The sequence below is a fragment of the Chryseobacterium hagamense genome (genome assembly GCF_007991455.1).
Classification (GTDB): Bacteria; Bacteroidota; Bacteroidia; order Flavobacteriales; family Weeksellaceae; genus Chryseobacterium; species Chryseobacterium hagamense.
This window is the reverse complement of record NZ_BJYJ01000004.1, coordinates 229,352-273,739: the sequence shown is the minus strand read 5'-3', so window position 1 is coordinate 273,739 and position 44,388 is coordinate 229,352. Positions and strand designations below refer to the sequence as shown.

Sequence of the window (44,388 nt, the reverse complement as noted above, 5' to 3'; positions counted from 1 at the left end):
AATTCATTTGTAAACATTTCTATTTTAGCTTTATTCTTTTCATCTTTTAATTTCCCTTTACTAATCCTTATTGATTTGATATATTCACTTCCCATATTAAAAAATACATCTCTTTTAGAAATCATTTTTTGATTATCTCTTAGATTATAGATTATGCCAATCATTTCTTCTATTTTGATTTCTCTATTACAAAAGCATTTTTTATTTTCTTTCTCAAGCTTATCAGTTTCTTTGCGTTTTTCTTCATGTTTTTTTTCCTCCATATTATCTTCCTTCACTACCAAGAAATCCTCATTTTTACTATCATTTAAAAATACAGAGGTATCTTCCACCGATTCGCCATAAATGTATAAAAAAGTTTGATGATCTTGTGCACTTTTTAAAATCTTCTGCCACTTTTTAAGATTTTCATCTGAATTTGTGACAGCCTCTTTAGGAATAAGTTTTATTTTTCCATAGGCATAATCTTTAAGCTGTCCGGAATTGCTGTATTGATTCTGAGAAGCCTCTTTACCTACGGTCATTTCCATAGAGGTAGAGAATCCTGTATTCATGAACATTTCTATATTTTCATCTGTCCTTACTAAACTATCTTGTCTGCCCTGACGTACATAGACCCTGACTTTTTTACCTTGCATATTTTTCGTCTTACAGACAATATAAAGTTCATCCCCCAGTTTTGCAGTATCTACAGATTCTATTTTTCTTCTCAGTTTTTCGCCTTCTTGCGATTCTATACTTAGTTTTGCAAAGAACAGCTGTAATATTTCAGGATGTTCCTGTATATCCGTTTCCCATTTCTCCGAAATTTCCCTATAATCACCCAAAATCACGTCACTGGCTTTATGCATTTCATCCGCTTTTGCATGTTGAATTCCAAGGGTCTGTGGATAAAATTCCTGCAATACAGAACCTGAAATCTTTGTTGTTTCCGCATCAACAATATGCCCTTTGACCCGGTAAGTCTCAGCAGAAACTAAAACAGTCTGCCATTCATTTTTTGGTTTTTCTTTTATTGTAATTTCCGATGTTTTGGTTTTCGGATTAATTTCTGATATCTTGTTATCTACAGATATAAGAAGTTTTTGTTTTTGGGCATCAAAGTTTTGGGTACTGAGAATTACACTATGGGTAAATTTCCTTTGTTTTTGTACACTTTCAGGTAACTTCAGCAATTGAATACCTGTTATTTTTGCTTCCATATTTCATTGTTTTAGGCTTTAGGCACTAAGCAGCAAAAAGTAAATTTACTGCTTAGTAGCCTAAAGAGGATTAACTTAGATTTTTTTCAATACCAGATTGATTTCACTAGTATTACCTTCATTAATGATGACTTCACTATTTTTTTCTCCGTCTATCACTATAAAATGATTTTCCGGAAAAACATCGTAAGCATCAATATTAAGTTCATATTTTCCAACAGGAATTTTTTCTATAATCCAATCTCCTTCTTTATTGGAAAAAGTAAATGTATAATTGCTTCCATCCTGATATTTAAGCAGGATTTTCGCTTCCTCTCCTCCGGCTCCTTCAATATGTCCCATAAGATTTCCAAATTTCTGTGTTTCTCCGACACCCATTTGCGCATCAGTAGGGACAATCTGAGAAGACTGCGGAACTTTGGTCGGATCTTCGTAGTCCGAGAGGTTATCATCGAAAGGCAATGCTTTGGTAACATTCAGCCCGATCGACTGTGCCTGAAGAATGGTAAGGGCCGTAGGAACCCTGCTTGGCCATGCTTTACCATATTTCTCCCCTTCGGTTTTGCGCATCTCATCCACGATGGATAAGAACAGTTTATCATCAATCACCGGCACTTCGCCACCGTTCCAGATCTGTCCGGTCGCCATAAAATGCCTTACCGCTTCCTCAAATCCCGGTCTTACGGTTACAATGACCCTTGCCATCCCGGATTGCATAAAGGCCCGGAAAGTAGCATCATTATCGTCGAACTGATACATTTTGTCCCAGTTGTTCCTGTTGCCCCAATAGTACGGGTAGAAATAATAAGACATGATTTCCCACTCAAATGCCTGTTCCATAAACTTCACGAAGGCCGTATATTTATCCAGTGTAGAATCCAGTTTGATTTCAGTATTCAGGAAGCTTTCTTCAGAAGTGTTGGTTCTGTAATATTTGTCTTTTCCAAAAGTAAGTGCTGCCGAAGGATCCTGATTGATCATATAAGAAATACAGTTTCTTCTGAGAACCGTATTCTCAATCTGCCTGTAAAAGCCAGGATTAGATCCTTTAATTTCAACTCCCTGCGCCTGTATAGCAGCTAACTCCTGTTCATACTTGGTTTTGGCTTTCTCATACGCCTCAATGATTTTATTAAAGGTTTTTTGTAACCAAACATTTTTATATTCTTGAGAAAGCTTTAAATTAAGCTTCAGACTTCCCTGAATGATAGGGCTTTCACCGGTCGCAAAGCTAAACTCAAGTTTATCTTTTATATTTAAACTGTTGGTAGTCCCGCTAACCTGAGTACTATTGATGCTATTAATCCAGGTAACTCCTATTCCTGCAATTGTTATAAATGCCTGATGCGCTCCGTAAAAACCATGCGGATAAGTATTAAATACATAACTTACCTCTTTCAAGATGTAACCTTCAGGAAGTTCAACCTCTCCGTTGCCATTTACAATCTGGATCTTTCCATCATCCTGGCCCATAAAATTCGAATCCCTCCCGCTGAATGATTTACTTATACTAAATTCTTCCATCGGCTTTTCTTCGACTTCCACATTATATTTACTTAACCAGAATTTTAATGTGGTTTCGTTTTGCAAAGAAGAAAAGTTTTCCAGTTTTTGGACATCTGATTCCCTGGGATCCACAGGTTTTATCAGCTGACCACTTGTCGTACCTTTAACCTGCATTCCCAATCGGTGTATTCTTGCAGGTTCCGGAATCATAAATTCAAACATCATTCTTTTACCGTAATTGTAAATCTGGTTTTTGAAAACTTTATCTACCCACCGGTACACTCCAACCACATGCTTATCACCTTTTCGGTTGTCAAATTCGTGGATATTGGTTTCCTCGAATTCTTCAATCATCTTTTCCGTACGCTCCTTGTGGACTTTGGTTACAATCTTATCCGTTGCTTTTTGAGTAATTTCCTTTGCCTGGGTCATCGCCTGCTTTGTATTTTCTTCTTTGGAATTATGCGTTGCAAATCCACCGGAAACGCCAAAATTAATTCCTCCGTAAGATCCGTCAACATGCGCTTCAGCATGGGCATCTTTGGTTTGCTGCATGGCTTTGGCAATTTCGTTTTGCATTTCAAAACGTTCGGTAGAAGAAGTATCACGAAGCTGTTCTTTTTCAGAATCAGAAGATTCTACTGTAGTGATTTCACTTTTAGATGTTTTTTTCGTTGCTTTTTCCCTGCGTTCTCGGGCCATTACGTTTTCAATATGGGCAACCTCTCCTTCTACATATCCCTGTAAGCTTTGCTCAACTTTCAGATAATCCGCGATTCCGATATTTCTCATCCCGAAACCGGAAGGAATAAAGACATCACCGTCGGTAACAGGAGTGGAGGTTGAGGTATTCCCATTGTTATTAGACTGTTTCAGGCACACTCTCCCATCACCGGATAAATTGTAGGTTTTTGTAAACCCATCGAGTCCGGCTGCCGTGTCCGGAGTCATCGGAATTCTGCAGGTGTATACTTTACCGTTACTCAGCGTAAATTCTCCTTCCAGCTGAAGTCCGGCTTTAATAGCATCCGTGATCTGAAGTTTAGGAACCACGCCATCGGTAAACAAGGACAGATAATCACCTCCGTCAATTACTTTCAGCTCAGTGGAAGATTGGACAACGTTTCCGTTATTATCCAATACCCGGAAGGTAGCCGTAACGGAAGAAAATAAATCGGTCGTTTCCAGCGGGGTCATGCTCAGCAGCCATTTGTCATTGTAACTGCGGAAAGACCTTGTTCTTAATGCAACGGGCAGACAGCTGTTTGTATTGGTATCCGTTGTTCCTTTTAATGTAAATACCGAGCTTCCCCTGAAAACAGGCTGCTTGATTAAAGGATCAATACTGGCAGGATCAACGTTTAAAGTTACATTAAATCTGTACTGTTTGCCATCTGAAAGGACAACATTCCCCTGCAGATTGAACATTTCCACTACGGCCGTCTGTGATCCTGAAATTCTCGGATTGAGATCAAAAAGAATATTTGCCCCGCCTGCATTTGTGGAAATACCGGAAGACGTAATTTCATTCCCGTTGATCAGGGCTTTATAAGTGCCTGATAAAATGCGCTGTCCTGAATTATTTACCGCGAGTAAAATACTCAGTTCCGAAGAATTTCTTGCAAAGGTCTTAACACTGAACGGAATATCCCCTGACATGGAATCTCCTACCGGGATGATCACGCCTCCTATGTTGGCAAAAGTTTCCTGATCCAGAACCGTATTATTAAGGATGGTATTCTGCAGAGACTGGTTGTTCTGGGCAAGGGCCTGACTGATTTCATCAAAAGTAGAAATTCCCGATAATGCCGAAGATACACTTGAAGCACCGAATAATTTATACAGCGTATTTTTATTTTCATCGCTTAAGGCCCTCTCTATCGCTGACGCATTGATTTCAGCATCGTAGGTAAAGTTGAAATCCGGAATTTCCACTTCACTCACAGGAATATTCAGAATTTCATCCTTAATCCGGTGAAGCTCCATATCCAGTTCGCTGTTGGCATAAAACTTCTCCGGATCGGCCACGCTCAGCTGCGTAAGGTAATTGATCCGGTTTTCAAGAATCTGTTTCTTATTGTCCGCCGCCGATGTTTCTTTACGAAGCTGTTTCTGAAGAGGCAATACTTCGTTCTGATAATCTGCGTAGGCTTTTTTATAAGCTTCCTCATACTGCTTTTTGTACGTTTTTTCCAGTTTTGCAAGAGCATCAGCAAGTGCTTCATTCGCTTTCAGATTGACGGTCGCCTGTGCAAATTTCATGGCTTTGTCATTGTATATGGTCCGTTGTGTCGTGGTACTTCCTGATGTATTGGTAACCCCTGACGGTGCCGCTTTGAAAAGCTCTTTCGGCAATACGACTTTGGCCTTTACCACATCTAGATAAACCTCTTCCGTGAAATCGTATACGGAAAGGATATGATACAGATGCAGCATCTGCATAATCAGTTCCTTGGCATAGAAATCTTTTTGGGTAACCACCTGATAGACGAGGTTGTCCCAGATTTTAAAATTTACATTGGGAATCCCGTTGGCTGTTTTGCAGGCTTTGATTTTCTGATCAAACTCTTCTTTTGTTGCGGTCGCCTTATTTCTGGCCACCCATACGGCATATTCGTAAAAAGGGGCGTACCCGCTTTTGATATCCTCTTCCGTCAGTATATTGAATCCGGAAATACTGCCCGGATTTTGCAAAAGCTTCTGCAAAGAGGTTGATGCACTGAGATTACTGTCGATCAAGCTGTTATCACGGGACGTTTTATCCCTGAAAATAAATCTTCTTTCTTTGTTTTTAGGGTCAGACAGTTCCGGGTTTCTCATGGTAGCAAACCTGAACAGCGTCTGTGAACTGTTGTTTGTATTTAAATCGGTTGTAGACATTTTTTTATTTTGGTTTTTAAGATTAAATGGGAAAAGCCCTTTTTATTAGGGTCGGTTCCGGTTTTGCAGCCCTGTTTTTTAAGGTGGTTCCGGCTCCGCTATCCACCTTCCTTCCCGATTTTTCTTTTCATGACCGTTTTGTTTTTTATATTTTTAGACATAATTCCAGCTGTCCGGCATTGATGAATGCTGAATTTTTAAAGATTTAAAAATTAATAAGGCTTTGCTATGTGTTTTTTTATTTCTGAAACAAAGATATTCTGCGCCGACGACAGAACTTGACGCATTAAAATTTTTTTTCCGATTTATTGCAATTTTTTAAAGCCGGTTTCATTGTATATTAAAACTTCTCCCTGATCACTGGTATATAAAGTTACCTGCATTCCGGGAGACAACGCATAAGACTTGAGCCCTTGAATATTCAGGCTAACCGGATCTTTGCTGAAGTTGAAAACAACCATGGTCTGCCTTCTTACCAGCTCCCTGATGTTTACTTCTTTTCCTTCTCTGAACAGCACATGCACCAGTTTCTTTCTGCTGCCAACATCATAAGAACCGCTTCCTTTCAAGGAGAATTCGTCAGGCTGAATGGTTAGGATATCGTCTTCCAGGATGACCTCTTCAGAGGCAGATGATTGGGAGATCGAGTTGTTCCATCCATTGATTTGAGATTGACCGATGCCGGCTACAGGATGGGTTTTAGGAATAAAGCTGCTGGTGATCCAGTTTTTTGTCGCTAAATAAGCAGCCCCTGCATTATGCTTCATGTATGGATTTTCAATATTCCCTCCTTCAAATCCGATTCCCACCGCATTGTTTTCCCGCTCAGCTTTCCATCCGGGATTGAAATTGCCCACATCCCATACCCTGTTGCCATTTACGTAGGTTCCGGAACCGTCAACCAAAAGTAAATTTTTAGAGCTGTCATTATATGGTTTCACGGCAAATCCTGTAGAAATACCAAAACCATCGGTATCATCATCAAATCGTTTAATATAATGTGCAGGATCTCCATAGCCGGCAAGATTAATTTTTTGTCCTGAACTTAAACCAATACCTTGATTAAAAGTTTTTTGATGAACAATGGTTTGTGGGGTATCTAATGTAACTGGATTTAAATTCCCTGAATGCCAGACTTCTCTCCAGGGAGTATAAGAACTTCCTACATATCCTCTAAAAGATAATCCATCACCCCACACACTCGTAGCGATTTCTGTACCCTCTTCAGCCGCTCTCATTACCTTTATTACAGTACCGTAACTATATGGACTGTTTGATGATAGATTTATCGAATAAAAGCCAGTTTTGGATGCTGAATAAGTATTGAGATCAGTTAGTATATTGGCATTTATTCGCCCTAAACCATATTGATGGTAATCTTCTATATTTCCAGTATGCCATAAATTACCAATTACATTATTATCAACCTGTAACGATAATTCATTAGAGTTTGTCCAAGCTAAATAAATTATATTTCCTGAATTTATTCTAACAGGATTAACATTTCCTGTATGCCAATAATCAACAAAAGATTGATAAGCTGCAGGACTTTGGAAACTGCCCTGCCACTGTCTTAATCCGAAACCATTTTTACTAAATGCAATTAAATTTTGATTACCTCCGGATGCATCTGAGTAACCACCAAAATGTAAAAAGTCTGCCCACAGAGAAGTATTACCACCATCATTATTCCAAGAAGTGAAACCAAATTGAAGTTTCCCTACTTTAATAAGATCAGGACTTAATTTCCTTGTATCAGTATAACCGTAATACGTAAGCCAGCCATTTAAGTAATTTTGAGTTATTCCATTAGCAGGATGTGATGTAGATATTTTACTATCAGGATTGAAATTTCCATTATGCCAAAACAATTGAGGATTACCCCAGTAACCAGTATCTCCATTTTTCGTTCTAAATCCAATAGTACTACTTGAACCATAATGTGCAAATAATTCAACATTATAATTGCCGGTTAATCCAGAAAAATTAATAACTGACCCTGCCATCCCTGTACCTGCCCAATTATAATCAAACCATGATTTATTTGATCTTGTATCAGAACCATTATTAATCCCCCCACTTTGGTCAAATTTGTGAACTACACTAAAATCAGCAGAGGATACAAATTCTGAAACAGGCTTATGTCCTCCGCCTCCTAACAGTACATAACTATTATCTGAACCATCCTTTATAAAAGCAGATGCTTTTGCAAATTGATAAGCACTATCAAATTGATTTTTAAAATGAAATCCAGTATCCCAGTATAATAGTTGTCCTACATCATTTGACCAGAAACTGATTCCAGCTTTAGAACCGTTAGTTCCTTTTACATGAAGTTTATTATTATATAAAGATGAATTACCACTGCTATTTATATAACTTTTTGTTCCTGTGACATTTTGGTCTGTATCTGTAGTGACCATATTTCTCAATTGCAATGAAGTGGCATATTTAGACCAATCAGTCCAATTCCCATTAGATTTAATCCTACTGAACATTTCATTGGTATCACCATCAAAACCTAATTGCATTTTGTAATCAGGATTTGTGGTATCCAAATTCAAGACAGTAAAACTATGTGCCCCGACGGTTGAAGGTGCATTGGCAACACTATACCCGTACGTAATCGAATTTGTACTTAAATCATTGGCATTATAAGAACCGTTAATGATTTTACTTCCTACTTTTTCGCCGGAATTCATCTCAATATAAGCCGAGCCGCCCCACCGGAATTGTTTGTTGTCTTTCGTCGTAATGTATATTTTCCCTTTTTCGCCGGGCTGGGGTAGACTTGGGTAGGAATCAAATTCCAGCACATCATCCACGTAGCTGGGAAGCTGGCCGGCCGGAACCTTTCCGTCTACCAGGTCTGCTTTTTTCTTCCAGTCCGGATGAGCAGGCGGAAAATCCCTGTTGCTATGCCAGTACGACTGCATCCAGTCCCAGAATTGCCCCGAGATGGGCGTATTTTCATTTGTTGACATTTTTTATTATTTTTGTTTTGGTTTTTAAGATTAAAGTGGGAAGTTCTTTTTAGTAGAATACTTCCGGTTTTAGCCTTATTTTTTAAGGTGGTGTCCGGCTAACGGATGTCCACCTTAAATTTTGCCTTTTGTCTGCATTTTCCTTTCTTTATGCAAATATCTAACGGCACAACGTCAAAACTCGTCGCATTAAAAATTTTATTTAAAAAAAGTTGATTTTTTCTTCGATTTTTGAATCAGGGTTCTAAATCCTTATGAATATTTCAAAACAAAGGGATATTTTTACAGATTTTAGATTACTGATTTTGATGTAATTCTGTAAAACTTAATGAAACGGAATTAAAAATGTAATGATATTTTTTTATCATTCCCACTCCCACAATATCTTATCTTTGCATACGGGATCAATTAAAAAATAAGACCGGAACAGCAGGTCTGGAAAAACTAAAAACGTACGATATTTATAGCAATGGCCAGAGGATTTAAAGAAAAAATTCAGCAGAAGAATTCGGAAAACAGCGGTTTCGGGGACAATGCTTCAGGAAGGTTTATCAAGAAAAACGGATTGCCGAATGTAAGCCGGAAAGGCATGAATATTTTCAACCGGTTCAGCTGGTATCACACCATGCTGGACCTGTCCACCTTTCAGTTCCTTTCCTATCTGGTGATTGCCTATATTCTGGTGAATATTTTCTTTGCCTTTATTTATTACCTCATCGGCGTAGAACATTTAACGGGAATCGACAAAAGCAATCCCGTCAATGAATTTATCGATGTCTTTTTCTTCAGTTCGCAGACCTTTACGACGGTCGGATACGGAAGAATTGCACCGGTGGGTTTTACCGCAAGCCTGGTGGCCACTTTTGAAGCTTTCCTGGGATTGCTTACCTTTGCCATTGCAACAGGACTTTTTTACGGAAGGTTTTCCCGGCCCAGGGCTTATCTTAAATTTTCCGATATTGCCGTGATCGCCCCCTTCAAAGGAATTTCGGCTTTAATGTTCAGGCTGGCCCCTTTTAAAAACAATTCACTGACCGATGCCGACGTAATTGTTTCGGCAGCGATTGAAGTTATGGAAGACGGAAGCCCAAGAAGTAAATTTTACCAGCTGAAGACCCAGCTGAGCAAAATCAATACACTGGCGCTGAACTGGACCGTTGTGCATGCCATCGATGAAGAATCTCCGTTTTACGGGTTTTCGGAAGACGACTTTAAAAATACGGATATTGAAATCATCGTTCATCTCCGTGCCTTTGACGAAGTGTTTTCAAATACAGTGGTACAACGGGCATCATATGTAACCCGGGAAATTGTCTATGGTGCACGGTTTGAACCGATGTATTATCCGGATAAACAGAATCTTTCCACGGTTCTGGATCTGGATAAAATTAACGATTATAAAAAAGCAGACCTTCCTGCATCTAAGGAAGAACAACAATAAATGGATCCGGAATTCTATAAAAAGCAGGCTTTACAAAAACAGAAAGAGCATAAAAAATTTCTCGACGGACTGAAAAAGAAGCCGCCTAAAAACCTCGATTATACAGTCCAGGAAACCCACGAAGATGTTTTTGAGCGCATCGACTGCCTGCAGTGCGCGAATTGCTGCAAAACAACAGGACCACTTTATACCGAAAAAGATATTGAACGGATTGCCAGACACCTCCGGATGAAACCGGCCGATTTTGAAGCCAAATTCCTCCGGGTGGATGAAGACCATGATAAAGTTTTGCAGAACCTTCCGTGCTTTTTCCTTAATGAAGACAATACCTGTTCGATCTACGACGTACGCCCGAAAGCATGCAGGGAATATCCCCATACCGACCGGAAGAAAATTTACCAGATTAATGACCTGATGATCAAAAACACCGTCATCTGTCCTGCTGCTTATGAGTTTGTTGAAAGAATTATGAAGAATTTGGCAAAGTAGACTGTAATTCTAAAAAGGTCTTAAGTAATAATAAAGTCCGTTAAATAAAAGTTTCAGATATAATATTCCGTAAAATGGAAGCGTTTTATTCAAACAACCATTTAAAATATTACATCATGAAAAAGTTAGTTTTAACCACTGCATTGGCCATTGCCGGAACTTTATCGGCTCAGACAGGGAACACTATGAACACTATGCAAAACCAGACCCGGAATTCAACAAACCTGCAGGGCGGCCAACTGCAACAGAATTCCCGGACCAATTCCAATTTAGGTACGACTTCTTCGCAGGCCGTTCCTAACGGGAATACCGGAGCCACGGAAAATGTCGAGGCTACCGCAGCTGATAATCCGAGCAATACCAAGGCTACAACCGATGTTAATGCAGACATCGCAGCAGATACCACCAAATCCGCAACTATTATAGAAGAGAAGAAAACCAGAAAGAAAAAGTCGCAGTAAATATTTAAATTCAAAACAATCAGAAATGAATTCCGGAATCCAGCATTCCGGAATTTTTTTATGATACCCAAAATGTAATTTATCATAATTAGTTATAAATCAAGTTAAAAGATAATTTACACCTACCACTTTGTACGATAGTTGCACATAACCTCATATCACCAAATTTAAACAGTACTTTTATGAAAAATTTAATTTTAGCAGCAGCTTTCGTAGCTTTCGGTACCATTACCGCCTCTGCACAGACCACTCCACAGAAAAGAATGGACACGACCCGTGATACGACCCGGAACAATGGGAATATGGGAACCGGGACTATGAACAATTCCAACGGGATGAATACCACCAACGGAACAACCAACCATGATTGGGATAAATCGAAAACCGACACGGCCAGCTGGAAAAACAAAGACGGTATGAAAACCGATCGGAAAATGAAAAAGAAAAATAATCGATAAGCAAAATACCGGATCCTGAAATTTTTTCAGGATTTTTTTTGTCCTGTTTTTTAGCTTATTAAATTCGCATTATAGCCCATAAAAAAAAGCGTTGAACTGATTCAACGCTTTCTCCTTTCACTTTTTTACTTTTATCCCATTTATAAACCCCGGGAACAGGTTATATGAAAAAAGGCCGGGAATTTTCCCAACCTTTATATTTTATACCACTCCCTGAGCAAGCATGGCTTCTGCTACTTTTACGAAGCCGGCGATGTTGGCGCCTTTAACATAATTTACATAGCCGTCTTCCTCTTTTCCGTAGTCTCGGCAGGCTTTGTGGATTCCGATCATGATTTCTTTCAGTCTGGCGTCCACTTCTTCGGAAGTCCAGTTCAGACGGATGGAGTTTTGCGTCATTTCCAGTCCTGAAGTGGCTACCCCTCCGGCATTGGAAGCTTTACCCGGAGAGAACAGTACTTTGTTATCCAGGAAATAGTTGATGGCATCCAGCGTAGAAGGCATGTTGGCTGCTTCCGTTACACAGACACAACCGTTTTCCACCAATAATCTGGCGTCTTCAAGATCCAGCTCGTTTTGGGTGGCAGAAGGGATGGCTACATCACACTTCACTTCCCAGGGACGTTTTCCGGCAAAGAATTCAGCACCTGGATACTTCTTCACATAATCTTCTGCCCTGTTGTTTCCTGAAGCTCTCAGCTCTAACAGATAATCGATTTTTTCTCCGTCGATTCCGTCTTTATCATAAACGTATCCGTCCGGCCCGGAAAGCGTTACCACTTTTCCGCCCAATTCGTTTACTTTCTTGATCACCCCCCAGGCTACGTTTCCGAACCCTGAAACCGTTACCACTTTATCTTTGAAGGTCTGCCCGATGGTTTTCAGCATCTGCTCCGCGAAGTATACCACTCCGTACCCCGTAGCTTCAGGACGGATCAGGGATCCTCCGTAAGCAAGGCCTTTTCCGGTAAGAACACCCGTGAATTCGTTTCTGATTTTCTTGTACTGTCCGAATAAATACCCGATTTCTCTGGCACCTACCCCGATGTCTCCTGCAGGAACGTCGGTCTCAGGACCGATGTGCTTGCAAAGTTCGGTCATGAATGCCTGGCAGAAACGCATCACTTCCATATCGGATTTTCCTTGCGGATCAAAATCGGAACCTCCTTTTCCTCCGCCCATCGGAAGTGTGGTAAGCGAGTTTTTAAACACCTGCTCGAAAGCCAGGAATTTAAGAACGGAAAGGTTTACCGTAGGATGGAAACGGATTCCCCCCTTGTATGGACCGATTGCAGAGTTCATCTGGATTCTGAATCCCCTGTTTACCTGGATTTCTCCTTTATCGTCAACCCATGGAACTCTGAAGATGATAATTCTTTCAGCTTCCGCCATTCTTTCCAGAAGCTTCATGCCCGTGTATTCCTTCTTCGTCATGATGAACGGGATTACCGTAACGGCAACTTCTTTTACCGCCTGTAAAAATTCCGGCTCGTTAGGATTTTTCGCCTCAATTTTAGCTATAAATTCTTGAATTTTCTGGTCAATATTATATTGTTCCATATAGTTGGGTTGAATATTATTGTCAACAAATTTAATTTTTTTTTCAAAATTCGCAATACCTTATTTAAACATTGTTAAAAATTGAATAATAATGTCCCGAAATATTATTAAATCAATAACATCAATACAATTATTATTAAAAATTAAATGTTAGGTGTGATCTGATGCAATATTAAGAAATCATTAAATATCAGATTGCCAGAAATTGTCTCCCTGAAAACGATTTTACTTTCCCCAAAAGTTCCAATTCCAGAATTACCGGCAAAATCTTATGCGAAGAAAGGTTGATTTTATCCGCGAGGTCATCCAAGGTAATATGGGGATTTTCGAAAATGGCATCAAAGACGGCTTTTTGATTTCCGGTAAATTGAATGGTAATTTCACTGTATGGAAAAAGTTCTTCCGTTTTTGTCTTGGGCCTGTTCAGTCCAAGCTCATTCACAAGGTCTTTTACGGTAGAAATGGCCGAAGCCTTATGCTGAAAAATAAGATGATTGCATCCCTGGCTCTGTTTATCGGTAATTTTCCCGGGCAGGGCATAGACTTCGCGGTTGTACACATTGGCATAAGTAGCCGTACTGACGGAACCTCCGCCAAATGCCGTTTCCACCACGATGGTTGCCGGGGAAATTCCTGCCACGATCCGGTTCCGCTGGATGAAATTTTCGCGGTCCGGCTTTCTGGATGAATTGAACTCCGTCAGTAATGAACCGCCTTCTTCCAGGATTTTTTCAGCAAGCTTTTTATTTTTAGAGGGATAGAGCGTATGAAATCCATGGGCCAAAACCCCTACAGTGGGGATATGATGATGAAGAGACTGCTCATGTACTTCCTTATCCACCCCCAAGGCCAGACCGCTTACCGATATAAAGGGGCAGGATTTCGTTTCTTCAAAAAAATCGTGGATGAACTGTTTTCCGTAAGCGGTGATATTCCGGGTTCCGACGATGCTTATTTTCTGTAGGAAGTGATCCAGGTCTCCTTTTTGATATAAAATCGCCGGCGCATCATCACACTCCTTCAGTAAAGCAGGAAGGCCGTCGAGATGCCTTACATTGATTCTGATCTGATGGGTTTCGCAGAATTTCAGCTCCCGTTCTGCAAATTTCAGGTGCTCGGGATTTTCAATATCGGAAATCATTTTTTTGCCGAATCCGTCAAGTTTTCTGTATTCTTTCCTCGCATTTTCCCATGCCGCCTTTGCACTCCCGAAAGTACGCACAAGCTTATGGAAATTGATATCGCCGATCAGGCTGGATTCGCGCAACGCAATGGAATAAAGGTGCTCTTCAGAATACATTTGTGCTGTTTTTTACAAATGTAGAAAAATTTTTAAAATCTGTCCAGCTTTAAATAGGGATATGCTCTAATTTTATTCTAGTACTGGTTTTAAAATATTTGTTTTAAATTAAATAGAATGCAGTCGCTATTAAAATTAACTTGAATTCGCCTATATTCAACTTACAATCAAATATTTAATAAATTCAAAAGATTCTTCGTAGGATAAATCAATGATTCATACTTCCGATAGGATCTTATCCTATCCTGTAATAAGCCGTCCTTTCAGGACTTTAAGATAATACCAATTTAATTGTTTTCAATTTATATACAGTCTCTTATTTAATTAAAATATAATTAAGGCGGTTTTATTCAGGATTCTAGATAGAATGACTTTTGGTAGAATGATCAAAAATACAGTTTGATCATCAGAAACTTTGGTCCTGTTTTTCACAGAAGAAATTTCCGGCATCCGGTATCTCTCTTCCCGCCTTTTCATCCGAATTCTACTTCGGGTTTACGTCAATAATTATTTTCGTCTCAGCTCATCCAGCCGGTCCCAGATGTCGTCTTTCTTTTTATAAGGCAGCTCCAGAAAGTCTTCAGGATGGTTTTCCTTGTATTCCTGCCATAGCTTATCGTCTTTTTCACTGTAATAGTTTGGAAATTCCCAGATGTATTTTCTTTTCCTCTCCCCTACCTTCTTGAACATAAAGGCAAGGATCATCCCTACAATGGCCCCGGCAAGGTGTGCCTGCCAGGAAATCCTGCTTGGTTCCTGAAGGTTGGAGAACAGTTCCTCAGGCAGCATGCCCCAAATGAGGCTTCCATAATACAGCACCACCAGTAGGGAAATCGTCAGCAGTTTTACATTCCATTTAAAAACCCCGCTGAAAAAAAGAAAAAAGGCCAGCACATAGACTACCCCGCTTGCTCCGATGGTACACGTATAAAGATAATCACCCGTCATAATATCGATCGGCGGAAGGAGCCATACCAGAAGCCCCGTCGCCAGCCAGCCGATAACAAAAACTTTATTGGCGACCAGCGGATAAAATTCGTACAGCAGGAACATCAGCACCACCATAGGAATCGAATTGCCGATGATGTGGTCCAGGCTTCCGTGTAGAAGCGGAGACGTAATAATTCCCAAAAGGCCCTCCGGCAATAAAGGAATAATCGCTCCGAAGCAACTTGCAAAAAAGCCGTGCAACTGTAAGAAATAGCCCAGCCACATGGCCGAAAGCATCAGCAACGGGTTGATAACAGCCCTTTTGGAAATTACATTGTTTTTAAACATACAGGTTCTATGTCAAATGAAAAGCCAATGATAAATTTCGGAAAATTTGTCGACGAATGATCCCGCAGCAGATATATTTCAGCCAAAAAGTAAGCATTTCGCCCACTTTCCGGAAATCCAGCCTTTTATCCTGCCATTTACAGCAGTAAGCCACCTTAAAAAAACATTAAAATACAGAACCGGTCTGCCGGCAATTGCTTAATTCACGGACGGTCAAATTTATATTTAATATTTTTGTACATCATTTTTTAAAATAAAATTGTGAAGTCATGAAGAAGTTTTTATTGATGCTCTCATTAGGTCTCGGTATTTTTGCCGGTGCACAGGTCGTAATTATTGATACAGCAGCTGTTGTGAAAGATACCGTAAAGCACTGGTCGGTGGTCGGAAAACAATCCGTCATGATCAATCAGGCAGCATTCTCCAACTGGGTGGGCGGAGGTGCCAACAATGTAGGATGGCTTGCCGCACTGGATTATAACCTTACCTATGAAAAAGACAAAGACCTCTGGGAAAATATCATCCTCCTGAATTACGGACAGAATGATACGAAAGGAGTCGGCGTCCGGAAAACCCAGGATGTAATTAACGTTTCCACCAACTACGGCAGGAAATTTTCCAAAGGCTGGTACCTTTCGGTAGGTGCCGGATTGATTTCCCAGTTTTCTGCCGGATATGAAGACGGCAATAATCCCGATGCAAAAAAGATATCCAACTTTATGGCGCCCGGCTATCTTAACGTCGGGATGGGGATCACCTACCGTCCGAATGACAACATCAATGTAACGCTTCGCCCCAGCAATGCCCGATGGGCTTTTGTTCTGGACAAAGACCTGCAGCTGGCAGGTACTTATGGCTTAAAAGCCGATGGAGATTCTTCTATTCTTCAGTACGGTTTCCTGGGAACCGCTTATTATAAAGTAAAACTGATGGAAAACATCAATGTGACCAATACCGCCTCTGTTTTCTCCAATTATCTGGATCATCCGGAAAGGCTGGTCCTGGCCTATGGAATGGTTCTTAATCTGAAAGTTAATAAATTCATTTCCTCCAACATTACGGTGGATTTAATGTATGACCACAACCAGATCCAGAAGACCCAGCTCAAACAGACACTTGGAGTAGGCTTTGCCTATACATTGAACAACGGTGTAAAACGTTCCGACCGGAAAGACAGCCAGTGGTGGATTAAAAAATAGAATTGATAAAGAATAAATCACAGGCGGTTTCAGGATAGTAACAGCTTTTCCAGATTTTTAATACATTTGTTAAAGGCATATTCCTGATGAATCTGGCAGGCCGCACCTTTTAATGACGGATGGCATAAAGCCTCATTTAAATCAGATCTGAAAACCAAATACCAAACCACCTGTTAAGATGAACATAAAACCGGAAATTACCTGGAACGATTTTGAAAAAATAGATATCCGCTGCGGAACGATTATTTCCGCCAGCGACTTTGAGAAAGCAAGAAATCCGTCTTACCAGCTGGAAATAGACTTTGGGTCGCTGGGCATTAGAAAGTCTTCTGCACAGATCACCTCACTCTACCAGAAAGAAGAACTGATCGGGCAGCAGGTGCTTGCGGTCGTGAATTTTCCAAAAAAGCAGATTGCGAATTTTTTCAGCGAATGCCTGGTGCTCGGAGTGTACGGCGAGGACAAGAAAGACGTTACGCTTTTAACAACATCCTTACCTACAGAAGACGGAATGCAGGTCGGCTAAACACAACACAAAATGATACATAAAATTCCTTTAGAAAAAGTCTTATTCCTTGATATTGAAACCATTCCCGGCTTTGGCTTATGGGAAGAACTGTCTGAGGCGGAAAAGATGCTGTGGGATAAGAAGACCCGCTTTCAAAGAAAAGACGAAGTAACAGCAGGAGAATTCTATGAAGAAAGAGCCGGAATTATGGCGGAATTCGGTAAAATTATCTGCATCACCATCGGCATGCTGGAAAAAAACGACACCCTGAAGATCAAAAGCTTTGCCGGAGACGACGAAAAGAAGCTGTTGCTGGAATTCGGCGAAATCTTCAACAGCCAGAGGCTCCGCGAAGTGATCCTCTGTGCACACAACGGGAAGGAATTCGATTTTCCGTGGATCGCCAGAAGATACCTGATCAACGGGATGATGCCGCCAACCCCATTTCAGATGTTCGGGAAAAAGCCCTGGGAAATCCAGCACATCGATACCATGGAACTCTGGAAGTTCGGGGATTATAAAAGTTTTGTCTCCCTGGAACTGCTGGCCCATGTTTTTGGAATTCCGACCCCGAAGGACGACATCGACGGCTCAATGGTTTCATCAATTTACTACATAGAGAAAGACTTGCAAAGAATTGTGGACTATTGTGAAAAAGATGTATTAACTTTGGCAAATGTTTTCCGGCGCATGCGTCAGGAAGATTTGTTGAAAAGGTACATCAATTTAGATTAAAAAATGAAATTTACAGACGATCAGGTTGCTGATATCGGTGAGGAAATCATCGGTGTCCTGAAAACCGTTTATGACCCAGAAATTCCGGTGGATATTTACGAATTGGGATTGGTTTATGATGTTCAGATTTCCGATGAAGCAGACGTTAAAATCATTATGACCCTCACGACCCCCAACTGCCCTGTTGCAGAAACCCTTCCTCAGGAAGTAAAGGACAAGGTAGCTGAAGTGGAAAATGTAAAAAGCGTGGATCTGGAACTCACTTTTGAGCCGAGCTGGCACAAAGACATGATGAGCGAAGAAGCCAAGTTCGAGCTTGGAATGCTTTAAACCGTACTAAAGATAAATAAGGCTGCCAAGTTTGGCAGCCTTTATTATTAGGTTCATTTACTATTTTTCTTCTGCTCTTTGCCACATTCGGAAGATGATACGATGGATGGCATTCTCATTTTTACAATAGAAATCCGCAGAAAATTCCTCCGTCTTAATTTTTACCGGTAGATGAAAATCATCGTCTGTACCAATTCCGGATGAAGGCTTTTCGCCACCGGACAATTATGGGCCGTCTGCTCGATAAAAGCTTTTTCTTTATCGGAATAGGAATCCGGAAAAATAAAATTGCAGACAATTTCACCGATTCTCCTCGGCTCACCTTTCATGATTTTCTGAAGATTGCAGTATGCCCCATCGATATTGATGTTTTTTTCTTTCCCTAAAATCGCAATGGTGGTTAGTGCGCATTCGGCTAAAGAAGTGGCACAGAGATCCGTGGGAGAAAACTTTTCACCTTTCCCGTGGTTATCCGTCGGCGCATCGCTTTCGATAACCGTTCCGGATTGTAAGTGCTCTGCCGAACATCTTAAATCGCCGATATATGTGATTTTTGAAGTCATTTTATTTAATTTTAATTAAAGCTAGGAAAAATTTTGTTTAAAAATGAAAAATATCCTTTGCTTTATTGTACGAGCTTTCGAAATTCAGGAGATTCAGCTTATGATCAGCCTTCTCTACACTCATGAAATTAATTACCTGTTCCGTCGGCATATTGCCCACGAGGTCGTCTTTCGCCATCGGGCATCCTCCTATTCCTTTAATCGCACTGTCGAATCTCTTACAGCCCTGATCATAGGCCGCTTTTAATTTAGAATAAGAATCTTCATAGCGGTTATGGAAATGCGCCCCGAAATTGATCCCGGGATATTTTGAAGGAATCTTCTCAAACAGCAGCGAGATGGATTCCGGCGTTGCAACTCCCGTTGTATCAGATAATAAGATGTCTTTAACTCCTATTTCTGAAAACCGTTGCGCCCAGAAATCCACCTCTTCCCATTTCCACATTTCACCGTAAGGGTTTCCGAAGGCCATTGAGAAATATATATTCAGCTGCCTGTTTTCCTTGTCTACCAGCTCCAGCATCCTGATGATTTCATTAAAAGCTTCTTCCTGGCTTTTATTGGTATTCCGGTGCTGGAAAGTCTCGGAAATGGAAAACGGAAAACCGATGATATCTACCGACTGGTGTTTCAGGGCTTTCTCTGCGCCCCGGTAATTGGCAACAATTGCGGAAACCTTGGTATTGGAACGGGACTTGTCGATATTCTCAGCCACTTCCGCAGAATCGGCCATCTGCGGAATGGCTTTCGGAGAAACGAAGCTCAGGCAATCCAGAACATCGAATCCCACATCCATCAGAGAATTGATATAATCTATTTTTTGATCAGTCGGGATAAATTCTCCCCACCCCTGCATTGCATCACGCGGACATTCAGTAAGAAACATGTTTTACTTTTAGATTTTCTCAAATATAATAAAACTAAACAAGTTCCGGAAAGATATCATCAACCATTATACAAAATTGAATTTCAACTACTTACACCAAATACCCGGCTTCAACATCTTATTCTGAAGTACAAATAAGAGATTCTGAGCCTCAAATTTGCTAACTTTACGGGAAATTTATACCAATAATGAGCGCAATAGAATTCAACCCTTTGTGGAAAGAAAAGCTGCTGAACCGTTTTCTGAATTATGTAAAAATATATTCAACCAGTGATGCCGAAAGCGAAACCACTCCGTCTACCGAAAGGCAGTGGGATATCGCCCGGTACATTACGGAAGAACTGAGAACGATCGGCCTTGAAAATGTATCGATTGATGATAACGGTTATATTATGGGCTATGTCCCTTCCAACCTTGACAATGACAACCAGCCGACTATCGGATTTATTTCCCATTACGATACGTCGCCGGATTTCAGCGGGGAAAACGTAAAGCCGCAGGTTTGGGAAAATTATGACGGAAATGACCTGGTCCTGAACCGGACCACGGGATTCACGTTATCACCATCCAAGTTTGAAAGCTTAAAAAAATACATCGGCCAGACATTGATTACTACCGACGGAAATACCCTCCTGGGAGCTGACGATAAAGCCGGCTGTGCGGAAATCGTTACGGCAGCGGAATACCTTATGGCTCACCCTGAGATCAAACACGGAAGAATTGCCGTAGGCTTTACGCCGGATGAAGAAATCGGAAGAGGGGCCCACAAATTTGATGTGGCAAAATTCGGGGCAGAATTTGCCTATACCATGGACGGCGGCGAAGTCGGCGAACTGGAATATGAAAACTTCAACGCGGCAGGCGCTGTGGTAAAAATCCACGGACTGAGCGTTCATCCGGGATATGCCTACGGAAAAATGGTAAATGCCGCCTTGCTGGCTTCCGAATTTGTCCAGATGCTTCCGGCCAGCGAAACCCCGGCCACGACGAAAGGATTTGACGGGTTCTATCATCTGATGGACCTGAACGCCGATATTTCCGAAGCGAAACTGCAATACATCATCCGTGACCATGATGCCGCTCAATTTGAAGCCAGGAAGAAATTCATGGAAGAAAAGATTGCCGAATTCAATCAGAAGCACGGGGAAGGGACTGCTGAAATTGAAATTAAAGAGCAGTACCGGAATATGAAACAGCAGTTCGAAGGCAAAATGCACATCGTGGATCTTGCAGCCAAAGCGATGAAAGAAGCGGGAATCGAACCGAAGATCAAAGCTATCCGCGGAGGAACCGACGGCGCCCAGCTCTCCTACATGGGACTGCCCTGCCCGAATATTTTCGCCGGCGGGATCAACTTCCACGGACCTTATGAGTATGTAGCCCTCGAAAGCATGGAGAAAGCCATGGAGGTGATTCTGAATATTGCCAAAGCTTAAAAAGCCTCAATTAAATATTAAAAATCCAACTTAACCAAGTTGGATTTTTTGTTTTTAGCTGTTTATAAAACCTTTTTAGTATTATTAATTTCATTCAATTCATATCCCATTTTACCAAAATTTTCTTTTAACAGCAAAAGGTCCTTTTCTGAAATATTATTCATTGAAACATGATAAGAGGTTGTACCGGTAAGAGATTCTACCCCAAATTTTATCTCAGTATTATTGATTTTTGTAAAGTTGGTAATGTGAAAATTTCCTGCTTGACTATTTTTTAAAGATTTGATAGAAATAGGACCCTCATAAATTTTGATCATACTTCGCATATATAGGTAAGCAGTATCTTCGGAAAAATAAAACTTAACATAACTGATTGTTTTTACACTACTTACTATGCCTTTATAACTAAAACTTGGTGTTCTGATATCTGCAGTAGAAATTAAATCATCAAAACTAATTCCTTTCGGAGGATGAATTATTTTAAAATAATTAAAAACCGGTAATAAGTAAAAGCTACAATAAATCACCATCATTGTTTCCGTTCGTTTTAGAGGAATGAAACCTTTGTCTGCTAATAAAAGCACAATATAACCTCCTATAATTAATATTATAAAGACATAAGGAAGTACATCAACACCATTTATTATAATTTTTATGGGCCTGTTCATTAATTATTTTTGCAATTAAGTAAAAACCACTACAAAAGCAGTGGTTTATTATTTTAAAATTGATTATTCTATTAACCTTGCTGATTTCCTAAAAAAGCATCCCAGCCCTGTGCCGTTAATGCCACCAATTGGTTGGAACCTCTTGCCACCATAAAGTTGCCGTCTTCTTTGGCAACGGCATGGCCGATGATGGTAAAGTCCGGATGGTTTTTAATCTTATCGAAATCATTCGGGGAAATGGTAAACAGAAGCTCGTAGTCTTCACCTCCGCTTAAAGCAGACATCACCGGGTTCAAATTAAATTCATCCGCGGTAGTGATCGTGAGGTTATCCATCGGGATTTTCTCTTCATACAGCCTGAAACCTACCTCCGACTGGTCCGAAAGATGAAGGATTTCCGAAGCCAGACCATCCGAAACATCGATCATGGAAGTCGGTTTGATATCAAGCTGTTCCAGGATGCCTTTTACATCCGTTCTGGCTTCCGGTTTAAGCTGTCTTTCCAGGATATAATCGTAGCCTTCCATTTCCGGCTGCATATTCGGGTCGGCCAGGAACACCGCATGTTCTCTTTCCAGGATCTGAAGTCCCATGTAAGCACCCCCAAGATCACCGGTAACGACCAGCAGGTCATTCGGTTTTGCAGTGCTTCTTTTAACAATATTATCTTCATTTTCAATTCCTACAGCCGTAATGCTCATCACCAGACCGGCATTGGAACTCGTTGTATCTCCGCCAATTAAGTCGACTTTATACCTTCCGCACGCCGCCTGTATTCCGGAATAGATTTCTTCAAGCGCTTCTACCGGAAAACGGTTGGATACCGCCAGGGAAACCAGGATCTGGCTAGGGGTGGCATTCATCGCGGCAATATCGCTAAGGTTGACCACCACCGCTTTGTACCCCAAATGCTTCAACGGAACGTATCCGAGATTGAAATGCACGCCTTCCGCCAGCACATCGGTCGTAAGCACTACTTTTTTCCCTTCAGGATTAATCACCGCTGCATCATCTCCTACCCCAAGTTCCGACGAATCATTGGCCAGAGGAAAAAACTGGGTCAGGTGCTTGATCAGTCCGAATTCTCCCAGTTTGGAAATCGGTGTCAGTTCAGGATTTTTATCTTCAAACATATCTTCTATTTATAAATAATGAGTAATAAGTAGTGGGTAATTTTAAACTTTAAACCAAAAACCTTAAACCGTAAACACTGCCGGATCAATATTTTCCGGGCGGAACGGCAGGTTTTTGAAATCTTCCCGGGTCAGCACTGCCGTTTCAGGAGATTTGTATTTGTTCATGGCTTCCACCACATCATCCGGCGGGGTCGTCATTTTTCTGAGCATCATGTCGATCCATACACCGGTAGCTTCTGCTGTTGCACAGTGTTCGCCGTCGGGTGTATAAAACTTATGGACAAAACGGTAGATCGAGGAATCCTCTGCACATCCATCGATTTCCAGGCTTACGATCACCGTCTGATCGGCATAGATTTCTTTAAAAAACGAATATCTTTCGTGCAGGATCACCGGCCCGATGCCCCATCGGCTGAGCTGGGTAACCCCCATTTTTTCTTTGGTCATAAAAGCCATTCTCGACTGGGCACAGTACTGCACATAAGATGAATTGGCCAGATGCTTATTGGCATCCAGATCGCTCCAGCGCACTTCGAAGGTATGGTAGAATATCATTTAATTTTGTTTTAAATATGAACTTATAATTTACCACAAATGTTATCAAGCTTTAGTCGTCTTTTGGCAATACGTTGAGCATTAGTTTTTGAAAATCTTTGATTTTCTTCTTCTTTGATCTAAAATATGCGGGCTTCGACTCCGCTCAGCCACCAGAAGAATAAACTCTAATGTGCCTCATGTGTTTACAAAAAGCTTTTGGGACTTTTGTGGTTCATAATTTCCCGGCTATAACCGGAAAATTACATTCTCCAAAATTACTTAAATAAGATGGTTTATAAAAATTGTAGTTTTGCAAAAATAATCTTGAGCATAAGATTAACGAACTATGAAACGAATCATCATTATCGGAGGCGGTGCTGCCGGATTTTTCTGTGCGGCCAACCTGGACGAAACAAAATACAAGATCACTATTCTTGAGCAGAATTCGGATGTCCTGCAGAAAGTAAAGGTTTCAGGCGGCGGCAGGTGCAACGTCACCCACGCCTGCTTTGATCCCCGGGAACTGGTGCAGTTTTACCCTCGCGGAAACAAGGAACTGCTCAGTGTTTTTACCAAATTCCAGCCGGGAGACACCATGGACTGGTTTGATCAGCGGAAGGTGGCTCTAAAAATAGAAAACGACAACCGTGTTTTTCCGGAAAGCAATTCTTCACAGAGCATCATCAACGCCATGCTGGATGAAACCAAAAGAAAAAAGGTGGAGGTAAAAACCAAATGTTCCGTAAAGGAAATCGAAAAGCTTGACGGAAAATATTTAGTAAGAACAAGCCTTGGGGATTTTGAAGCTGATGTGGTGGTTTATACAACCGGAAGTTCGCCGAAATCCCTGAAAATGATTGAAAACCTGGGACATCAAATTGTGGATCTGGTCCCTTCCCTTTTTACCTTCAACATCAAAGATGAATTGCTGAAAGACCTTGCCGGAACGAGCTTCGAAATGGCGGAAACTTCTATTCCGAAACTTAAAACTGAAGAAACCGGGCCCTTGCTGATTACCCACTGGGGACTTTCGGGGCCGGCGATCCTGAAAATCTCCGCCTGGGAAGCAATCACCCTGGCAAAGGTGAAGTACCATTTTGAAATTGAAGTGAATTTCATTTCCACAGATCCTGAGGATGCGGAAGAGCGGTTCCAGCAATTCAGGCAGTCGAATCCGAAGAAGACCGTCGGGCAGTCGAAAATTTTTGAAATCACCAACCGTTTCTGGCAGCGGATCCTGGAAGTCTCCAAAATAGACCTCAACAAGCAGGTGGCGAATCTCTCCGGAAGAGAAATGCAGGCCATCATCGGAAACTTATGCCGGAAGAGATTCCAGGTGACCGGAAAATCGACATTTAAAGATGAATTCGTCACCGCCGGAGGAGTCGATTTAAAGGAAATCAACTTTAAAAACATGGCTTCCAAGATCTTACCGAATTTCTACATCGCCGGAGAAGTGCTGAATATCGATGCGGTAACCGGAGGATTTAATTTCCAGGCCTGCTGGAGCGAAGGCTGGCTGATCGCGCAGGATCTCAATGTGAATGCTTAATATAACTTACAAGAATATTATCAATTGGTATAATTTAAACACAAATGGCACAAGTATTTTCACGAATAACACCATTTATTTGCAAAGATTTATAATATTGGTATTTAAAATTTCATTTTAAAACCTAAGATTAAGGTAATCTAAATACGAATAGTTTAAACGAATATTTATCATTTGTGAATATTAGTTGAGAAAATTTGCGAAATTTGTGTTTAAAGTTCCATGCTTTCAATTAAAAGAAATACATTAAACCTCATAAAGCTCCTCTTAATTCTGGGGTTCGGGTATTTCTTTTGGCTGATGCTTGAAATTACACTGGAATATATTCCGGTAAAAAAAGAGGTCAGTTTCCTGATGATCAAGCAGACGGAAGTTGCGGAACGGCCGGAATACCTTTATTTCTTCTATACCCATGTCTATACCAGCATTTTCGTATTGCTCAGCGGATTTTCAGCCATTCTCAGAAAAGATTTCGGGATAAAAAAATTTCACCGGAATTCAGGGAAGATTAATATTTTCCTGATCCTGATCTTAGCTGCACCTTCCGGGATCTATATGGGAATCTTTGCCAATGGCGGGTTATATTCCAAAGTTTCATTTGTCCTTTTGGGCGGTTTGTGGTGGTTTTCGACTTTCAAAGCGTATAGCCTGGCCCGGCAGAAAAAATTTAATGCCCACAAACAATGGATGTGGCGGAGCTTTGCCTTTACCTTATCCGCCATTACCCTGAGAATGTGGAAAGTAATACTGGTCTCCATTTTCCATCCGGGTCCGATGGAAGTCTACCGGATCATCGCCTGGCTCGGGTGGATCCCGAATATCCTGCTGGTTGAATATTTAATTGCAAAAAAATACCTGTAGCCTTTTTTCATTTCCATTATTTCACGATCTTTAATTCCATTAAAATCACATCAGATCACCCATGAAAAATTTAAAATTCCCTACGTTATTCCTGCTTATTCTTGCTTTAGCGGGCTGTAAAAAAGAAACAGAAGAAACCGGCTTGGTCCAAAATAAAGTTTCCGTTAAAAAAGACAGTGTTGTTGCTCCGGAAGTCCATAAAGAATACTATGGCATTTATATGGGCGACTTTGCCGGAAAAGAAATGATCACCCCGGAGACCGGCGAAGAATATGAAGGTGATGTTTACAAGAAGCTTTCCCTGAAAATCAATAGGATTACCAAAGACAGCGTTTACGGGCAAAGCATCGTCAATGGCAACCAGCGTCCTTTCCGCGGCGTTTTCAATGAAACCACGAAATCTTTTATCCTGGACGAACCGGGTAATGATAAAAGCGACGGAAGATTTGAAGTCAGACTCGAGAAAGACAGCCTTACCGGAAAATGGAGTGCCTTCAAGGCATCAGCTGTAAAAGCACCGTACAAAACCCTGAAGCTGGCCAAAAAAGAATTCGTTTACAACCCGAACTTTATGCTGAGCGAAAACAGCGACCTCATTGATTGGGAAAACCCTAAGGATTTCGCAGAAAAGTATACCGATGAAGAAACCGGAAAAACCGAAACGTATATGGCTTCCAAGAACAGGATTGCTTCCGGTGCCGTATTTAAAATCAATGCTTCCAGACAGAAACTCACGGAGAAAGATCTTAAAAACCTCAGGAAGCTGGATCTGGAAATCATTAAAAATGCCGTCTTTGCGAGACATGGCTATGCATTTAAAAAGCAGACTTACCGGAATTTCTTTGAACAGACCGATTGGTATATCCCCGTTTCCAATAATGTCGATAAAGAGCTGACGCCTCTGGAAAAGGAGAATGTGGCCTTACTGAACCGCTTCATTAAATATGCAGAGGATAAATATGACAGCTTCGGGCGGTAATTCTGTGTTTACCTGTCTTGCTTTCCGGCAAATTTCACAAAGAACAAAAGCATAAAACATCCGATGGCATAGCAGAGCAGATCGATCCGGGAGAACGAATTTCCGATCATAATATACATGATGCTTCCCGGCCGGAAACCGAGCTTTTCTGCAATGTTGAAATACTGTGCAAACTCTACCAGAAAAGAAAAAATAAGAATTCCGAAAATCAGTCCTGCATCATGCCGGATGCTGAAAAAGCTCTTAATGAGGGTATAGAGCAGCATTACAACGATTACATCGCCTAAGTAAGCCCTGACAAAGAAAATATCTTTGAGGACGGTTGCTATTAAAACTTCCGTAAGAAAGATAAGAATAGTAGCCAGGAAATATTGATAATGGAACCGGAAAGCAGGTTTTCTCACTTGGGAAAGGGTATTTTTTGTTGTTACAAACTTAGCTATATACCAGATACTGAGAAAGAAATAAGAAAATAACTTAAAAAAGCATTATAAAAATCCGGCTTTATTTTTGCTGCTTTAAAAATATTTATTTTTGCAGATATGAAGAAACTCCTAATTTTTGCAGGCTTATTTTTAAGCATTTCCTTTTTTGCACAGGCTCAGCAATACACTTCTGTTAAAGAACTTCCGGACTATGCGGTCCTTAAAACGAAAATGAAGCTGGATGACGCGGTGATGAAAGCCGATACACCGGCGGAATTCCCCGGCGGAATGGAAAACTTCAAAAAGGAATTTGCCGACAAGATGGACGTTATCGACGTAAAATCCAAGAAAATCGATACCCGGGTTTATTTTATCGTGGAAAAAACGGGGTATGTACGGTACGTAACGGCGCTGGGAAGTGATCCCAAACATTCCCATGCTGCCGAAGTTGCCGTCAGAAGGCTTTTCGTCAAGTGGAAACCTGCTATGGTCAACGGTCAGCCGGTACGTTATCTTTATTCTTTTCCTCTGACATTGAAAAAGTATAATTAATTAAAAGTCCGTCTCACAACCCGTGATAACGGACTTTTTTATGATTTTTCCGATCTCCTATTGAAGAATAATTTCATACAGGCGATTCTCAACCTACATCATTGGACTGTGATGCTGAATCTTTTTATCCTCCAATCATTTTTTTAATTGAATTCAGTTTCATTAAAGCTTCAATCGGCGTCAAGGTATTGATATCGATTTTTGTCAGCTCTTCCCTGATGTTTTCCAGTACGGGATCATCGAGCTGAAAAAAAGACAGCTGCAGGTTTTCTTCCGTTACCCGTTTGATTTTTTCAGAAGCTCCTCCGCTTTGGGTACGGCTGGCTTCCAGGGTTTTCAGGATTTCATTGGCCCGGTTGACTACTTTAACCGGCATTCCCGCCAGCTTTGCCACGTGGATCCCGAAACTATGCTCGCTTCCGCCGGGCACAAGCTTTCTTAAAAAGATGATATTCCCTTTGTTCTCCTGAATGGAAACATGGAAGTTTTTTACCCGCTCGAAATTCACCGTCATTTCATTCAGTTCATGATAGTGGGTGGCAAACAGCGTCTTGGCCTGCGTAGGATGCTGATGGAGGTATTCTGCAATAGCCCAGGCAATGGAAACCCCGTCGTAAGTAGAAGTTCCGCGGCCGATTTCATCCAGCAGGATCAGGCTCCGCTCGGAAATATTATTAAGGATATTTGCGGCTTCGTTCATTTCTACCATAAAGGTCGATTCCCCGGCAGAAATATTGTCGGTAGCCCCTACCCTGGTAAAAATTTTATCCAAAATCCCGATTTCCGCATGTTTCGCCGGTACGAAGCTGCCGATCTGGGCCATCAGGCAGACAATCGCGGTTTGTCTTAAAATCGCCGATTTACCTGCCATATTCGGGCCGGTCACCATAATGATCTGCTGCGAATCCTTATCAAGGAAGATATCATTCGGGATGTATTTTTCGCCCAACGGAAGGGCATTTTCGATAATCGGATGACGGGCTTCTTTCAGGTCGACGGCAAAAGTTTCCGTTAAAACCGGTTTGGTATAGCTTTCCGAAACAGCCAGCTCCGACAAACCGACCGCCACATCGAGCTGCGCAATAGTATTTGAGTTTTCCTGGATATGATCAATGTAGATCATGGTTTCGCTACAGACCTTCCGGTACAGTTCGTTTTCCAGAACACCGATTTTTTCTTCGGCACCGAGGATCTGGTTTTCGTATTCTTTGAGTTCTTCGGTAATGTAACGCTCGGCATTTACCAGCGTCTGTTTTCTCAGCCAGTCAGACGGAACCTTATCTTTATGGGTATTCCTTACTTCAATATAATAGCCGAAGACATTGTTGAAATCTATTTTCAGGCTTGAAATTCCCGTTCTCTCGATTTCGCGCTGGCACATTTCATCCAGGAAGCCTCTTCCTTTGGACTGAAGGCCCCGCAGCCGGTCGAGTTCCTCGGAAATCCCATTCTTGATTACATTTCCTTTGGCCAGGTTTACCGGCAGTTCGTCATTCAGGTGATTCTGAAGGCACCGGATCAGTTCGTCCTGATCGTACAAAGGATCCAGCCACGCCAGTACATCAGCGTGTGGATGAAGCAAGGCTTTGATTTTATGGATATTGATCAGGCTCTGGCGGAGGTAGCCCAGCTCTTTGGGACAGATTTTTTCCGCGGCCAGTTTTCCCATAAGCCGGTCGAGATCCGAAATGGATTTCAGCAGCTGTGAAATTTCGTATTTGAGCGGATCGTTTTCGTTTAAAAAGTCAATCAATGAAAGCCTCCTGTTGATTTCAGCGACGGATTTCAGCGGTAAGATGATCCTCCGCCTCAGGAGCCTACCGCCCATCGGCGTTGAAGTCTTATCAATGATATCCAGCAAAGATTTTCCCTGCGGATGGCTTGGATATACGATTTCAAGGTTTCGCAGGGTAAAATGGTCCATCATCAGGAAATCATCCTGCGGAATGATCTGAATTCTGGTAATGTGGGCCAATAAGTTGTGATGCGTATCTTCTACCAGATAGGCGAAAATAGCACCTGCTGCCGTAATCGCCAACTGCTGCCCTTCAACCCCAAACCCTTTTAAAGAATTGGTTTTGAAATGATTCGTCAGTTTTTCATAAGCAAAATTATACTGATACGCCCAGTCTTCGAGTTTAAAGGCACTTCTGTTCTTCAGCTGTTCCGGAATCTGAACGCTTCGCTGGTAAATGATTTCACTCGGATCAAAAGTATTGACGATATGCATCAGCTTTTCCAGGTTTCCCTCGCTGACCAGGAATTCCCCGGTAGAAACATCCACCAAAGCAATCCCGAATTTCTCTTTTTCCTTATGCAGCGAAAGCAGGAAATTGTTCTTTTTGGAATTCAGCACCTGATCGTTGAATGTAACGCCGGGCGTCACCAGTTCCGTCACTCCTCTTTTTACGATTCCTTTTACCGTTTTGGGATCTTCCAGCTGGTCGCAGATGGCTACCCGCATTCCGGCCCGTACCAGCTTCGGCAGGTAAGAATCCACCGAGTGATGCGGAAAACCGGCCAGCTCGATATGGCCTTCGCCATTGGCCCTTTTGGTAAGGACGATTCCTAAAATCTGAGAAGTCCGCACGGCATCCTGCCCGAAAGTTTCATAAAAATCCCCGACCCGGAATAGCAGAAGTGCATCAGGATATTTCGCCTTGATGGTATTGTACTGAGTCATTAACGGGGTTTCTTTTTTCGCTGCCTTTGCCATTAAAGTCGTTTCTTAGAATTGGGACGGTAAAAATAGGAAATAAAATTTTTAAAGAAATTATTTTATTAAAATTAAAATTCAATCCCTATCTCAACCGGCAATTATAAATAAATAATCTGCAGATTGCTCTTTACCACTTCACTTTGGGTTTTGTAAGGCGTTTCATTTACGGCTTCATTTAAGTTCCGGATCAATTCAGATTCATCTTCAAAAGAACCAATGATTTTAACTGCAGATTTCCTGGCTTTCTCAAGGGTATTGATCATTATCCGGAAAATTTCTGAACTGAATTTATGATCTGCCTTATCAAATTCCTCAAAAACAAAAAGGCAGTTATTCTCCGTAATCCAGTCTAAATGAAAGTCAAAGATCTGATTTAAATTATACTTCCCTTTCGTTTCATAGAACGGTGAATAGAGCCCTTCCGATTGAACGAAAGTCAGATACTCATTAAGAGATATCATTGCTTTCGGAAATCTGAAGATTTCAAGAGGACATGAATCCAGAATATCATTTAACTGTTTTTTCCGTTCCTCTTCCGTTTTACCGCAAATCAGGAGATGTTTCCGGAAATCAATGGCGTTATCGTTCATTTGATAATGAATTATATTTTTGTCTTTTCCATTTACCTACTGACGGTTTAAAAAATCTTTTTTAAAGTTAATAAAAAATAAGCATTTTAATGAAGTCCTGTTAGGCTCTCAGCTTAAAAGATAGACCAGCAGTGAAACAATGCCTCCGAAAATCACGACCGCACAGCCCTGCGGATTTTTAGCTTTTCTTTTTCCGCGTCCGAAGGTACTTACATAATGCCCGCTCACCCAGGTGCCGTCTTTTTTATAATGTCCTTTTCTGTAATATCCCATTTTATAATTTTATGACAAAGAAGCATCAGTCTGCCCATAAAAAATTACGGCTTCCCATAAAGCGCGGATAAACTGAAAAAATTATATTTGCAGGCAATGAGAGTCTACAACACCAAACATTTCCTGAAAATCCTTTTCAGCCTGCATAAAAGCGATACTTTAAAGATCCTTTTTCCGAGTATGATCCTGGTAGGCCTGTATTCCTGGGGCATCGAATACCTGGAGCTGGAGTATTTCCGGCTCAATGCAAAATCCGGCATCAGCAACGTGGGCCTGATTCATTCCCTATTGGGATTCGTGCTTTCGTTACTGCTTGTTTTCAGAACCAATACTGCTTACGACCGCTGGTGGGAAGGGCGGAAACTCTGGGGTAAGCTGGTAAACGACACCCGGAATTTTGCGATTAAGATCAGCCTGATTTTAGGTGGCAATCCTCAGCACACCGAGCAGATCACCCGCTATCTGAAATTCTTTCCGCACCTGCTGGCAAAACATCTTTCGAAAGAATCTACCCGGCTGGCTTTGGATGAAGATTATTCTGAAATCGAGAAAGAATTGCGGAACCACGGACCCAGCGAACTGATAATCCTGATGAGCCGGCAGCTGAACCAGCTGAAAAAAGAAGGAAAGATCTCCGATGTTGAAATGCTGTACCTGGACACCCAGCTTTCCGGGTTCCTGGATGTCTGCGGCGGCTGTGAGAGAATTAAAAATACCCCGATCCCCTACTCTTACTCTTCTTTCATCAAAAAATTTATTATCCTGTATGTGCTCGCTTTGCCGATTGCTTACGTCATCAATATCGGCAATTACATTATTCCTTTAACCGTCTTTATTTATTATGTGCTGATGAGCCTTGAGCTGATTGCCGAGGAAATTGAAGATCCTTTCAATAATGATGAAAACGACATCCCGATGGAAACCATTGCACAGAATATCGAGAAAAACGTTCACCAGATCATGGAACCGCAAAAACAATAAATCCGTTTCCGCCTGGAAATCGTAAATAATTATACCTAATTTTGCCAAAAAAATAAGTTGGTACATAAATTAAAACTGGAAGAACTGAACAGACTGGATGTGGAAACCTTTAAGTCGGTTGAAAAAATTCCGCTGGTGGTGGTATTGGACAACATCAGGAGCATGCATAACGTGGGGGCCACTTTCAGGACGGCGGATGCCTTCTTAATTAAGAAAATTATCCTGTGCGGAATTACGCCGCAGCCGCCTCACCGGGAGATTCATAAAGCCGCTTTAGGGGCTACCGAAAGTGTAGAATGGAGCTATGAGAGCGATATCAATGTAACTATCAGTGATCTGAAGGCGCAGGGTTTTGAAATTGTGGGCATCGAACAGACGACCGGCAGCAGGATGATCACCGATTTCACTATTGATCCGTCTAAAAAATATGCAGTGATTTTAGGAAACGAAGTGGAAGGAATCAGCGATGAAGCATTACCGAACATCGATTCTTTCGTAGAAATTCCGCAGCTGGGAACCAAGCATTCCCTGAATGTAAGTGTATGCGGCGGTATCGTGATGTGGGAGTTTGCCAAGGCCCTAAAATAAAAAACTGCAGGTTTCTTAAAGACCTTGCAGTTTGAAATAAATCTAATAAAAAGTAAAAATGAAAGGCGACAAAGATACTTCTTTTTTCATCACGGGCAAATTTTAAATTTACTTTTTTGATTTTTTCAGAAAAAAAACCAATATTTCAGAAAAAGTTTCGTTTAATTTTTTATAAATTAGCACAATGTTTATCAAAGACTATATCTCAAAAGACTTCCCGTGTTTCAGCCTTTCTGACTCGATCGAATCAGCGAGGGAAATGTTAGAAGCATTTGGATATTCTCATATTTTCATCAAAAAATCCCACCACTTTTACGGTGCGCTGGCCCAGGATTTCCTGTATGAAGCAGAAGGAACCCTAAAGGAACTGGAGCACCAGATCGAGCGTTTTGCGATTCTGGAGGATAATAATATTATGGACAGCATCCGTCTGTTCTACACGTTCAATTCCAACATTATTCCGGTGATCAATAAAGCGGAGAAATATCTGGGCTACATCAGCTGTGAAGATATTTTCCAGGATTTCTCGAAATATCCGCTGTTTTCGGAATCGGGAGCCATTCTCACCATTGAAACGCCGGCCAGGAAATACTCCATGACGGAAATTGCCAAGATCGTGGAAAGCAACAACTCCAAGTTTTACGGCGCATTTATCAGTTTCATGTCCGATGAGGTGCTTCAGGTGACGATAAAGATCAGCAATGAAAATCTGAGTTCTATTGATGAAACATTCGACCGGTACGATTACCGCATTGTGCAGAAGTATTACTCTGATGAAAAATCGGACCTGTTCCAGGACAGATTCGGATTTTTTCAGAAATTCATAGAAATTTAAACACCGATGAAGGCAGCCATTTATTCTCAGAAAAAAGATCTTGATACTTTTTTATATTTAAGCAAATTTATTTCTGAACTGGAAAACAGAGGGGTAAAATCTGTTCTATACGATGAGATGGCTGAAGCACTTCAGTTTTCAAAAATTTTCGAAACGTTCAATTGCAAGCAGGACCTTCTGGATAAGGAAGTGGACCTGTTCTTCACTTTTGGAGGTGACGGAACCATTGTAAATTCCCTGACTTTTATTGAAGATCTCGAGATCCCGATTGTCGGAGTCAATACCGGAAGGCTGGGATTTCTGGCGAGCTTCACGAAAGAGGAAGCCTTTAATGCTCTCGACTCTATTTTAAAAGGTGATGTAAAAACCAGCCGCCGTTCGGTGATCCGGGTGGTCTCTCCCGTTTCGGAAGACTTTTTCCCGTATGCTTTAAATGACGTTACAGTTTCAAGGAAGGAAACAACCTCCATGATCACTGTAGATTCTTATATCAATGATGAATTCCTGAATGTATTCTGGGGTGACGGGGTTATTGTCTCCACGCCTACCGGTTCCACAGCTTATTCATTAAGTTCAGGCGGGCCTATCATTTCCCCTAATAACGAAAACTTCGTCATTACTCCCATCGCACCCCATAATCTCAATGTAAGACCTTTGGTGGTGAACGACCGGGTAGAAATAAAATTCAAGGTGGAAAGCAGGGTTCCCCAATACTCACTTTCCCTGGATTCGCGGCTGATCCATATCGAAACCGATCAGGAAATCGTGATCAGAAAAGCGGATTTCCAGATCCTGCTGGTACAGCCGAATCACTTAAGTTTCTATGAAACCATCCGCCAGAAGCTGCTTTGGGGACGGGATAAAAGAAATTAAGTATATTTTTAAAAATGATTACCTTTACAGGAATTTAAAGACACCCCTAATAATATATTAAAAAGTAAAACATGAGCAGAATTTTCCCGGCAGGAGTTGCCACTGGTCAATTAGTTACTGATATTTTTCAGCATGCTAAAGAAAATAAATTTGCATTACCGGCAGTTAACGTAATTGGTTCCAGCAACATCAATGCGGTTATGGAAACGGCAGCAAAACTGAATTCACCCGTTATCATCCAGTTCTCCAACGGAGGAGCGGCTTACAACGCAGGAAAAGGATTGAGCAACGAAGGACAGAAAGCTGCCATCTTAGGAGCAGTAGCCGGAGCAAAACACATTCATACCCTGGCAGAAGCTTACGGAGCAACCGTTATCCTTCACACCGACCACTGCGCCAAGAAATTATTGCCTTGGATCGACGGGTTGATGGATGCCAATGAAGAATTCTACAAGCAGACCGGAAAGTCCCTTTACTCTTCCCATATGCTGGATCTTTCCGAAGAATCTTTAGAAGAAAACCTGGAAATTTCCGCACAGTATTTCGAAAGAATGGCCAAGCTTCAGATGACGCTTGAGGTGGAAATCGGAGTAACCGGAGGAGAAGAAGACGGCGTTGACAATTCAGATGTCGACAACTCAAAATTATATACCCAGCCGGAAGATATCGCTTATACTTATGAAAAGTTAAAAGCAATTTCAGACAATTTCACCATCGCAGCGGCTTTCGGAAACGTACACGGAGTTTACAAACCGGGAAATGTGGTTCTTACCCCAAAAATCCTTGATAATTCCCAGCAGTATGTTCAGGAGAAATTCGGAACGGCTGAAAAACCGATCAACTTCGTATTCCACGGAGGGTCAGGTTCTACAATTGAGGAAATCAGAGAAGCGATCGACTACGGCGTAATCAAAATGAACATCGATACCGACCTTCAGTTCGCTTACACCGAGGGAATCAGAGATTATATGGTTGATAACATTGATTACTTAAGAGCTCAGATCGGAAATCCGGACGGCGAAGAGAAACCGAACAAGAAATTCTACGATCCTAGGGTATGGGTAAGAAAAGGAGAAGAAACTTTCGCTAAGCGATTGGTTAAGGCATTTGAAGATTTGAATAATGTAAATACGCTTAAATAAATTATAAATGGCAGAGATGAAGCAGGTGGTTTTTCGAAAACGCTTTCTTCATCTCTTATCATTTAGTAAACATCAATTATATACAATATGGCATTCGAGTGGTTTAAAAGAAAAGCACAAAATATTACGACCTCTACTGATGAAAAGAAAGACGTCCCAAAAGGTCTTTGGCATCAGACTCCTTCGGGAAAAATTGTTGAGCATGACGAACTGAAAAGAAACAGCTATGTTTCTCCGGAAGACGGTTTCCATGTAAGAATAGGAAGTGCCGAATTTTTTGATATCCTTTTCGATGAAGGTAAATTTACCGAGCTGGATGCCAATGTTGAAAGTATTGATATCCTGAGCTTTAAAGATACCAAGTCGTACACCGACCGTCTGAAGGAAGTAAAAGCCAAAACGAAGCTTACCGACTCCATCAGAAACGCAGTAGGAACTGTACAAGGAACCGAAATGGTGGTTTCCTGTATGGATTTTGCTTTCATCGGAGGTTCTTTAGGTTCCGTAATGGGTGAAAAAATTAAAAGAGCTATTGATTACTGTATTGAAAAGAAACTTCCGTACATGATCATCTGCCAGTCCGGAGGAGCGAGAATGCAGGAAGCAACGTACTCCCTGATGCAGCTGGCTAAAGTTCAGGCGAAACTGGCCCAGCTTTCAGAAGCGGGACTTTTATACATCGCTTATCTTTGCGATCCTACCTTTGGGGGAATTACCGCTTCATTCGCGATGACTGCCGATATCATTATGGCGGAACCGGGAGCACTGATCGGCTTTGCCGGGCCAAGGGTAATCCGTGAGACCATCGGAAGAGACTTGCCGGAAGGCTTCCAGACTTCGGAGTTCCTTCAGGAAAAAGGGTTTGTAGACTTCATTGTCAAGAGAACGGACATCAGAAATACCGTTGCCAAAACCGTCAATCTGCTGACGACCCAGGCATAATATTATTCAACAAAATACATGAATCTCTCTCATTCCGGGAGAGATTTTTATGATGAGGACATTCAAAATATTCTTTAATACGATCCGGAGCATGAGCTTTAAAAAGATTCTCCGTCTTTTAAGGCTTGTCCTTCCCCATCCTGTTTTTTCCCTGTTAAGTTTTTATGCAACAATGCAGGCTTATACCATTGCCCAGAAAAAATTCCCGGACACCGCTTCTACCAACGGTATCGGCAATTCTTTCAGACATGCGCTATGGTGCTGCTTCATCATGATGTACTGCTGTAAGGTCTCCTCTCCGAAAAAGGCACTGGAATTCTGCAAAAGAATTACCGACCTGCACGAAGAGCTGTTCCCGAATAAACCGCTGGAAACCAAGATGGATCTCCACAACAATACCATCGGAATGGACTATTTTATGGAAATGCTGCAAGGTGTCCACCGCCAGTTTTTTGAAAAAAGCTTTTTTATCAAAGGCCTGGAAAAGAAAATGAAGGAAGCCAAAGTGCTGAAGAACCAGGATGATGATTTCAAGGGTTTTTTGGTCTATCTGGATGAAAAGTGAGAGAATGAATGGTGAATTTCGCTTCGCGGGTCAGTTTTGCTGCGCAAGTGAATTTTAAACTGAGTTTGAGATTGACCATTGGCCCGAAGGAATTGACTATTGACAATTTTTGTAATCTGGAGTTTTTTTGATAAGTTTAACCCATATTTAATTCTATCGGATGGTTCTAAGCAGAATCTGGTCGGCATTTATTATCATTGCCATTGCCATTGCCACTATAAAATACGTTTCCTCAAGCGCTTACAAAACCATTTTCAACGACATGGTGGTGGGAAAAGGCGGCGATACCGTGCAGATCGCCACACAGAAAATGAACGTTCTCTCCCCAGTTCTACGGGACAGCCTGATGAAAAAAACGGATTTTGAGGACAACAGGATCCATTACAAAACCGATTCTTTACAGCAAGAAGTAAAAATGTACCGTGTACAGGAAGCTGACGGCGTGATCGGAACTTCTGAAACAGCCGTCAAAATCTGTCTCGGCCTGATCGGGATCATGGCCCTGTTTATGGGATTTATGAGCATTGCAGAAAAGGCAGGAGGCATCAATCTTCTGAGCCGGCTGATCCAGCCTTTTTTTTCCAGGCTCTTTCCTGAAATTCCTAAAAACCATCCGGCCTTCGGGCATATGCTGATGAATTTCAGTGCCAATCTTCTCGGTCTGGACAATGCCGCAACGCCCTTCGGTCTAAAAGCGATGGAGAGCCTGCAGGCCCTGAATCCGGATAAAGATACGGCCAGCAATTCGCAGATCATGTTCCTGTGCCTGCACGCCGGAGGAATGACCCTGATTCCGGTTTCCATTATTGCGCTTCGGTCGTCTGCAGGATCCAAAAACCCGACTGATATTTTCCTGTACTGCATGATTGCGACTTTTGCCGCGACATTAGCTGCCATGATCATTGTTTCTTTGTACCAGAAAATCAATTTACTGAAACCGGTAGTGCTGGCGTATGTCGGAGGAATTTCCGCTCTGGTAGCATTGTTGGTCTGGTACTTAACCGGACTCAGTAAGGAACACCTGGATACGTTCAGCCAGATTTTAAGCAACGGATTAATTCTCTTTATTTTTCTGGCTATTGTTCTTGGGGCGGTGTATAAAAAGATCAATGTTTTCGAGGCGTTTGTTGATGGTGCAAAAGAAGGATTTACCACCAGCGTGAAGATTATTCCTTATCTGGTCGGGATGCTGATTGCAATTTCCCTGTTAAGAACTTCCGGAGTCTTTGATGTGATTATTGACGGGATGAAGTGGGTTGCCAATGCCGCCAATCTGGATGCCCGGTTTGTCGACGGACTCCCGACGGCACTGATTAAACCGTTATCCGGTTCCGGAGCACGCGGAATGATGATGGACACCATGGCAACTTTCGGACCGGACAGCTTCCAGGGCAAGCTGGCAGCCGTCCTTCAGGGAAGCTCGGATACGACGTTCTACGTGATTGCCGTGTATTTCGGTGCCGTAGCCGTAAAGAATACGAGATATACTGTTATTGCCATGCTTCTGGCCGATCTGGTGGGAATTATTACTTCGATTCTGCTGGCTTATCTTTTTTTTGCATAGAACATCATGAAAGTATATATTCAGACCGATAAAACCGGAGAATTTTACAACATAAATGCTTTTACAGCTTATGAAGGCTTCAAGCATTTCGGTTTTGAAATCGAAAAGTTCTGTGATGCCAATGACATTTCAGACAGCAATCCGGAGCATATTATTGTCGGAGGAATTGGCAGCGTACGAAAAAGACTGAAAAATTTAAATATTATCCGTACTGATAAAGAAATTGATTATCCAGACGAGCTGCAGCCTTTTTTAAAAAGAAAAATCTGGGAGTCCACTGTCAATAGCATTTTTAGTGATAAAAATATCCGGAATATTTTTATTAAACCCAAAACAGAAACAAAATTATTTGCCGGAAAGGTTATAACAAGCGATATGGACTTTCTCGGTTTAATCGACGGAGAAAAAGACACTGAAATTTATTGTTCGGAATTAATCCGTTTCAGAACAGAGTGGAGATGTTTTATCCGGTATAAAGAAATCCTGGATATCCGCAGATACAAAGGAGATTGGGATACACAATTAAATGTTAGCGTAGTAAAAAATGCAATAAACTGCTTTAATTCACAGCCCAATTCTTATGCCCTGGATTTTGGTGTTAATGATGACAATGAAACAATTTTAGTAGAAGTCAATGACGGACATTCTTTAGGAACCTATGGGCTTTTACCAAATCATTACGCCAAATTTCTCTCTGCCAGATGGAGCGAGCTGACAAATACCGAGGATTATTTAAAATTTTAATTAAAATAAAATAGCATTATGATTACTGATAAAGAATTTACCTTAAGACTGATCCGTCAGCTGAGCCAGGCACTGGAAAAACTGATCCTGGACAAACCCGAGGAAAGCCTGATGCAGAAAGAACTGGATTTCGACTCTTTGATGCGGGATATTTTCAAGTTTGATTTTACGACGCTTTCCTCAAAATCAAAAGAAGAGATTATTGAAATCGTAAGCGAAAGGCAGGAAAGGGATCACAAAGATTATTACGAAATGCTCGGTAACCTTTTCTATTTCAAAGGAAAGACAGAAGCGAATGACGACTTCCTGGACAAAGCACAACTTTTTTATGAATGCTATCTCCAGACCAGTGGCATTTTTGCCCTTCCCATCATCAACAGGATTTCGGAAATAAAAAAAGCACTTGAATAAAGTGCTTTTGTATTCTCAGGATGAATAATCATTCAATTAATTTCAGAGGAGGAAAAAAGGCCATCGATCAGGATTCAACAATCCATTGATGGCAATGACAACAGGACAACATCCACCGTCCCGCCTTACAGCCTTATTTTAAAACGTAATCTTATACGTTCCGGTAGAAGACACACTGGCTTTCTCAGCCTTTACATATTTCTTCACCCATGAAACGGCATTGGAAGTGATGCATGGATCCGATGTTCCGCCGGATCTTCTTGCAGACACCACATTTCCGGCTTTATCTACGGTATAAGCGATAGTAATGGTTCCGCTGGCGGTACAGCTGTTGGCCGGCTGGGCTCCGCCTCTTCCCATAGTGCCCGGGATGAATCCTACCAGCCTTCTGTCGATTCCCACTTTGCTGTCGCCGTTTCCGTCGCCGCCCAAAGGATCTCCTGCATTTCCAATTCCCTCACCGTCGCCCTGGCTGCCGGCTTTGGTCCCACGGCCACGGATCAGGTTTCCGATGGCTGCATTTCCCTTGCCGTCACCGTTTCCCGTCTTGGAATTTGCAGCAGTTGCTCCGGGTTTTTTTGTGTTTTTCGCAGCCGATGTGCTGGTTGCCGTTTTTTTATTATCCGCTTTGGATTCTTCTTTTTTAGGCACCGAAACCCTGGCATTGTTGCCGGTCACGATCTTGTCCTTTACGTCTGATTTTTTGGTTTCAGGCTGAGGTTCCGGCTGAACTATTGTTTTGGTCTCAGGAACGGCTGTTTCTACAGGCTCCGTGCTTACTTCCTCTGTAGCAGCTGCAAGGCTTCCAGGCTGATCGGCAGGTTCTTCCATACCGTTTCCGTTCCGGTTGTCCCCAAAGTTGACGAGCATCGTGGTTACCACCTCAGGCTGCTCATCCATTTCGGGTTTTAATTTATACAAAAATACAAACAGCAGAATGGCAGACCAGATGAGGATAGAAAGCGCTGCGCTCTTTATCCGGTCTTTGTTTTGCTCCTCTTTATTTATCGTATAGCTTTTCATTGTCTGTTTTTCCGGGATTTCCGGAAGCATTATTTATCTTTAACGGTAGCAATTGCTATATTCAATTTGTTTTTCTCAGCAATTTCCATGACGAAAACGACATCTTTATGCAATGTATTTTCATCTGCCCGTATCGTAAAGGATTTGTTGGCCTGGTTGGCTAATTTATTCACAACCGTCTGTTCCAGCTCCCCTCTGTTTACGGGAACATCATCCACATAATAAGAACCGTCCGGCTTCACGCTTACGACCAGAGGATTCGGGATGTTATCGGCTGCAGTATCTGCTTTAGGTAATTTGACATCAATCGCACTTTGGTTGGCTGCCGAGGATGTTACCATAAAGAAGATCAGCATGAGCAGGATAACGTCCGTCATCGCTGCCAGACTGAATTCCGGATTTGCTTTATTTCTTCTCTGAATTTTCATCTTTTATTTTTTTGTCAGATGGAACCTTTACATTAAAACTATAAAGGTTTGTTGATAAGGTCTAAAAATTCGCCGGACATATTCTGGGCCTTCAATACGAATTTATCAATCCGCGTTAATAGAATGTTGTAGAAAAAGTTGGCCGGTATGGCTACCGCAAGACCTACCGCCGTTTGTCCCAATGCCGTATAAATTCCTTCGGACAAGGTTTTCGGAGAGAAAGATCCGCTGGCATGCGACAGGTTGAAGAATGCGATAATCATCCCGATTACCGTTCCCAAAAGCCCTAACATCGGGGCAATACTCGGTACCACCGCCAGGAGATTCAGGTTTTTCTCCATATTGGCCACTTCCACCTGTGCCTGGGATTCCATAGCGCTTACGATATCGGAAACAGGCCGGCCCAACCGTGAAATCCCTTTTTCAAGAATTCTGCCTTCCGGAGAGTTCTGCCTTTTGCAGTAATCCAGTGCCGCTTCCATTTTCCCTTCCCGGACAAAGTCTTCGATGTTATCCATGAAATTGGAATCCGTTTTAGACGTTAACCTTTTGATAAAGAAAAAGCGCTCGAAGAAAAGATATACGGAAAATACACCCAGCAACAGCACGGTTACCATCACGATCTTAGCGAAAGCGCCTCCGTGGAACATGATTTTCCAAAATGAGAATTCTAAATCGTCTGCCGCCACTGCGGGGGCAGCAACCTGGGCAAATAACATCTGAGTAAGTTCCGTTAACAGCATTAATGTCTATTTTTATAAAAGTTGTAACGACAAAAATAAAGGAATATTATGAATTCCGGTCTTAAAAATTGCTTAAAAAATAACTTAAATTCCGTTATTCCATAAAGCAGCAGATTTCTTTCCAAAAATACATCTGAAAAGAAATCTGTGATAAAGGAGAAACAGAAGAAGACTAATCTTCGTCTATCTCAATTTCTTCCTGTTTGAATTCGCATTTCAGCCTGAAAGGAATCGGGGTTTCCGAGCCGGTGTAGAAATCGTCGATGGTTCCTTTCCAGATTACCTGAAGTTCGCCTTCTTCATTTTTCTCAAACTGAAGCTCGTTGTCATAAATGAAAGCGTCTTCATCATCAAAAAGATCGACCTCCGTGTAGGTATCTTCATCAGAATCGTTGATCGTAATGGTTTTCCCTTCGATCTCCGCAGAATCGATCGGGAAATCGAATACTTCAAGAGAAAGCTGTGGAAAGTTGTACTGTAAAGAATCATCTTCTACATGATCCAACCCGTCATCCGTGATAATCTCAACCTCTAGGAGATGCTGCTGGTTGCTGTAAACCGCTTTACAATAAGTGTTTCTGATATTGTACTTTAGCGTTTCCTCCGGATGGTAAATTTTTAAAATCCCTTTCATTATTTCTTAAAAAAGAGCTGTAATACTATGATTGTTAAACGTTTTCAACAAAGATAAAAAATAGATTGAATGTGAAAAATTTTTTGAAAGTATTTTTAGGAAAATCGGTGATAATTAATAACCGTTGCTTTCAAAAGCCGTATTTTCCCTGATAAAACACCGGAAGTACCTAAGATTTATAAAATACCGACGGCCAGGAATACCACAATCCTTAAGAAATGAACGATTTCAAATAATCTTTCCGATTCTATGTTTTAAATATTACATTTGTTTGATAAAGTATTCTGAAAATATGAAATCTATTTTAGCAAAAGGAATGGTGGGGATCGGCCTGATTGCCGGTCTCGCTTCGTGCAAAAAGTCTGATTCGCCTTTAACGAAAGTAACACCGTCCAATCTGGATTCCATTGCCTCCAACTACTATGAGCAGTATCTGAAACTCTATCCGTTGGAAGCAACCTCGCAGGGAGACCTGAGGTACAATGACCAATTGCCCATCAATATCGACAAAGATTTTATTGCAGGGGAAACGGCTTTTTACACTTCAGTGCAGAAACAGCTTGAAAATGTGGACTATAAAAACCTCTCCGATGAAAATAAAGTAGTATTTGACGTCCTGAATTATACCCTCGAGGATAAGATCGAAGCTTCCAATTACCATCCGGAATATATTCCTTTCACGCAATTCGGCGGCCTGCCGCTGAATTTCCCGCTGTACGGAAGCGGAGAAGGGAGCCAACCTTTTAAAACGGAAAAAGACTATACCGACTGGCTGAAGAGGATGGAGAAATTCCCGGAATGGATGGATGCCGCCACCGAAAATTTCAGGGAAGGCATCAATAATAAAATGGTCCTGCCTAAAAAGCTGGTGGTAAAAATGATCCCGCAGATGAGAGCGGAAGAGATCACCACGAAAGACCCGGAAAAAAATATTTTCTTCGGTCCGGTGAGAAAATTCCCGAAAGATTTTACCAAAGAACAGAAAGACCGGTTTACCGGGCTTTATAAGGAAGCCGTTATTCAGAAAATTATTCCTGCCTACACCAGGATGGGTGATTTCCTGGAAAAGGAATACCTGCCCAAGGCAAGGGATACGGATGGCTACAACAGCTTACCGAACGGAAAAGAAATTTACCGGTATTACGCCAAAAGCTGGACAACGACCAATAAAACGCCTGAAGAAATCAATAAAACCGGGCTTCAGCAGGTAGCGATGCTCCGTGCCGAAATGGAAAAGGTAAAACAGCAGGTGGGCTTTACCGGAACCCTGGAAGAATTCATCAGTTACGTAAAGACCGATCCTAAGGCGATGCCTTACAAAACATCAAAGGAAGTCCTGGCTGCTTTCAACGGGATTTTAACGAAAATTACCCCAAAACTGAAAACGATGTTTTCCGTAACTCCAAA

General features: G+C 41.6%; 43 protein-coding genes (1 of these 43 running past the window's edge). 24 read left to right on the top strand and 19 right to left on the bottom strand.

From position 1 onward, the window contains the following. The 3 genes from CHA01nite_RS07275 to CHA01nite_RS07265 form a co-directional block, all read right to left on the bottom strand. Positions 1-1,202 (bottom strand): hypothetical protein (locus CHA01nite_RS07275; protein ID WP_146940643.1); only part of this gene is annotated, 1,202 nt, incomplete at its 3' end. 75 nt (positions 1,203-1,277) lie between these two features. Next, positions 1,278-5,588, bottom strand: a complete 4,311-nt coding sequence (locus tag CHA01nite_RS07270) for a hypothetical protein (protein WP_146940642.1) — start codon at positions 5,586-5,588, stop codon at positions 1,278-1,280. A 305-nt stretch (positions 5,589-5,893) separates the two neighbouring features. Continuing rightward, positions 5,894-8,572, bottom strand: coding sequence for a pyocin knob domain-containing protein (locus CHA01nite_RS07265; protein WP_146940641.1), 2,679 nt, complete (start codon positions 8,570-8,572; stop codon positions 5,894-5,896). A 469-nt stretch (positions 8,573-9,041) separates the two neighbouring features. Here CHA01nite_RS07265 and CHA01nite_RS07260 point away from each other — a divergent pair, with 469 nt between their 5' ends. The 4 genes from CHA01nite_RS07260 to CHA01nite_RS07245 all read left to right on the top strand — a co-directional run bounded on the left by CHA01nite_RS07260 (position 9,042) and on the right by CHA01nite_RS07245 (position 11,421). Continuing rightward, entirely contained in the window at positions 9,042-10,013 is a 972-nt protein-coding gene (locus CHA01nite_RS07260) for an ion channel (protein WP_146940640.1), read from the top strand. Further along, positions 10,014-10,502 (top strand): YkgJ family cysteine cluster protein, encoded by a 489-nt coding sequence (locus CHA01nite_RS07255; RefSeq protein ID WP_146940639.1) that lies wholly within the window; start codon positions 10,014-10,016, stop codon positions 10,500-10,502. Positions 10,503-10,618: 116 nt separating this feature from the next. Next, a complete protein-coding gene (locus tag CHA01nite_RS07250; RefSeq protein ID WP_146940638.1) occupies positions 10,619-10,963 on the top strand; it encodes a hypothetical protein in 345 nt (114 codons plus the stop codon). A 182-nt stretch (positions 10,964-11,145) separates the two neighbouring features. Beyond that, positions 11,146-11,421, top strand: a complete 276-nt coding sequence (locus tag CHA01nite_RS07245; protein ID WP_146940637.1) for a hypothetical protein — start codon at positions 11,146-11,148, stop codon at positions 11,419-11,421. A gap of 201 nt (positions 11,422-11,622) precedes the next feature. Here CHA01nite_RS07245 and gdhA read toward each other — a convergent pair whose 3' ends face one another. The 3 genes from gdhA to CHA01nite_RS07230 form a co-directional block, all read right to left on the bottom strand. Continuing rightward, the gene (gene gdhA, locus CHA01nite_RS07240) at positions 11,623-12,981 is read right to left on the bottom strand and encodes an NADP-specific glutamate dehydrogenase (RefSeq protein WP_146940636.1); all 1,359 of its coding nucleotides are present in this window, start codon (positions 12,979-12,981) and stop codon (positions 11,623-11,625) included. Between the two features lie 190 nt (positions 12,982-13,171). Then, on the bottom strand, positions 13,172-14,281 hold the full coding sequence (gene dprA, locus CHA01nite_RS07235) for a DNA-processing protein DprA (protein ID WP_146940635.1): 1,110 nt from the start codon (positions 14,279-14,281) through the stop codon (positions 13,172-13,174). 507 nt (positions 14,282-14,788) lie between these two features. Continuing rightward, positions 14,789-15,559, bottom strand: coding sequence for a rhomboid family intramembrane serine protease (locus CHA01nite_RS07230; RefSeq protein ID WP_146940634.1), 771 nt, complete (start codon positions 15,557-15,559; stop codon positions 14,789-14,791). Between the two features lie 269 nt (positions 15,560-15,828). Between CHA01nite_RS07230 and CHA01nite_RS07225 the strand changes: the two genes are divergently transcribed. From CHA01nite_RS07225 to CHA01nite_RS07210, 4 genes are all read left to right on the top strand, one after another. Continuing rightward, positions 15,829-16,758, top strand: a complete 930-nt coding sequence (locus tag CHA01nite_RS07225; protein WP_146940633.1) for a DUF3078 domain-containing protein — start codon at positions 15,829-15,831, stop codon at positions 16,756-16,758. Positions 16,759-16,936: 178 nt separating this feature from the next. Further along, positions 16,937-17,284, top strand: a complete 348-nt coding sequence (locus CHA01nite_RS07220) for a tRNA-binding protein (RefSeq protein ID WP_146940632.1) — start codon at positions 16,937-16,939, stop codon at positions 17,282-17,284. A 12-nt stretch (positions 17,285-17,296) separates the two neighbouring features. Further along, positions 17,297-18,001, top strand: a complete 705-nt coding sequence (locus CHA01nite_RS07215) for a 3'-5' exonuclease (RefSeq protein ID WP_146940631.1) — start codon at positions 17,297-17,299, stop codon at positions 17,999-18,001. A 3-nt stretch (positions 18,002-18,004) separates the two neighbouring features. Further along, complete coding sequence (locus CHA01nite_RS07210; protein WP_146940630.1) at positions 18,005-18,331, top strand: SUF system Fe-S cluster assembly protein; 327 nt, start codon at positions 18,005-18,007, stop codon at positions 18,329-18,331. 161 nt (positions 18,332-18,492) lie between these two features. On the opposite strand, the gene CHA01nite_RS07205 is transcribed toward CHA01nite_RS07210, so the two are convergent. After that, positions 18,493-18,894, bottom strand: coding sequence for an OsmC family protein (locus tag CHA01nite_RS07205; protein WP_146940629.1), 402 nt, complete (start codon positions 18,892-18,894; stop codon positions 18,493-18,495). A 37-nt stretch (positions 18,895-18,931) separates the two neighbouring features. Then, positions 18,932-19,780 (bottom strand): hydroxymethylglutaryl-CoA lyase, encoded by an 849-nt coding sequence (locus CHA01nite_RS07200; RefSeq protein WP_146940628.1) that lies wholly within the window; start codon positions 19,778-19,780, stop codon positions 18,932-18,934. Positions 19,781-19,968: 188 nt separating this feature from the next. Here CHA01nite_RS07200 and pepT point away from each other — a divergent pair, with 188 nt between their 5' ends. Then, entirely contained in the window at positions 19,969-21,216 is a 1,248-nt protein-coding gene (gene pepT / locus CHA01nite_RS07195) for a peptidase T (protein WP_146940627.1), read from the top strand. Positions 21,217-21,278: 62 nt separating this feature from the next. On the opposite strand, the gene CHA01nite_RS07190 is transcribed toward pepT, so the two are convergent. The 3 genes from CHA01nite_RS07190 to CHA01nite_RS07180 form a co-directional block, all read right to left on the bottom strand. Next, positions 21,279-21,884 carry a hypothetical protein gene (locus CHA01nite_RS07190; protein ID WP_146940626.1) on the bottom strand — a complete coding sequence of 202 codons (606 nt, stop codon included), beginning with the start codon at positions 21,882-21,884 and terminating at the stop codon, positions 21,279-21,281. Between the two features lie 71 nt (positions 21,885-21,955). Beyond that, positions 21,956-23,017 (bottom strand): thiamine-phosphate kinase, encoded by a 1,062-nt coding sequence (thiL, locus tag CHA01nite_RS07185; RefSeq protein WP_146940625.1) that lies wholly within the window; start codon positions 23,015-23,017, stop codon positions 21,956-21,958. 63 nt (positions 23,018-23,080) lie between these two features. Continuing rightward, entirely contained in the window at positions 23,081-23,575 is a 495-nt protein-coding gene (locus CHA01nite_RS07180) for an acyl-CoA thioesterase (protein WP_146940624.1), read from the bottom strand. Positions 23,576-23,903: 328 nt separating this feature from the next. Here CHA01nite_RS07180 and CHA01nite_RS07175 point away from each other — a divergent pair, with 328 nt between their 5' ends. The 3 genes from CHA01nite_RS07175 to CHA01nite_RS07165 all read left to right on the top strand — a co-directional run bounded on the left by CHA01nite_RS07175 (position 23,904) and on the right by CHA01nite_RS07165 (position 26,949). Next, positions 23,904-25,109 (top strand): BaiN/RdsA family NAD(P)/FAD-dependent oxidoreductase, encoded by a 1,206-nt coding sequence (locus tag CHA01nite_RS07175; RefSeq protein ID WP_146940623.1) that lies wholly within the window; start codon positions 23,904-23,906, stop codon positions 25,107-25,109. Positions 25,110-25,409: 300 nt separating this feature from the next. Next, complete coding sequence (locus tag CHA01nite_RS07170) at positions 25,410-25,970, top strand: DUF2306 domain-containing protein (protein WP_307725981.1); 561 nt, start codon at positions 25,410-25,412, stop codon at positions 25,968-25,970. Positions 25,971-26,031: 61 nt separating this feature from the next. Beyond that, the gene (locus CHA01nite_RS07165) at positions 26,032-26,949 is read left to right on the top strand and encodes a YARHG domain-containing protein (protein WP_146940621.1); all 918 of its coding nucleotides are present in this window, start codon (positions 26,032-26,034) and stop codon (positions 26,947-26,949) included. An 8-nt stretch (positions 26,950-26,957) separates the two neighbouring features. On the opposite strand, the gene CHA01nite_RS07160 is transcribed toward CHA01nite_RS07165, so the two are convergent. After that, positions 26,958-27,353 carry a ribosomal maturation YjgA family protein gene (locus tag CHA01nite_RS07160; protein ID WP_146940620.1) on the bottom strand — a complete coding sequence of 132 codons (396 nt, stop codon included), beginning with the start codon at positions 27,351-27,353 and terminating at the stop codon, positions 26,958-26,960. Between the two features lie 138 nt (positions 27,354-27,491). Between CHA01nite_RS07160 and CHA01nite_RS07155 the strand changes: the two genes are divergently transcribed. After that, positions 27,492-27,926, top strand: a complete 435-nt coding sequence (locus tag CHA01nite_RS07155; protein ID WP_146940619.1) for an energy transducer TonB — start codon at positions 27,492-27,494, stop codon at positions 27,924-27,926. 124 nt (positions 27,927-28,050) lie between these two features. Here CHA01nite_RS07155 and mutS read toward each other — a convergent pair whose 3' ends face one another. The 3 genes from mutS to CHA01nite_RS20475 all read right to left on the bottom strand — a co-directional run bounded on the left by mutS (position 28,051) and on the right by CHA01nite_RS20475 (position 31,508). Continuing rightward, positions 28,051-30,642, bottom strand: coding sequence for a DNA mismatch repair protein MutS (mutS, locus tag CHA01nite_RS07150; RefSeq protein WP_146940618.1), 2,592 nt, complete (start codon positions 30,640-30,642; stop codon positions 28,051-28,053). Positions 30,643-30,743: 101 nt separating this feature from the next. Beyond that, complete coding sequence (locus CHA01nite_RS07145; protein ID WP_146940617.1) at positions 30,744-31,235, bottom strand: hypothetical protein; 492 nt, start codon at positions 31,233-31,235, stop codon at positions 30,744-30,746. A gap of 108 nt (positions 31,236-31,343) precedes the next feature. Continuing rightward, on the bottom strand, positions 31,344-31,508 hold the full coding sequence (locus CHA01nite_RS20475) for a hypothetical protein (RefSeq protein ID WP_170234699.1): 165 nt from the start codon (positions 31,506-31,508) through the stop codon (positions 31,344-31,346). A gap of 96 nt (positions 31,509-31,604) precedes the next feature. On the opposite strand from CHA01nite_RS20475, the gene CHA01nite_RS07140 reads away from it, so the two are divergent. The 10 genes from CHA01nite_RS07140 to CHA01nite_RS07095 all read left to right on the top strand — a co-directional run bounded on the left by CHA01nite_RS07140 (position 31,605) and on the right by CHA01nite_RS07095 (position 40,153). Further along, entirely contained in the window at positions 31,605-32,489 is an 885-nt protein-coding gene (locus tag CHA01nite_RS07140) for a bestrophin family protein (protein ID WP_146940616.1), read from the top strand. A gap of 57 nt (positions 32,490-32,546) precedes the next feature. Continuing rightward, complete coding sequence (locus CHA01nite_RS07135; protein WP_146940615.1) at positions 32,547-33,077, top strand: RNA methyltransferase; 531 nt, start codon at positions 32,547-32,549, stop codon at positions 33,075-33,077. Positions 33,078-33,261: 184 nt separating this feature from the next. After that, on the top strand, positions 33,262-33,912 hold the full coding sequence (locus CHA01nite_RS07130; RefSeq protein WP_146940614.1) for a CBS domain-containing protein: 651 nt from the start codon (positions 33,262-33,264) through the stop codon (positions 33,910-33,912). A gap of 6 nt (positions 33,913-33,918) precedes the next feature. Beyond that, positions 33,919-34,785: an NAD kinase gene (locus tag CHA01nite_RS07125; RefSeq protein WP_146940613.1), complete on the top strand. Its 867-nt coding sequence runs from the start codon at positions 33,919-33,921 to the stop codon at positions 34,783-34,785. A gap of 71 nt (positions 34,786-34,856) precedes the next feature. Beyond that, the gene (fbaA, locus tag CHA01nite_RS07120; protein ID WP_146940612.1) at positions 34,857-35,927 is read left to right on the top strand and encodes a class II fructose-bisphosphate aldolase; all 1,071 of its coding nucleotides are present in this window, start codon (positions 34,857-34,859) and stop codon (positions 35,925-35,927) included. An 87-nt stretch (positions 35,928-36,014) separates the two neighbouring features. Further along, positions 36,015-36,869 carry an acetyl-CoA carboxylase, carboxyltransferase subunit beta gene (accD, locus tag CHA01nite_RS07115; protein WP_146940611.1) on the top strand — a complete coding sequence of 285 codons (855 nt, stop codon included), beginning with the start codon at positions 36,015-36,017 and terminating at the stop codon, positions 36,867-36,869. A gap of 52 nt (positions 36,870-36,921) precedes the next feature. Beyond that, entirely contained in the window at positions 36,922-37,434 is a 513-nt protein-coding gene (locus CHA01nite_RS07110) for a DUF6973 domain-containing protein (RefSeq protein ID WP_146940652.1), read from the top strand. A gap of 160 nt (positions 37,435-37,594) precedes the next feature. After that, a complete protein-coding gene (locus tag CHA01nite_RS07105) occupies positions 37,595-38,998 on the top strand; it encodes a spore maturation protein (protein WP_146940610.1) in 1,404 nt (467 codons plus the stop codon). A gap of 6 nt (positions 38,999-39,004) precedes the next feature. Continuing rightward, a complete protein-coding gene (locus tag CHA01nite_RS07100) occupies positions 39,005-39,742 on the top strand; it encodes an ATP-grasp domain-containing protein (protein ID WP_146940609.1) in 738 nt (245 codons plus the stop codon). Positions 39,743-39,760: 18 nt separating this feature from the next. Continuing rightward, a complete protein-coding gene (locus tag CHA01nite_RS07095) occupies positions 39,761-40,153 on the top strand; it encodes a hypothetical protein (RefSeq protein ID WP_146940608.1) in 393 nt (130 codons plus the stop codon). Between the two features lie 138 nt (positions 40,154-40,291). Here CHA01nite_RS07095 and CHA01nite_RS07090 read toward each other — a convergent pair whose 3' ends face one another. From CHA01nite_RS07090 to CHA01nite_RS07075, 4 genes are all read right to left on the bottom strand, one after another. After that, entirely contained in the window at positions 40,292-41,176 is an 885-nt protein-coding gene (locus CHA01nite_RS07090; RefSeq protein WP_146940607.1) for a ferric siderophore ABC transporter substrate-binding protein, read from the bottom strand. A gap of 29 nt (positions 41,177-41,205) precedes the next feature. After that, a complete protein-coding gene (locus CHA01nite_RS07085) occupies positions 41,206-41,604 on the bottom strand; it encodes an ExbD/TolR family protein (protein ID WP_146940606.1) in 399 nt (132 codons plus the stop codon). A gap of 38 nt (positions 41,605-41,642) precedes the next feature. Then, positions 41,643-42,347 carry a MotA/TolQ/ExbB proton channel family protein gene (locus CHA01nite_RS07080; RefSeq protein WP_146940605.1) on the bottom strand — a complete coding sequence of 235 codons (705 nt, stop codon included), beginning with the start codon at positions 42,345-42,347 and terminating at the stop codon, positions 41,643-41,645. Between the two features lie 172 nt (positions 42,348-42,519). Continuing rightward, positions 42,520-42,981, bottom strand: coding sequence for a hypothetical protein (locus CHA01nite_RS07075; protein WP_146940604.1), 462 nt, complete (start codon positions 42,979-42,981; stop codon positions 42,520-42,522). 292 nt (positions 42,982-43,273) lie between these two features. On the opposite strand from CHA01nite_RS07075, the gene CHA01nite_RS07070 reads away from it, so the two are divergent. Beyond that, on the top strand, positions 43,274-44,388 hold the 5' portion of the coding sequence (locus CHA01nite_RS07070; protein WP_146940603.1) for a DUF885 domain-containing protein. It continues 682 nt past the right edge of the window; the window shows 1,115 of its 1,797 coding nt (coding positions 1-1,115); its start codon is at positions 43,274-43,276; its stop codon lies beyond the right edge, outside the window.

Bases quoted from the DNA above. Each gene is read 5' to 3' on its own strand.
- CHA01nite_RS07270 (WP_146940642.1), bottom strand. From the start codon at position 5,588: ATGTCTACAACCGATTTAAATACAAACAACAGTTCACAGACGCTGTTC.
- CHA01nite_RS07265 (WP_146940641.1), bottom strand. From the start codon at position 8,572: ATGTCAACAAATGAAAATACGCCCATCTCGGGGCAATTCTGGGACTGG.
- CHA01nite_RS07260 (WP_146940640.1), top strand. From the start codon at position 9,042: ATGGCCAGAGGATTTAAAGAAAAAATTCAGCAGAAGAATTCGGAAAAC.
- CHA01nite_RS07255 (WP_146940639.1), top strand. From the start codon at position 10,014: ATGGATCCGGAATTCTATAAAAAGCAGGCTTTACAAAAACAGAAAGAG.
- CHA01nite_RS07250 (WP_146940638.1), top strand. From the start codon at position 10,619: ATGAAAAAGTTAGTTTTAACCACTGCATTGGCCATTGCCGGAACTTTA.
- CHA01nite_RS07245 (WP_146940637.1), top strand. From the start codon at position 11,146: ATGAAAAATTTAATTTTAGCAGCAGCTTTCGTAGCTTTCGGTACCATT.
- gdhA (WP_146940636.1), bottom strand. From the start codon at position 12,981: ATGGAACAATATAATATTGACCAGAAAATTCAAGAATTTATAGCTAAA.
- dprA (WP_146940635.1), bottom strand. From the start codon at position 14,281: ATGTATTCTGAAGAGCACCTTTATTCCATTGCGTTGCGCGAATCCAGC.
- CHA01nite_RS07230 (WP_146940634.1), bottom strand. From the start codon at position 15,559: ATGTTTAAAAACAATGTAATTTCCAAAAGGGCTGTTATCAACCCGTTG.
- CHA01nite_RS07225 (WP_146940633.1), top strand. From the start codon at position 15,829: ATGAAGAAGTTTTTATTGATGCTCTCATTAGGTCTCGGTATTTTTGCC.
- CHA01nite_RS07220 (WP_146940632.1), top strand. From the start codon at position 16,937: ATGAACATAAAACCGGAAATTACCTGGAACGATTTTGAAAAAATAGAT.
- CHA01nite_RS07215 (WP_146940631.1), top strand. From the start codon at position 17,297: ATGATACATAAAATTCCTTTAGAAAAAGTCTTATTCCTTGATATTGAA.
- CHA01nite_RS07210 (WP_146940630.1), top strand. From the start codon at position 18,005: ATGAAATTTACAGACGATCAGGTTGCTGATATCGGTGAGGAAATCATC.
- CHA01nite_RS07205 (WP_146940629.1), bottom strand. From the start codon at position 18,894: ATGACTTCAAAAATCACATATATCGGCGATTTAAGATGTTCGGCAGAG.
- CHA01nite_RS07200 (WP_146940628.1), bottom strand. From the start codon at position 19,780: ATGTTTCTTACTGAATGTCCGCGTGATGCAATGCAGGGGTGGGGAGAA.
- pepT (WP_146940627.1), top strand. From the start codon at position 19,969: ATGAGCGCAATAGAATTCAACCCTTTGTGGAAAGAAAAGCTGCTGAAC.
- CHA01nite_RS07190 (WP_146940626.1), bottom strand. From the start codon at position 21,884: ATGAACAGGCCCATAAAAATTATAATAAATGGTGTTGATGTACTTCCT.
- thiL (WP_146940625.1), bottom strand. From the start codon at position 23,017: ATGTTTGAAGATAAAAATCCTGAACTGACACCGATTTCCAAACTGGGA.
- CHA01nite_RS07180 (WP_146940624.1), bottom strand. From the start codon at position 23,575: ATGATATTCTACCATACCTTCGAAGTGCGCTGGAGCGATCTGGATGCC.
- CHA01nite_RS07175 (WP_146940623.1), top strand. From the start codon at position 23,904: ATGAAACGAATCATCATTATCGGAGGCGGTGCTGCCGGATTTTTCTGT.
- CHA01nite_RS07170 (WP_307725981.1), top strand. From the start codon at position 25,410: ATGCTTGAAATTACACTGGAATATATTCCGGTAAAAAAAGAGGTCAGT.
- CHA01nite_RS07165 (WP_146940621.1), top strand. From the start codon at position 26,032: ATGAAAAATTTAAAATTCCCTACGTTATTCCTGCTTATTCTTGCTTTA.
- CHA01nite_RS07155 (WP_146940619.1), top strand. From the start codon at position 27,492: ATGAAGAAACTCCTAATTTTTGCAGGCTTATTTTTAAGCATTTCCTTT.
- mutS (WP_146940618.1), bottom strand. From the start codon at position 30,642: ATGGCAAAGGCAGCGAAAAAAGAAACCCCGTTAATGACTCAGTACAAT.
- CHA01nite_RS07145 (WP_146940617.1), bottom strand. From the start codon at position 31,235: ATGAACGATAACGCCATTGATTTCCGGAAACATCTCCTGATTTGCGGT.
- CHA01nite_RS20475 (WP_170234699.1), bottom strand. From the start codon at position 31,508: ATGGGATATTACAGAAAAGGACATTATAAAAAAGACGGCACCTGGGTG.
- CHA01nite_RS07140 (WP_146940616.1), top strand. From the start codon at position 31,605: ATGAGAGTCTACAACACCAAACATTTCCTGAAAATCCTTTTCAGCCTG.
- CHA01nite_RS07130 (WP_146940614.1), top strand. From the start codon at position 33,262: ATGTTTATCAAAGACTATATCTCAAAAGACTTCCCGTGTTTCAGCCTT.
- CHA01nite_RS07125 (WP_146940613.1), top strand. From the start codon at position 33,919: ATGAAGGCAGCCATTTATTCTCAGAAAAAAGATCTTGATACTTTTTTA.
- fbaA (WP_146940612.1), top strand. From the start codon at position 34,857: ATGAGCAGAATTTTCCCGGCAGGAGTTGCCACTGGTCAATTAGTTACT.
- accD (WP_146940611.1), top strand. From the start codon at position 36,015: ATGGCATTCGAGTGGTTTAAAAGAAAAGCACAAAATATTACGACCTCT.
- CHA01nite_RS07110 (WP_146940652.1), top strand. From the start codon at position 36,922: ATGAGGACATTCAAAATATTCTTTAATACGATCCGGAGCATGAGCTTT.
- CHA01nite_RS07105 (WP_146940610.1), top strand. From the start codon at position 37,595: ATGGTTCTAAGCAGAATCTGGTCGGCATTTATTATCATTGCCATTGCC.
- CHA01nite_RS07100 (WP_146940609.1), top strand. From the start codon at position 39,005: ATGAAAGTATATATTCAGACCGATAAAACCGGAGAATTTTACAACATA.
- CHA01nite_RS07095 (WP_146940608.1), top strand. From the start codon at position 39,761: ATGATTACTGATAAAGAATTTACCTTAAGACTGATCCGTCAGCTGAGC.
- CHA01nite_RS07090 (WP_146940607.1), bottom strand. From the start codon at position 41,176: ATGAAAAGCTATACGATAAATAAAGAGGAGCAAAACAAAGACCGGATA.
- CHA01nite_RS07085 (WP_146940606.1), bottom strand. From the start codon at position 41,604: ATGAAAATTCAGAGAAGAAATAAAGCAAATCCGGAATTCAGTCTGGCA.
- CHA01nite_RS07080 (WP_146940605.1), bottom strand. From the start codon at position 42,347: ATGCTGTTAACGGAACTTACTCAGATGTTATTTGCCCAGGTTGCTGCC.
- CHA01nite_RS07075 (WP_146940604.1), bottom strand. From the start codon at position 42,981: ATGAAAGGGATTTTAAAAATTTACCATCCGGAGGAAACGCTAAAGTAC.